Raw genomic sequence first — 57,671 nt, 5'->3', positions numbered from 1 at the left:
CGGAAACGCGTTTGGGATAGACCTTGTCACGCGTTTTATAAAGCGGTTGATCGTCATAGTCGCTGCCATCACTGACAAGCGGGCTGGCGGTGTGTTCGGCATCGGGATGCGGCAAGCTGGACATGGCCATTTTCGCTACCTGGTTAGTGCTCCCTACCGTGCTGATGGCGGTGGTTTTGCGGGAAACCGCCAGTCGGAGCAAACGGCCAAGCTGTCAGACAGAAAGTTCAATTTGTCAGCAGCTTTTCGGGGCAGGCTTTCATTATTCAAATCTGAGCCTGAAAATACGAAAGGTCCGCCTCAGTAACCATGATACATGTCAATTTACGACGTGAAGATCATGGGAAAACTGCGACGGACATCTCGTTTCGGACAAAGTGCCCGGAATAAAAAGGGCCGATGATAGATATCACCGGCCCTGGCAGTCTGTTTTACTGGCCGCCACCCAAAGAGTGGACATAGACCGTCAGCATCTTGATGGTTTCTTCGTCAAGACGGCCTTCCCATGCCGGCATCACGCCACGGCGCGAATTGGTCACGGTTTCGGTGATGGTAGCTTTGTCGCCGCCATACAGCCAGATGGCGTCTGTCAGGTTCGGTGCACCGAGTTCCTGAATGCCTTTGGCATTGTCACCATGGCAGGATGCGCAGTTTTCTTCGAACACGATCGCACCACGATCAGCCGCGGCCTTGTCGGTTGCGCGGTCGGTGAAGTGCAGGACATATTGCACAACATCGTCGATCTGATCGCGTTCAAGCAAACCGTCACGGCCAAAGGCCGGCATGTCATTCATGCGGGTGTCTTCATTGGCATCCCAGCGGATCCCGACATGCAGGGTTTCGTTGATGGTTTCGAGTGTCCCGCCCCAAAGCCATGCATCATCCTGAAGCGACGGGAAGCCCGGATTGCCCGATCCGCCCGTACCGTGACACGGTGCGCAATTGTCGGCAAAGATCGCCTTGCCACCGGCCATCGAGAAGTTCAGAAGTTCCGGATCGCTGGTGATTTCCGTTACATCGAGTGCCGCAAGGCGTTCCATGAACGGAGCGCGTTCGGCAGCAACATTGTTCAGGGTTTCATGCAGCTGGGTACGGTTGGTCGTCCCGAACATCCCCTTGAGATAGTCATTGGCGGTCGGCCAGGACGGATAAACCACCCAGTAACCGATTGACCAGATTACGGTCACCCAAAAAACATAGACCCACCAGGACGGAAGCGGTGTGTTGAGCTCCTTGATACCGTCCCATTCATGGCCGGTGGTCTCGCGCCCGGATACCTGGTCTTTTTCGACATGTGTCGGCATTACTCTGTTCTCCCCTTAATCCTGATCCCGCAGCGGAATCCGGGCGTGTGCTTCCATGTCCCGATTGCGCTTTTTGCTTGGCCACATGACCCAGGCAATGATCGTGCTGAACAGAAGCATCAGCCACAGTCCCCACAGGGGGCGGAAAAAGTCAGCGAGTTGCGTAAAGAATTCCATGACGTTCCCCTTTGCCCTAGCGCAGGTTCATCTGCGGGTTATAGGTGGTGAAGTCGACCATCCGGCCCAGGACCTGCAGATACGCAATCAGCGCATCCATTTCGGTCAGTTCTTCCGGTTTGCCGTCAAAATCACCTGTTGCCGCATTCGGGTAACGAGCAAGGAAATCATCGTCATAGGCCGCATCCTCGCTGGCCTGCAGGTAAAGGTCTGCCTTGGCCGTCTCGATCATTTCGTCGGTATAGGGAACCCCGACCATACGAAGTGTTTCGAGATGGGCCTGTGCGTCATCGAAGTTCAGTTTGCGTTCAGCAAGGAACGGATAACCCGGCATGATTGATTCCGGCACGACAGAGCGCGGATCCTTCATGTGGGCCACATGCCAGTCATTGGAATATTTCCCGCCGACACGTGCCAGGTCCGGACCGGTACGTTTCGATCCCCACTGGAACGGGTGGTCATACATCGATTCCGCGGCAAGGCTGTAATGGCCATACCGTTCGACCTCGTCACGGAACGGACGGATCTGCTGGGAATGGCAGTTATAGCAGCCTTCACGGATATAGATGTTGCGACCAGCCTGTTCGAGCGGCGAATAGGGACGTACCCCTTCGACCTTTTCGATGGTCTGTTCCATCGTGAACAGCGGCACGATTTCCACGATGCCACCAATGATGATGGTCAGGAAAATGCCAAGGATCAGAACGAAGACGTTCTTTTCAACGATATGGTGTTTTTTAAGAAGCATATCTCGTTCCCCCCTTATTCGGCTGCAACAGTGGCAGGTGTGCCGATCGGAGCTTCGTTACGCAGATCGCCCTTGATCGTCTTGTAGACGTTCCAGACCATCAGCAGCGAACCAAGAACAAACAGCAGGCCGCCGGTTGCGCGAATGATGTAGTAGGGATGCATCGCCTCAACGGTTTCGATGAAGGAATATTGCAGGAAGCCCAGTTCGTCATAGGCGCGCCACATCAGGCCCTGCATGATCCCCGAAACCCACATCGAGGTGATGTAAAGAACAATCCCGATGGTCGCCAACCAGAAGTGATGCGACACCAGACGCATCGAATACAGGCGTTCGCGATTCCACAGAACCGGGATCAGGAAGTAGATCGCACCGAACGATACGAAGGCAACCCAGCCAAGCGCACCGGAATGCACGTGACCAATGGTCCAGTCGGTATAGTGCGAAAGTCCGTTGACGGCCTTGATCGACATGACCGGACCTTCGAAGGTCGACATGCCATAGAAACCGACAGCAGCAACCATGAAACGCAGGACCGGGTCGGTACGCAGCTTGTCCCAGGCACCCGAAAGTGTCATCAGACCGTTGATCATCCCGCCCCAGGACGGCATCCACAACATGATCGAGAAGGTCATGCCAAGGGTCTGCGCCCAATCAGGAAGGGCTGTGTAGTGCAGATGGTGCGGACCAGCCCAGATATAGAGGAAGATCAGCGCCCAGAAGTGAATGATCGACAGGCGATAGGAATAAACCGGACGTTCGGCCCGTTTCGGGATGAAGTAATACATCATGCCAAGGAAGCCGGCCGTCAGGAAGAAGCCAACCGCGTTATGGCCGTACCACCACTGGGTCAGGGCATCCTGAACACCAGAGAACATCGAATAGGACTTGGTGCCGGTCAGCGATACCGGAATGGCAAGGTTGTTGCCAAGATGGAGCATCGCGATCGTGACGATAAACGCCAGATAGAACCAGTTTGCCACATAAATGTGCGGTTCCTGACGTTTCAGCAGGGTACCGACAAACATCGCCAGATAGCAGACCCAAACCAGGGTAAGCCACAGATCAACAAACCATTCCGGTTCGGCATATTCGCGGCCCTGGGTGGTGCCGGTCACGTAACCGATCGCGGCCATCACGATGAAAAGCTGATACCCCCAGAATACAAATGCAGGCAACGCCGTGCCGCCATAAAGCGGGGTGCGGCAGGTGCGTTGAACCACATAGAAGGAAGTCGCCAGCAAAGCGTTACCACCAAAGGCAAAGATAACTGCCGAGGTGTGCAATGGGCGCAGACGCCCAAAGTTCAGAAATTCATTGTCGAAATTGAGCGCCGGAAATGCGAGCTGCCAGGCGATGACATCACCCACCAGAAATCCGACGACTCCCCAAAATACGGTCGCGAGTGCGGCCCAGCGCACAACGTCCATATTATAATTAACAGCAACCGCAGGCGATGCTGTCTGTGCCATGCTCCCTTGGCCCATGCTTGACTCCCGTTCAAGGTGTTCGGGGCAACTGTCCAGACCCTCTCGGACAGTTTCATCCGTCCCCGTGAATAACCCGATCCGAGGAAGGGTTATTCACCTGCACTTGAAGCCCCACCCACAATGCATCCCGTTTGAAACAGGGACGCATTGAACCTGGCGAGGTTTCCCATTCAGTGCGGCGAGTATGCGGGCACATGACCCAAAAGCCATTGATGTACGTCAATACAGGCGCGCAATACCCGCTGGAAATTCAATCATGGGATTCCATGTTGTCGCCGGACGGGGACCTCAAGTGTTGTGGCTGTTTATGCGCCCCAACGCATCCAAACGTGTTGATGCACATCAAGGTTGACCGGATTTATTTGCGGCATGATCGGGTAAATTCCAGAGGACGGTAATCATGTCAGAAGCCTATCAGGCACATCCCCTTACATCGCACACTGCGGATATGACGTATCCGCTGGTGCAGATGATGCAGGTCGATATGTCTTTTGATCGATGGCGTGCCTTTGTCGACCGGTATTGTCTGCCGGTTGGCGATACGGGGGCGGACTCTGGCCTGGCGGGGGCAACCGATGCCGACCAGCTTTTATGGCAACGCCAGCGCGGCATCATCGTTCTGTCCAACGAGCGCGGCTATATCCACGGTCTGTTTTCCTATTATGTGCGTGATGACATGACCGACGGGCTTGTCCTGCATGTCGATAATGTCATGGCGGTGGAAATCGTGGCGGGTGCGTATGTGTTTGATGCCATGCGCGATGCGATGAACCGGCTGGCGCGCGATCATAAATGTGCCAATGTGTATGTTTCGCTTGGCGAATGTGACGGGCGTTTGCGCGATTATTTTGCCAAGGCCGGTTTCGTGCCAAGCAAGGTCCGCTATTGCGCACCGGCAACCCCGAAACTGTCAGCCTGACAGCATTTCCAAATCCGTAAAGACGCCTGCTTGCGCCGGGGCATATTCGTGCTACATCCGGGTAAGCGATATGTGGACGGGCCCCGGAAACAGGACTATAAGGCGGGTATGAACGGTATTCCTTTTGTCAAAATGCATGGTCTGGGAAATGATTTCGTTGTCTTTGACGGACGACGCGATCCCGCTGTGCTTGATCTTGATAACGCAACCGCTGCCCGGATTGCAGATCGCAAAACCGGTGTGGGGTGCGATCAGTTGATCGTGATCGAACCGGCCCGCGATGATCTTGCCGATGCCTTCATGCGCATCCGCAACAATGATGGCGGCGAGGTCGAGGCATGTGGAAATGCCACGCGCTGTGTTGCCAGCATCGTCATGGGCGAGCTTGGCCGCAATGATGCGATCATTGAAACCGTGGTTGGCCTTCTTGATGCCAATGGTTTGGCTGATGGTCAGGTAACCGTGGATATGGGGCAGGTCCGGCTGGACTGGCGTGATATCCCGCTGTCAGAAGCGGTTGATACCAACCATATTCCATTGTCGCTTGGTCCGCTTTCGGACGCAGTCGGGGTCAATGTCGGCAATCCGCATGCGGTCTTTTTTGTCGATGACGCCGAAGCCGTCGATATCGAAAAATTCGGACCGATCCTTGAACATCACGAAATGTTTCCCGAACGCGCCAATATCGAAGTGTGCAGCATCATCGGCGAAAACCAGATCCGGATGCGTGTCTGGGAACGCGGTGTCGGTGTGACGCGTGCATGTGGTACCGGTGCCTGTGCGGTCGGCATTGCGGCGGCCCGTCGCGGACTGACCGGGCGCAAAACCGATGTCATTCTTGACGGGGGCAAGCTTACGATTGAATGGTTGCCCGATGACCATGTCCTGATGACCGGACCGGTCGCAACCAGTTTCCAGGGCTTCCTGCATTCATCCCTGTTGGGTGCGCACTGATCAGAAATATGTAACCGGCCCGCATGGTGATGTTGGCCGGTTAATTTTTTTACAGGTACTTTTACGGACCCCTTCGGGCCTTGCGTCGATTGTCGTGATCGGGCAAAACAGGGCCCAACAGGATCGGGTCCGATCCATGTCGGGACGCCCGCCTCCCGTCTTTTGTGAAACTCAAAAGCAGGTTCAGATAATGGCTGACTTTAATACGCTTGACGGTGTCAATGTCGCTGGCAAGCGCGTATTGCTGCGCGCTGATCTTAACGTTCCGATGAAGGATGGTGTTGTTGGTGATACGACCCGCATCGACCGCACCGTTCCGGGCCTGATCGAACTGGCTGATGCCGGTGCCAAACTGGTGGTCATCACCCATTTTGGTCGCCCGAAGGGCCAGCGCGTTGCTGAAATGTCGCTCAAACCGGTTGCCGATGCCCTTGCCAAACAGTTGGGCCGCCCGGTGAAATTTGCCGATGATTGCATCGGTGATGCGGCGGCAAGCGTGGTCAACAGCCTTGAAAACGGTGAAATCGCGCTTCTGGAAAACCTGCGTTACCATGCAGAGGAAGAAAAGAACGACCCGGCATTCGTGGCCGAGCTGGCCAAGCTTGGCGATGTTTACGTCAATGACGCGTTTTCCTGTGCGCACCGTGCCCATGCCTCGACCGAAGGTCTGGCGCGCGCACTTCCGGCTTATGCCGGTCGTTTGATGCAGGCTGAACTCGAAGCATTGGGCAATGCGCTTGAAGCCCCGAAACATCCGGTGATGGCAATTGTTGGTGGTGCCAAGATTTCGACCAAGCTTGATCTTCTGGGGAACCTTGTTGCCAAGGTCGATCAGCTGGTGATCGGTGGCGGCATGGCCAATACGTTTTTGGCGGCCAAGGGTGTCAATGTTGGCAAATCGCTGTGCGAGCATGATCTTCTTGAAACCGCGCGCGAGATTTTCAAAAAGGCCGACGCCGCCAATTGTGAAATCGTTCTGCCGGTTGATGGTCTGGTCGCCAAGGAATTTGCCGCAAATGCACCGCATGATGTGTCTGACATCAATGACGTTGCCAGCGACGGCATGATCCTGGATGCCGGTCCGGAAACCATCGTCGATCTGAACAAGCGTCTGGAATCTTGTGAAACGCTGGTCTGGAACGGGCCGCTTGGTGCGTTTGAAATCACCCCGTTTGATACGGCGACGGTTTCGGTTGCCCAGCATGCGGCAAAACTGACCAAGGCAGGCAAACTTCTGTCGGTTGCCGGTGGTGGTGACACGGTTGCTGCCCTTCGCCATGCGGATTCCGATCAGGACTTTTCCTATGTCTCGACGGCGGGCGGTGCGTTTCTGGAATGGCTGGAAGGCAAAACCCTTCCGGGTGTTGCTGCCCTTCGCGCCAAGTAAGATTGCCGGTCAAGAATTCACGAAAACCCCGCCATCTGGCGGGGCTTTCTTTTGGGCAGCCTGAAATGGCTTTAGGTCTTTTCGGGATAGAAAATGATGCCGATGCTTTTGATCACGGGCGGGATTGATCGGATCACATGGGCCAATCCGAGAACCAGAACCCCGTGGGATGTGCCGACATTGCCGGTCATGACATCATCAACCAGGGTATCGCCCGTATCGTTTAAGGCGGTGAATAACAGGATAAATCCGACTGTCGCATCAACCCACTGATTGCGCACCCAGGTTTCAACCTTTTTAAGCAGCGGAAACATCACTTGACCTCTTTGACGTCGTTAAGTGAGGCCGCAAACAATTGGCTTTGGCAAGCCTGTGCAAAATGTCCGAATATTTCGCAGCGGGCCTGTTTGCACAGTCCGGTTCGATGCGGCCGATGGTTCTTGTCTTGTCGGGGCATGAAATATGATGCGCGACCCTGGCAGGAAGGTCGAGCATGTTTGCACGATCCGGGGACTTATTGCTGATTGACGTCAGGCAGGCTGTTTTGTGCCGAGCTTTTCATGATCGCATCGCGATCTTTCAGGAAGCTGGCATAACCGTTTTCCATCATGGCACCGCCCAGTTCGATATAGACCGTGAACAGGCGCGATAAAGTATCGGCCTCGTCGGTATCAAGAATCGAAAGAAGCTCGCCCGAGCGCGCCTGACCTGTTTCGAAATGCTCCCAGGCATGTTCAAGCAGGATGCGCCCAAGGTAATCAAGATTTTCGAACTTGGCCTGACCGATGGCGTTGCGGATTTCGCCAAGCGTGATGTCGGCAGCAATCAGCATTTCGGACGGAATGGTGACAAGGCGGTCCGGGCCTTTGATATCTTCGGGAAGATCACGCAGGATGTGAATGATATAGCAGAAAATCGCCATATCACGCGCGTGATAGATCGGCGGGTTGGTCAAGGGCGACGTATAGCCGATTTCCGGATCGTATCTGGCCGAAAGAAGATAGACAAAGATCGATGCCGGTGCGGCGGTTGCCCCTTCGCAATAGGCGATGAAATCATCCCATTCATCCATCGGTTCTTCGGCAACATCGCGATGCAGCGCATCGGCAAGGGCAACCCATGGTTCGGGCGAAAGATCGCTGCGTCCAAGGGTCAGGCGCAATGCGTCATAGACATCACCGCTGAGCGGGCCGGTTTCCGGCAACGGGTTGTCAGCACCGGCTTTGGCGGAAATGATCTGGGCCTGCCACTGATTGATGGTTTCCAGAACGGTTTCACGCTGTGCATGACGTTCGGCATCGGGCAGTTCAAGAAAGCCGTCATCAACAATGTCGTCAATGACCCGCATCGAGGCATAGCTTGCCAGAAAGAAACGCTGGCGTTCCGGGGACAAACGCATGGCCGCACGGTAAAGATTGGCATTTTTGGCCGCAGCAAGTGCATTGCATGCCTCAAACGGGGCGCCAAGTACGGCCTTTGATGGGAGCGAATGGCTCATGCGTGTCTAAATGTCCCTGAATATCCCGGTGGATTATCTTTCCAAGAGTCATACAGGACTGCCCGTCCTGTGCAACAGGGATTTCCCGTGACAGCCCGGAAATGATCACACCGGGTATACACCCAATGATCAGAATTCGATCCGGTAGCTGGCGGTCAATCCCAGCATGGCGTCAATACCGTCAAGGATGCTTTGTTCCGGATGGGGTGGTGCCATATTGCGCGACACACTGCCATGCAACCCGATCCAGATATCTTCAAGCGGCATATAGGACAGAGACGCAGCAAGACCGGCATCGTGAAAGGCATTGTCACTGTCAGAGAACAAAACCTGGCTGCGCCGTTGATCGGGCGTATAGCCACCGGTCTGATAGTTCCCGATATTTTCCGATCGGGTTGAACCCAGTTCGACAAACGGCCCGACTGCAATGCCGAGTTCAGGCACCGGCGCATAGCCCAGGCCGATTTGCGCGCTAAGTGCGTTGGTGCGGGTATTTCGGTTGCTGTCGATTTCAAGCCAGAACTGACTGGCATTTTCGGGATCTTGCGCATCCTGTAATGCAGGTCCGATCATGATGCTGTTTTGTGTGCGGCTGGAAAAATAGCGGCCGATCCCGTTTGATCCGGCCGGTGGCAGAATGCCCGCGCCAAGATCCGTGCCAAAGGTCAGGCGTGAGGATGCCGGGACCTGTGTGCTGTCTGCCGACTGGGCGAAAACAGCCGAAAACAGACCCGAACCCGCAGTCATCGCGGTGGCCAGAAATGCAGTACAGATCGAGGTTTTAGCCAAATGCGGTTTCATCATCATGCCGCCTGTTCCCACAGGTGATCTAACGGTCACAGCAATCAGCGCACTGGTCAGGGGACCCCCATTACTGGAAGTCAGGCAAGTTTCGGTGTCGGTCCCATACCAACCATGTCGTGTCCGTGCCTCCACATTGACTGCGGCATTGTCACGGCGTGAACTTCATCAGGGGATTTTTTTAAGATGGCGTCAACAGACGGTTCGCGTGTGTTACGCGCACCACTGGCTTTAGCGCCCCAAAAAGTCCCTGATAGCGTTGATTTGTGCTTTGTCATTCAAATGGGGTGCATGTCCGCAGTTCGCCACTGCAAAAACCGGCATTTCGGGTTTTTTATTTTTCATTTTCTCGACAATCGCCTTGGGGATGAGGTCGGATTGTGCGCCGCTGATCAGCATGACCGGGCAGGGCAGGGCGTCAAAAACGTCCCAGGCATCAAAGGAATCAATATGTTCGGCAAAGATGCGCATGACTTCGGGGTCGTAATGCATCATGAAATTGCCGTTTGGCAGGCGTCGTACGGAACGGGACGCCAAAAACGCCCATGTTGCATCGTCGGCCACCCCGAACGGGGCATAAACCAGCCGAACCAGTTTTTCGACGTCATCAATGGTTTCAAATTCGGGTGATGCGCCGACATAGGATTTGATACGCGCCACCGCGTCCGGATCAAGTTCGGGCCCAATATCGTTAAGAACCAGCTTTTCAATCCGTCCGGCAACTTCGGCGGTGGCATAAAGCCCGATCAGGCCCCCCATGGATGTCCCGATCCAGTCACAGGTTTCTATGCCGAAATGGTCGAGAAGCTCGAACATCTGCGCGACATAAAAGGGCACGGTATATTCACGGTCCGGATCCTTGGCCCAGCCGGAAAAGCCGCGCCCGATCATGGTCGGGCACAGAACATAGTACTGATCGGTGAAATGGGGGGCGACATGATCAAAATCATCAGCCAGCCTCGCCAGACCATGCATCATGATCAATGGCCGTCGGGACGGGTTGCCCCATGCCCGGACATGGACCTCGTACCCGCAGCATTTGACGAAATGTTCGCGAAATTCTGCCATGGTGCGGCTCCTTGTCAGGGAATGGTTCGGTGGGGTTAGCTTGGGCGTTTGCGCGCAACCATGAAAAGACGGTTGAACGGAAACAGCGTGCGGCCATCATCGCGGATCGGATAAACCTGATTAAGGCGTTCCTTGTATTTCGCGGTAAAGGTCGCGCGTGCCGCGTCATCAGGAAGGGCAGCCATCACCGGGCGCAGGATGGTCGAACTGGTCCAGTTATAAACCGCATCCGGCCCGTTCAGGACATGACAATATTGCGTCTGCCACAGATCGATCTCATCGCATGACGGTGCGAGAACATCGAAATAATCGCCCGGACGCATGATACGGGCTGCGTGCATGGCCTGTGCCACTTCCTTGCGCCAGTCCATGCCAGCTTCGCCGATCAGCTGATGACTTGGTGCCAGGAAATTGTTGGGAACCTGAATGGCGATCATGCCGCCCGGACGGACAAAGTCCAGAAGGCGGGGAAACAGGGTCGAGTGATCGGGCACCCAATGCAAGGCCGCATTGGAAAACAGAAGATCGACCTGCTCGTCAGGTTGCCAGGTGGCGATATCGGCCTTTTGCCAGTCAATGTTTTCGGATCGTTTGCGCGCGGTGTCCAACATCTCGTCAGATGAATCAACGCCGACAATACGGGGACTGTCATCGTTGTCCGTTGCAAAGGCATCGGCAAGAATTGCGGTCACCGAACCGGGACCGCATCCCAGATCAACGATATGGCGCGGGGAAAAGCCGCTGGCTGCTTTTGGCAGGCGGCCAATCAGATCAATGGCAGGTCGCAGGCGTTCATTGCCAAACAGACCGTAACGGGCAGGATCCCAATGTGTATTGCTCATGGTTAATTCCTAGAGCCTTTTGGGGGAATTTAAAAGCATTGATGCCGGTTACGGCTGTATCTGGCACAGCGCGTGATCAGTGATCGGCTGCATCAAGCTGATCATAATACCCCTTGATCAGGTGGAACATGAACAGCACAGCACCGACAAACAGGGCCAAGCCGACAAAATAGGAATAACCGTCATGCGAGCCTGACGCATAGAACAGTCCGAAAAGACCGACCACAATGGTCAGAACACCAAAGATAAACCGATCCGTACCCATATTGGAGCTCCTCTAAGTCGTAGGTGTCTGATAATTCGTAAAATTTAGCGAAAAGAAAGCAGCGATCAAGCCGCGTTCTGGTCCTTTATGCCTTTTTCATTTTACGAATTCTTTGCGGTACATCACGAAATGCCTCGGCAAGTTGCAAATAAACGGGCCGTTTGAACGGTACGATCATGTCGGGCAGCGTCGCCAGGTCGTTCCAGCGCCAGGCATCAAATTCCGGGTTGGGCACATCGATATTGATATGCTTGTCCTTGCCGGTGAACTGCATGGCAAACCATTTCTGCTTTTGGCCGCGATACTTGCCCTTGAACGCCTTGCCAATCAGATGGTCTGGCAGATCATAGGTCAGCCAGTCGGGCGTTTCGGCGATGATTTCAGCCTTGTCGGTGCCGATTTCTTCCTTGAGCTCGCGCAGGGCGGCTTCAATCGGGGTTTCGCCATCGTCAATGCCGCCCTGTGGCAATTGCCATGCGCCTTCAAATCCGAAACGGTTGCCGACCCAGACCAGGCCATCCTTGTTAAAAAGCGCAATACCGACACAGGGGCGATAGGGCAGGTCTTCGGCCTTTACCCTTGTGGCATCGGTTGAGTTCGTATCGGACGGGGATGCGGATTTGTCAGCCATGATTTCTCCTGGGTGATCGGGGCCGGGTGCGTTTGGCGTCCGGTCACTGACTTTCGATGGTGGCGGCGGGTTCGTCTGCGGTATTTTCAGCCGGATTGTTTTCGGCTTCCTGTGCCATGATTTCGCTTTCGCGCTGTTCGGCTTCGCGGCGTGCGGCTTCTGCTTCGGCGGCGGATTGCGGGGTGACCTGCATATTGGCAATTGCACTGACCGGGGCCAGTTCGACGCCCTGTCGTTTCAGGCGCAAGGCCCAGTTGCGCAGGCGCTGAATGGTGACGGGATAGGATTGAGCAAAGCCGACAGCAACGCCGTTGCGTTTGGCAAGCTGGACCAGATCGGCAAGTCTTGCATCAATTTGGCGGCGGCTGGGAACCTGATCGATCAGAATGTTGCCAACCGCGTTTGGCGTTCCGGCATTTGATGCCAGTTGCGCGCCATAGCTTGCCATGCCGCTGCGCGTACCTTCGAGATACATCAGACCCGAACGCGATACGAATTCAATGATCGGGCGGATGGCGCTATCAAGGCTTCCGAATTTTGATCCTTCGTGGCTGACCAGTCCGGCATAGCCGGGGAACTGTGCAAGCAACCATTCAAGCCGCACAAGGTTTTCACCCTCTGACAGGGACGTCAAAAGCGCGCGCGGCCCCGGATCGGAAAGCGGGAAATCGGCCGGTTCCATCGGCAATTCAAGAAAGACTTCGTGGCCCATTTCGCGGGCCTGTTCGGCAACGGTTTTGATGTCGCGGCTATAAGGTGAAATGCCCAGCGAAATATTAAGCGGCAGATCATTGATCGCGGTTTCGGTGCGGGCTTCATTCAGGCCAACCCCGGTCAGAATGATCGCGACATATGGTTGCCCGTCGGTTTTTTCAAAGGGCCGCTTATAGGCATCAAACGGTGTGGTGCCATCATCGGCAATGCGCGGGACACGGCCGAAACTGCCTTCTTCATCCAGACCGGGCAGCGGGGCCTTGCGCAAGGGATCGGGTTCGATCGGATCGTCAATCGATCCTTCTTCGGCGATGATGGCGGCCAGTTCTTCGGGGCTTAGTTCGGTATCGGGGGCAACACCGTCAGCCTGATCGGGTGGCCCGACCAGATCGGAGACACCGGAAAGCTGATTGGTAATGTCTTCGGCGGATTGTGGGGTGCCATCGGGACCGACATCGCCGTTATGCTGGGCGCGTTCGCGTTCCTGCATGTCGCGCACACCGCGCGCGATTTCTTCCTGGAGTTCGCGCTCCGACCCTGGCACAGCCACCAGGGCCTCGGGGCTGCCAAGATGAAACAGCCGCCAGCCGGTTTCCGGATCAAGGATCGGGATCAGCGCAACCGCTGTCGCCCCGAAGGGCGACAGGAAGACCAGAATGATCAGAATTTTCGACAGCCAGCTGCGCCGTGATTTCGGCCGCTTGGGCAGACGCTTGATCTGAATTTCGATCGGAAGTTCGTTAAAGGGCAGGTCATCAAGATTGACTTCTTCAGCGTCAGTCATCCCGTCGCCAAGGTCGTCGGCCAGCGCGCCGGCCATGTCCTCGTCGAGATCGCCATCCTTCTTCTTTCGGAATGGCAAGGAATTTAGGATTTTCCTGAACACGAACAGCTAGTCTCTCACGATGTCCGGATGGTCCTTACCCTTTCGGGCGCGGACCAAACAGCGAAATGCCCCGGATCATGTCAAGCGCCCGCGAAAGCTGATAATCGTCGATCGCAAGTTGCTCGGCTTCATCCCGGCGGGAATTTGCATCCTTTTCTGCGTCTGTGGTCGCGGCGTCCTCGTTGCGAAGCGCACCGTTCAGGGATGCTTCGGACCGGCGGGTATCGCTTTCGATACTTTCAACACGGGCCTGGGGCACGATGATGTCCGGAACGATGCCGACTTCCTGAATGGATTTGCCTGACGGCGTGTAATAACGCGCGGTGGTCAGGCGCAGTGCAACATTGCCCGGCATCGGAAGGATTGTCTGAACCGATCCCTTGCCAAAGCTGCGCGTGCCCATGATGACCGCACGGCGGTGATCCTGAAGAGCGCCGGCAACAATTTCGGATGCCGATGCCGAACCATCATTGATCAGAACAACAATCGGCAGTCCTTCGGCCAGGTCACCGGACCGCGCGTTATAGCGTTCGGTATTCTGGGTATCACGCGGGCGGGTCGATACGATTTCGCCCTTGTCCAGGAAGGCATCGGATACCGAAATTGCCTGATCAAGCAGGCCACCCGGGTTGTTGCGCAGGTCAATCACCAGACCCTTGATTTCCGGGCCGATCTGATCGCGCATGTCGCCAATCGCACGTTGCAGGCCGCTAAAGGTCTGTTCGTTGAATTTGGTGATGCGGATATAGCCGATATCATCCTTGGCTTCGGCGCGGACCGACTGGATCTTGATGACCGCACGGGTCAGGGTGACATCAAACGGAGCCTGTTCGCCCTTACGGATGATGGTCAGGACAATGTCGGTATTGACCTTGCCGCGCATCATTTCGACCGCATCATTAAGCGTCATGCCGCGAATGGCGGTGCCGTCGATATGGGTGATGAAGTCGCCCGGTTGCAGGCCGGCCTTTTCGGCGGGCGTGTCATAGATCGGTGCGATGACTTTGACAAAGCCGTCTTCCATCGTGACTTCGATGCCAAGACCGCCGAATTCGCCACGGGTATCGACCTGCATTTCCTCGAAATTATCCATGTTCAGATAAGAGGAATGCGGATCAAGTGACGTCAGCATGCCGTTGATGGCGGCTTCGATCAGCTGCTTGTCATCGACTTCTTCGACATATTTGGCTTTGACCTGTTCAAACACGTCACCAAACAGGTTCAAAAGACGATATGTCTCAGCCGAGGAGGTTGAAGATTGCGCCAGACTTGGGGACGCAAGGCCGAAAGTCATGCCGGTCGCGAGTGCGAGTACTGCCAATCGAGAGGTTTTCATCCACTTACCTTGCCGTTTTTCGAGGCCAGCCACGGAAGCGGATTGATCGCTTCTCCGTCCTGGCGCATCTCCAGATAGAGTTTAGGCGCTGTTTCACCCATAATACCAACAGGTTCGCCCGCCAACAGATATTGTCCTACCACACTGTCGAGCCGATCAAAACCGGCGATAAGACTATGGTATCCTTCGCCGTGTTCGATAATCAAGAGTCGGCCGTACCCGCGGAAGGGGCCTGCAAAGACAACTTTGCCATCAAAGGGCGAGACAACCTGCGCATTTGCGCGGGTACTGATCTCAATTCCTTTGGATCTTGTGACGGTCAATCCGTCCGGACCACGCGATTTTTCCCCGAACAGTGTGACGACTTTGCCACTGGCAGGCATGCGCAAATGCCCATGCGCCAGGGTGATCGAACTGCCAACCGCGAATTCTTCGTCGCTTGTGCCATCCTGTTTCGGGGTGGCTGCGGCCGGTTCTTCCTTGCGGGCTGGCGGTTCGGGGGGCGTATTGCGGGCAATCGTGGTTGCGCCCAGGGTATCGGCATCGGGTTCGGTCCGGGTGGCGACATCAATTTCCGGGCGTGATCGCGGTGCGGGCAGACCTTCGGCCCGTTTGCGCAAGGTGCTCAGCAACTCGCCAAGTGATTTGGCCTCGTCAGCCAGCGCATTTACGGCCTTGGCGGCTTCGTGGGCTTCGGCCTCGGTCTCGGTGCGCAGGCGGCGCTTTTCACTCAGCAATGCGGCAAGTGATGTGCGTTCCTGTTGCAGCGCACGGGTGGCCTCGGCGACGTCTGCGCGTTGTGTGCGGATATCTTCGCGCAAACGTGCAATTTCATCGAGTTCCTTACGCAGGTCGCGGGCATGCTGTTCAACGCCGGGCAGTGCGGCCTTGAGCAATACCGCCGAACGCAAGGTATCCTGCGGCGATGTCGGAAGGGCAATGACCGCTTCGGGCGGGGTGGTCGAAAGACGCTGCAAGGCCATCAGGATGCGGGCATATTGACCGGCCTTGTCCTCAAGACTGGTGGCCGCAACCTTCTCACGGGTTTCAAGCGATTGCAGCTGATCTTCAAGTTCGGTCAGGGTTGTTTCCAGACGCTGGGTACGGCGGGCAACCGAAATGGCTTCGGATTGCAGGGCCTGTTCCTCGGTCCAGAGTTCCCGCGATTTTCGTGACAGGAATTCTTCCTGTTTTTGCTGTTCGGACAGCTGGCTTTCAAGCTGATCAAGTTTCTTGTCAACTTTTTGAAGCGACTGGGCAAAAGAAGGCGCTGCCCCGCCTGCCAGACACAGCACAAGCGCGGTCACGGCAGGCAGGGCGATCTCATAAGCTGACTTAGCTCGCAAGAAGCGCATCATTCTGTTTCAGGCCCTTTAGCAACGGTTTGCCAGTCATCTCGGCTGGCTGTGGCACGCCAAGGAGTTGCAGCAAAGTCGGTGCAACATCGGCAAGGCGACCATTCTCCAATGTTACCCCTTCCGGACCGTTAACAAGAATGGTCGGCACCAGATTAAGGGTATGTGCAGTATGGGGTTCACCGGTTTCCGGATCGACCATGACCTCGCAATTGCCGTGATCGGCGGTGACAAAGGCAACGCCGCCAACCGACTTGATCGCCTCAATCACCTTGCCAAGGCAGGTATCAACGGCCTCGGCCGCTTTCATCGCAGCCGACAGAATGCCGCTATGCCCGACCATGTCGGGGTTGGCGAAATTCAGGATGATCGCGTCATATTTTTCCGACTTGATGGCATCGACCAGTTTTTCGGTGACTTCGGGTGCGGACATTTCCGGCTGAAGGTCATAGGTCGCAACTTTGGGCGATGCGACCAGAATGCGGTCTTCGCCTTCGAAGACCTGTTCTTCGCCGCCGTTAAAGAAGAACGACACATGCGGATATTTTTCGGTTTCGGCGATGCGAAGCTGCTTCAGCCCGGCCTTTGAAACCACTTCGCCAAAGATGTTGGGAAGGGTTTGCGGCGGATAGATCGCATCCATGTATTTGGCGTGTTCGGACGAATATTCGACCATGCCGGCCTGCACGGCAAATTTCGGCGCGGTACCGCGATCAAACCCGTCAAATTCCGGCGCGCACAGGGCAGCAAGGATTTCACGTGCACGGTCGGCACGGAAATTGGTCATCAGAATGCCATCGCCATCCTTGATCCCGTCAAAATCGCCAATCACGGTTGGGAGGACAAACTCGTCCGTGGTGTCATTTGCATAGGCATTGGCAATTGCGGCCTCCGCACTTTCGGCAGTGCGGCCATCGGCATAGTTTTTGCCCTGAACCATGGTGAAATAGGCCTGGCTGACGCGTTCCCAACGGTTGTCACGGTCCATGGCGTAATAACGCCCGGTCACGGTGACAATCTCGACATTGGCATCGCCGATAAGGGCGCGGAATTTCTCAAGGAATTTGGCAGCACTTTTCGGGGCGGTATCACGGCCATCAAGATAGGCGTGAATTTTGACCGGCACACTGGCGCCCGCAATGATTTTGGCAAGGGCGGCCATATGGGCCTGATGGGAATGCACGCCACCTTCGGAGAGAAGACCGGCAATGTGGCAGACACCCTTGGTGTCACGCAGCGTTGCAATGATTTTCTTGACCGCATCGGTATCGGCGATGCTTCCGGTTTTGACGGCTTCATCAATTTTGGGCAGTTCCTGCATGACGACACGACCGGCACCCAGATTCATGTGACCGACTTCCGAATTGCCCATCTGACCTTCGGGCAGGCCGACATCCAGACCACAAGCCTTGAGGAATCCGGTCGGATAATTGGCATAAAGCGCATCCCAGACAGGCGTATTGGCCAAGGCAACGGCGTTGTCCTTGGTTTCTTCGCGATACCCCCAGCCATCCAGAATACACAGCACCACAGGGCGCGGGCGCTTTACGGAATTCGATACAGTCACGTTCATAAACCCCACTGATAGAGATAAAGGCTGAATTACCCGTAAATATGGTGACTTACCGGGTGATTCGCCATCAATCCTGTTGCGCGGGCAGGGTGGGTCAACCGTTACTCACAACAGGCAAATGCGTAATTTCGGCAATTTAGCACGAATGTGGCCGTGAAACAGTACCCCGACCTGGAATTTTTTGCAGGTGCAAAGCTGCTTTTTGACAGGGGTATCAGACACAGATAATCTGCCCCCAACGGTGATCCTCAGAGGCGGCAGAAATGGCGTCTCGCACCACGACGGGAGAGCCCGGTTACCCGCATAACCGGCGCCGAAGGAGCAATAGCCCCATAAAACTCTCAGGCAGATGGACCGTCGCGGATAGAGGCTCTGGAGAGAGAATTCGGCACGCATACAGATCAAACATGTATGACAACCGGCTTCCACCGAAGGATGAAAACCTGTGGGTTGATGTTGTTTTCGACCCATGGGCGCACAATCTCAGGTCAAGGGACAGAGGGGGCAAGACACCGGTTCGTAAACGGCGCGATTTTCGCGCGTTCAAGAGCCGTGAAGGAGGCCCTTATGACCACCAATCCCGCCACCGGTCCCCGTTCGGGATCGCAGGACGGTTCTGTGCAAGACGTAAACCTTTCTGTTGTTGATCTTTATACCATCGGGATCGGACCATCGAGTTCGCATACCGTCGGGCCAATGCGCGCCGGATACAGGTTTTGTCTTGAACTTGATGCCCGCAATCTTTTGACCAAGGCGGGCAGTGTTGTGGTCGATCTTTACGGATCGCTTGCCCTGACTGGCAAGGGGCACGCCACCGATACGGCCGTGATTATGGGGCTTTCGGGCCATCGGCCGCGCAGTGTGGACCCCGATGATGTCGCGCCAACCGTGCAGGCCATCGACCGCAGCGCGCAATTGCAGCTTTATGGCAAGCATCCGGTTGATTTCAATCGCGAAACCAATCTGGTGTTTCACTTTACCGAAACCCTGCCACAGCATCCCAATGGCATGCGGATCACCGCATTTGACCGCGATGGCGTAAAAATTCACGAACAGGAATATTTCTCGGTCGGTGGCGGGTTCATTGTGTCTGGCGATGATCGCGGGGCGGAATATTCCGGCGACAATATCACGCTGCCCCATCCATTTTCATCGGCCGATGAATTGATGGCCATTTGCAAACGCGAAGGTGCATCGATTGCCGAAATCATGATGGCCAATGAACAAAGCTGGCGCAGCCCGGACGAAACATACGAATTTGTCGATCGTGTTCATCGGGCAATGATGGATTGCATTGATCGCGGGTGCAAAACCGATGGCATTTTGCCCGGCGGGTTGAATGTCAAACGCCGGGCATCAAAGCTTTATCATGAATTGACCGAAAAACCCGAAGCGGGCCTTCGCGACCCGCTGACCGTGATTGACTGGGTCAATCTTTATGCCCTTGCCGTGAACGAGGAAAATGCCGCTGGCGGACGTGTCGTGACCGCACCGACCAATGGTGCAGCTGGCGTCATTCCGGCCGTGCTTCGGTATTACGAACGGTTCGGGTCGAATGTCAGTCAGACCAAAATTCGCGAATTTCTTCTGACCGCGGCAGCAATTGGGTCGATCTATAAAAAGCGCGCATCCATCTCGGCGGCCGAAGTCGGTTGCCAGGGCGAGGTCGGTGTTGCCTGTTCAATGGCCGCAGGCGCGCTTTGTGCGGTTCTGGGCGGCACGCCCGAACAGGTTGAAAATGCCGCCGAAATCGGGATGGAGCATAATCTTGGCCTGACATGCGATCCGATTGGCGGTCTGGTGCAGGTGCCATGCATCGAACGCAACACCATGGGCGCGGTCAAGGCAATCAATGCCGCACGTCTGGCAATGCGCGGCGACGGGCAGCATACCGTGTCGCTGGATCGTGTAATCGAAACCATGCGCCAGACGGGACTCGACATGCAAAGCAAGTACAAGGAAACCAGTCAGGGTGGCCTTGCCGTCAATGTCAACGTGGTTGAATGTTGATGTTACAACATTGATAAAACGCGATTTAAATCAACGTCTTGGGTGTTATAGTCATTTCACTTCCGGTTGGTGAAATGTGTTTCTTGCGACCTTTGGTTGGGGATCTGTTATGATCTGCGCGAGCAAACAAGGGGCAAAGACCCCACCAAAGGTTGGACCTAGACATGAGCAAAAAGCTGTTCCGCATATACATCGCGGTCAGTCTGGATGGCTTCATAGCGCGCACCAATGGTGCGGTGGATTGGCTGGATGAATATGATCCGGCCGAATTCGGCTTTGATGATTTTCTGGACTCCGTAGGCACGCTGATCATTGGCAGAAACACCTTTGATCAGGTGATGGAATTTGGCGATTGGCCCTATGAGGCCCGCCGCACCATCGTTCTGACATCACGCGATCTTCCGCAAGACCGTCCGGCCAATACCGAGGCCTATGGCGGCAGCATTATCGAACTTGTCGATCAGCTTCGCGACAGCCGCAATGGCGATGGCGACATCTGGGTTGTTGGCGGCGGAAGTGTGGTCACACAGTTCCTGTTTGGTGGCTTTGCCGATCAGCTGGATATCTTTACGATCCCGGAAGTTCTGGGGGACGGTATATCATTGTTCGGGCGCGACGCCGGGGGCATCAAGCCACGGTTGCTGGCATCAGAACGCTATAATTCCGGCGTGGTGCGCAGCCAGTATGGATTGCATGATATCTGAACGAAAAACCGCGCCATCATGGCGCGGTTTTGAGTTTTGCGAAATGACGGTTATCAACGCTTCATTGCACCGAAAGCTTTTGTAGCTGTTCTGTGATTGTTTCGCGTACCTGCTTTAACGCTTTGATCGCGCTGGCCTGCCAATCACTGTCGAGAACCATCTGCATGTTTTCCCGGTAGTGTTCAGTCACTTTAATCGGCTCGGGCGCAATTGCGGCATCTGTCGTGATGGTGATGTCGCTTCGATTGTGGACTGTGACCTGCCAGAAGCCGGGTTCGAACCACGACCAAAACTCGGCAATGTCGACTTTGACATCGGCAGCCTTATCGTAATTGGGGTCGGCGGGTGTCAGGACGCGGTATCCGGCAGCCTGGAAGCCATTTTCCACGGTTCTGGCAATGGCATCGGCAACGGTTTTGCCTTCCGGAATCAGCACATCGCCCAACGCCATGCCGTATGTGTTGCGTTTGCGGGCATATGCGCGCGCCGTGATCGCATCGTCATCAATTTCGTCATTGGCAAGTGACGGGATATCAGGTCGCGGCGGATCAATTTCGAATTGCCGTTTGTCATTCACTTCCAGAATTCGGACTTCGACACCCTCCGTCGGGTTCTCGATGGTATCTGGCTCTTCGATTTGTACGACACTTCGCGATGTGGCACAGGCGCCAAGAAATGCGACACATCCCAGAACTGCAATAAGTTTAAGGTGGCGACGTTCCATCATAGATCTCCCCTGAAATTCAGAAATATCTGTATTCAAACGGGAAATCGGATGCAAACTTAAAGTGCATTTCTTGATTGAGTTTCTTGTTTAGATTTTAAATCTCGCCCAAGGCATCAAGCGATTCCGGAAGGATTTGGCCGCCGTCAACGACGATGGATTGCCCGGTGATATAGGCCGCTTCGTCCGATGCAAAGAACAGGGCCGCATTGGCGATGTCTTCGACGCTGCCCAGACGTTTGAGCGGGATCGAACTGGCCATTGAATCCAGATAGTCCTGACCAAGGTCGGCAAGGCCTTCGGTCATGATATTGCCGGGCATGACGGCATTGATCGTCGTATTATAGCGCGACAGTTCCATTGCCGCGGTGCGGATAAAGCCAAGTTGTCCGGCCTTGGACGCGCCATAATGCGACCAGCCGGGATAACCGGTTACGGGGCCTGTGATCGATGAGGTAATCACAACCCGTCCCTTGCCGGCTTTTTCGAAATAGGGGATGCAGGCCTTAACGCACAGAAAGCTGCTTTTGAGGTTGGTGGCCATGACCTGGTCCCAGTCATCTGCCGTCATATCGATCATTTTGACTTGCGGGAAAATTCCGGCATTGGCGCACAGGATATCGATACCGCCAAACGTCTTGGCGGTATATTCCGTCATTCCGGCGACCTGATCCCAGTCCGACACATCACACAAAACCATATCGGCCGTCCCGCCAGCACCCGTGATTTCGCCAACGGCGATGGCCGCATCCTTTTCTGTGCGGGCCGCAATCATGACTTTGGCCCCCTGTTTGGCAAAGACGTTGGCGATGCCCTTGCCGATCCCTTTGGAGCCACCCGTGACGATGACAGTTTTTCCCGAAATTGAAGTCAGCATGGTGGATCCTTTCGTGAAGGTGCCAATGTCCGATACCCCGGCGGGGATGGTGTGGCGCTACCCTGATTGTGCATTGCGATGTGTTTTCCTGATGATTGGGCGATTTTTTCCGTGATGCAACAAAAAATGTTGCAAGTTACACATTTTAAGGCGCACTATTCACAGAACACTGTTTCGGACGGCTTATCAGACAGCCCGCCAGTTAAAGCCTGTCAATTCGAGGGGAGCCTGCTGCCATGGCCGGTAAGGACGACCAAAGGCCAGGGGGCGGCAAAGTCAGGGCGGCGACATGAAGGGGCATGCCGGGACATGGCGGAACGCAACGATGCGGCGGACGCGGGTGATGTCAGTGATGCCGGTGGTGGCGCCGTGGCTGGATGATGGTGCGTTAAAGATTGTTGGAGCGGATACCGGCCAACAGGTGAGCCGGAGACCGGAACAGCGTAAAAGGGGAGGCTGCATTGGGCGGAATATATGATGACGAACTGATTGGCCGCCTGCGCGACGGTGCGATTTCGGTTCTGCCGGGGTGGGGCATGGGCGGGGATGCCGATGTCAGGCTTTTGACCGTGTCAGAGAATGCGACGTTTCTGGCGACAGACCCGAAAACGGGTGCACGGCTGATTTTGCGGGTTCATCGCCCCGGATATCATACACGGTCTGAAATCGAGTCTGAGCTGGCCTGGATCAATGCGCTTCGCGCTGCCGAGGTGGTCAACACACCCAAGCCGCGCTTGCGCAGTGACGGATCACTGGTTGCCGAGTTCGATCAGGACGGGGTTGGTCGCCATGTTGTTGCTTTTGATTTCATGCAAGGTGATGAACCATCTGCGGATGATGCGTTGGTGGACGGTTTTTTCAAGCTCGGCGCGATCAGTGCGCGTCTGCACGGGCATGCGCGGCAGTGGGCACGATCGGTCAATTTTGTGCGCAAAAGCTGGACCTTTGACACGACCCTTGGCGCGACCCCGCATTGGGGGGACTGGCGTGCCGCACCGGGTCTTGATGGGGCCGGTTTGGCGGTGCTGACGCGCGTTTGCCAGCATCTGGATCAGAAGCTTATGACGTTTGGCATGGGCAATGACCGGTTTGGTCTGATCCATGCCGATTTGAGGCTGGCCAATCTTCTGGTCGATGGGGACCGGCTTGGCGTTATTGATTTTGATGACTGCGGATTTGGCTGGTTTGGTTATGACTTTGCTGCGGCCATCAGTTTTATCGAACTGGACCCGATTGTTCCGGCCCTTAAGGAAGCCTGGATAGAGGGATATCGCACGATTGCCCCGTTTTCCGATGCCGATTGTGCGATGCTCGACAGTTTTGTGATGCTCAGACGGTTGTTGCTGACGGCCTGGATTGCCAGCCATCCCGAAACGCCGACCGCCCGGGAAATGGGAACCGGTTTTACCGACGGCACCATTGCCATGGCGCAAAGCTATCTTGCGGCAGAGGGGGCGTAATGACCAAGGCGCGCCCCATTCTGGATATGAATGCCTTTGATAATCATGGCCCGCAGAAAAAAGACAGCCCCCAAAGCGATCTTTTGGGGCGCCGGTTGCGCAATGTCGGGGCGGCCTCAGTACTATTTTATCGCGATCCGATCGAAATGGTGTCGGCATCGGGATGCTGGATGACAGCGGCCGATGGCACCAACTATCTGGACTTTTATAACAATGTGCCGTCGGTCGGGCATTGCCATCCAAAAGTGGTCGGTGCCATGGCCAATCAGGCTGCCCGGCTGAATATCAACAGTCGTTATCTGCATCAGACAGTTGAAGCCTATCTTGATCGTCTTAAGGCGACATTTCCCGACCATCTGGAAAACATTGTCCTGACCTGCAGCGGTAGCGAGGCCAATGATCTTGCCATCCGGATTGCGCAACGTGCGGTCAAGGCGCATGGCATCATCGTGACGGAAAGTGCCTATCACGGGAATACGGCGGCAGTGACCGATATATCGCCATCGGCAATCAAGCGTGGTGGTTTGCCCGATCATGTGATCGCCATCGCACCACCGGGCAAGCATGCCTATGGCGACAATATTGCCGCCGGGTTTGCCGATGCGGTGCATTCAGCTGCGATCACCCTGAAAGAGCGCGGGCACGGGGTGGCAGCCCTGATTGTCGACAGCATCTTTTCAAGTGACGGGGTTTTTTCCAATCCCAAGGGGTTCTTGCGGCTGGCGGTTGCGGTTATTCACCGTGCAGGCGGTGTGTTCATCGCCGATGAGGTCCAGCCCGGATTTGCCCGGACCGGGGACGCGTTTTGGGGATTTGCACGTCATGACGTCGCCCCTGATATCGTCAGCATGGGCAAACCGATGGGCAATGGTTTTCCGATGGCCGGGATCGCGGTACGGTCCGAAATGCTGGCCGCATTTTGCGAGGATGTCGGCTATTTTAACACCTTTGCCGCAAGCCCGGTTGCCGCGGCCACGGGGCTTGCGGTGCTTGATGTCATCCGTGATGAAAATCTTCAGAACAATGCCGCGGTTTGCGGGGCCTATTTGCGCGAAGGGTTGCAGCATCTGGCCGAACTGGATGGCCGGATCAGTGACATACGCGGGGCGGGGCTGTTTTTGGGGGTGGATCTGTCAGAAGACGGTGACCCGACCCGACCAAGCGGTCAACTGGTGGGCGATGTCATCAATGCCATGCGCCGTCACCGTGTTCTGATCGGGGCGGCGGGAAAATACGGGCAAACCTTGAAAATTCGCCCGCCCCTGTGCCTGAAACGATCAGAAGTCGATTTCTTTATCGAGGCGCTTGGAAAATCCCTGCGTGCTTGTGGTTAGTCGGTTGGGGCGATCGGCACATCGGCCTTGGCAGTCAGCCGGCCTTGATCAGGCAGCCGGTATCGCGGATGGTATCGCCAAGGGATCCGGGTGGTGTCTGATCACTGATCAGGATATCGACATTTCCCCAGTCGCAATAGCGTGCCGGGAAGGCCTGATTGAATTTGGTATGATCGGCAACGATCATGGACCGTGTCGCCCGTTCCATCATGACGGCATAGACTTCGGATGCTTCGATCAGGGCGTCGCTTGCGCCATCTTCATCAAGGCCGCTGGCGCCAAGGATCGCCCATTCCACCCGATAGTTTTCAAGAAAACGAATGGTTTGCGCACCATGCATCGCGCCTTCCTGGGCGTGATAAAGGCCCGGTGCCATGATGACCCGGATGGTCGGATTGATGGCAAGAACCGTTGCCACCCCGAATGAATGGGTGATGACTGTCAGGTCATTCATGGTTACGGCCAACCGTTTGGCAACATGGACCGTGGTCGCACCCGATCCGATCATGATATGGCGGGTCCCGGCCAGTACAGGCATGGCGTGGCGGGCAATCAGTTCACGTTCGGCGATATGAAGTTTGTGGCGTTCATTAAGTCCCGGCTCGCTTGACTGGCGACGGACCGCCCCGCCGTAGGTGCGGTTGATCAATCCCTGTTGGGTCAATTCGTCAAAATCGCGTCGGATGGTTTCTGTCGACACGGAAAGGCGGTCTGCCAGATCAATGATCCGCAGGGACGGTTCATGGTCAAGTTCACGCAGAATGCGTTGTTGTCGCAGGGATTTTTTGTTTGTCGCCATGGCGCGATGATAGTGCCGATACCGTCATCGCGCCAGCGTGTTGTATGGGGGGCCGCCTTATTTCGCCGGGTCGATGTTGAATTTCCGACAATGGGCCTGATAGCTGCTGGCAAGTTCGTCGGCCCCGATCAGATTGCCGGCTTCGTCCTTGTAGGTCAGGTGATGATTGATGGCCTCACCCTGCCACAGCTTTTCAATCGCGGCCCGTTCCGGGGTGGTGCGGAACCGGGCAATGAAATCATTGATCGCGCATAACAGCGTATAGGAAGCCGGGTCGGCCGCGACGGCCGCGACATAGAAAAACGGATGGGGCAGGATCGGTTTGGGCAGGACTTCAAGCCGCCCGTGCCAGGGGCTTTGCGGGTTGCTTGATGCCCAGTGAAAGACCGGATGGTCGCCGGCAAAGGCATCAATCGCACCGGTGGCAACCGCATCATGAACGCGCGAAATATCGCCATAGGCAATCATGTTCGACAGTTTGGCAATGCCGCCTGGTTTGTTTTCATTATCGGCCCAGCGCAATCCGACATCTTCAAGAACCGCAAGGGCGGCCGGGTCATTGACCGTTCCAAGAACCTTGCCTTCGAGATCGGCGATCGTATTGATCGATGTGTTTTCCGGTCGCCGGATCAGCGAAAAGTTCAGATAGGTGTAGGTATCTGAAAAGGCGACACCCTTGTAAAAGTCACTCGGTGGCAATGCACACCAGACAACATCGGCGGGTGGTTGCCCGGCCTTTTTGCCGGCAAACAGCAATTCGGTCAGCAAATCCCAGGGATGTTCGACAAATTCGCAGGCAACACCGATCGATTTGGCAAAGGCGTGGGCATAGTCGATATCAATGCCGTGAAGCGGGCCGTTCTTTTGGGGGCGGAATGATGCGCCGACCAATGCCGGATCAATCGCAATCCGGATTTTGCCACGTGACTTGATATCGGCCAGCCGGTCATAGGCTGGGTCATCATGGATATGATTGCTGCGCAAAAACTGCGAAAGCTTGGCGCTGATCGCGGTTTCATCGGTGGTGCAGGCCGACAGGTTGCCAATTTCGCCGGTGGCCCAGGAAACTTTGCTGCGGGTGCGTGCCGATGATTCCTTGCTGGCATCAAGCAGTTCAAAAACAACCTGATTATGGCCGCTGATATGGTCAAGGCGCCCCGACATCGCAGCAAAACGATCCTTAAGCCCGCCAAGGGCTTCTTCGATTTCGCTGCCAAGACTGTCAAGGTCGCTTCCGATATTTGCCATGCTTTCGCGCAAGGACCGGGTTACGTCAGACAGGTCAATCAGATCAACCGCCTCGTTGGTGCGCTGCATGGTGCTTTGGGCCAGATTGCCGACTTCCTTGGCGACAACGGCAAAACCGCGCCCGTGTTCGCCAGCGCGCGCCGCCTCGATCGTGGCATTGAGCGCCAGAAGCTTGATGCCCTTGCCGATATCTTCGATCGCACTCAGCACCTTGGTTGCACCTTCGGCCTTGGTTTCAAGGTCCTGGCTGATCTTTTCAAGGTCGCTTCGAATGGCATCGGTCTTGGATGAAACGGTAGTGCGGGTGGCATCCTGAACCGTGCTGGCGGTCGCGGTACTTTCGTCAATTTCGCGTTTGGTCTGATCAAGGCCGGTACGCAGGTTATTGGACCGGACATCAATTTCGCGCATCAGGCTGTCCTGGCTTTCGCCCGCCGTATTGGCGAATGTCAAAAGATGTTCGATATAATCCAATGCCGAAGATATCCCGCGCAACAGCGGGGCCAGATCATCCGAACTTGCCGCGGATTTTTCTTCGGTTTCTGCATCCTTTGCCAAGCCGGATGCATCTTGTTGCTGGGGTGTCGAAACGTGATCATCTTGCGTGATGCTGTCATCACGCGGTGCCAGAATGGTCTCTTCCATACTTCAAGCCTCACCACTACCCGTTGAATTGGGAATAATTATTTCTTTTAGGGAAACACTACCGTCGGGCGAGTTATGTTGCAAGGCAGCATATTATGAATTTGCGAAACAGGATCTGTGACGGTGGTGATCTGTTTTGGGGTTTTTGCGGGTTGATCACGGCATCGTCCGGACTGAACGCCCGGCGATGCCGTGATCATGTTGTCTTATGTGTCAATCCGGATGCCGTGTTTGCGGCAATGGGCGTGATAAAGCGTTTCAAGTTCGTCCGCGCCGATCAGATTGCCGGCTTCATCCTTGTAGGTCAGATGATGATTGATGGCCTGTCCCTGCCACAGCTTTTCAATGTCGGCCCGTTCCGGCGTGGGGCGGAACCCGGCGATGAATTCATTGATCGCGGCAAGCAGGTTATATGACGACGGATCGGCCGCGACCGCCGCGGTATAATAGTAAGGCAAGGGCAGAATACTGCCCGGGAGAACTTCGATCCGACCGTGCCAAGGGCTTTCGGGGTTGTTGGCGGCCCAGTGGAAAATCGGCTGATCCACCGCAAAGGCATCAACGGCCCCGTCGGCCAGGGCATCATGCAGGCGGGTCTGGTCGCTATAGGCGATCAGATTGGATAATCTGGCGATACCGCCGGGCTTGTTTTCATTTCCTGCCCAGCGAAGCCCCTGTTCTTCAAGGACGGTAAAGGCCACCGGATCATTGATGATGCCAAGAACCTTGCCATCAAGATCGGCGAGGCGGCTGATGCTTGTATTGCCAGCCCGGCGACATAGCGCAAAATTCAGATAGGTATAAGTATCCGAATAGGCGACACCTTTGTAAAACTCACTCGGTGGCAGGGCGCTCCAGACCACATCGGCGGTGGGGCTGCCCGGTTTGGTGCCGACAAACAGAAGTTCGGTCAGCAAATCCCAAGGATGTTCAACAAATTCACATTCCACACCAAGCCATTTTGCCAGTGCACGCGCATAGTCCGCATCCAGTCCGCGCAACGGATCCCCGGGCCTAAGGCGGAATGACAACCCGACAAAGGCCGGTTCGATGGCAATGCGGATTTTACCGCGCGCCTTGATATCAGCCAGCCGGTCAAAGGTCGGGTCATCATGCAGGTGGTTGGTTTTCAAAAAGCCTGCAAGTTTTTGCTGGGCCGTCCCGGCGTCGGCCAATGTGGTGGCCAGTGTTCTGGTATCGGTCCGCGCCCAGGTCACCTTGTTACGGGTGCGGGCCGATGCGTCCTTGCTGCCCGACAGCAATTCAAACACCACCTGGTTATGTTCGGAAATGTCCGAAAGCCGTTCGGACATATTGGCAAACCGTTCCTGAAGCGTGGCAAGGGATGCTTCGATCTCACTGCCAAGACTGTCAAGGTCGCTGCCGATATTGGCCATGCTTTTGCGCAATGCCTGTGTGACTTCCGACAGGTCAATCAGATCGACCGCCTCGTTGGTGCGTTGCATGGTGCTTTGGGCCAGATTGCCGACTTCCTTGGCGACAACGGCAAAGCCCCGCCCGTGATCCCCGGCCCGGGCCGCTTCGATGGCAGCATTGAGCGCCAGAAGTTTGATGCCCTTGCCGATATCCTCGATCGCGCCCAGAACCTTGTTGGCGCCTTCGGCCTTGGTTTCAAGTTCCGCGCTGATGCGTTCAAGATCGGTGCGGATGGCGTCGGTCTTGCTGGCAACGGTTGATCGGGTGGTGTTTTGAACTTCGTGGGCAACGTCGGTGCTGTTGGCAATTTCACGGCGGGTTTCATCAAGCCCGGCCCGCAAATTGTTTGATCGGACATCAATCTCGCGCATCAGACTGTCCTGGCTTTCGCCGGCCGTATTGGCAAATTCCAGAAGATGCTGAATGTAATCAAGGGCAGCTGAAATGCCGCGCATCAGATCCCTGATCTGTGCGTCGGATGCACCACCATTGCGCGCGTCATCGGCGGCCTGATCTGCCGAAAAGACGGTTTGTTCCATTTTCAAAGCCTCGCCACTACCCAAGAGTATTTTTGATATTGGGAATGTTTTTTTCTTGTGATGAAAATGTTAGCGGGAATGGCGATATGTTGCAAGGCAACATGCACGAAAAACGAGAGAAGCGATTTCTTCACTCGGTCATCCGTTGCGATCTGAACGAAAAGGCCGTCAGGACAGGGGGGGGCAGTGCACCCGATATTTTATTCGCGGTGATAGGGGTGGTTGGTCTGGATGGCATGTGCGCGGAACAGCTGTTCGGCAATCAGTGCGCGCACCAGCATATGCGGCCAGGTGGCCTTGCCCAGTGACCACAGCGTATTGGCGCGGGATTTAAGGGCCGCGCCATGCCCGTCCGCCCCGCCAATGGCAAAGGCGATATTGCCGGCATACTGATCCATCCAGCCTTCGAGTTTTTGGGCAAACTCGATCGAACCATATTCCTTGCCGCGTTCATCAAGGGCAATCAGGAACGCGTTGTCGGGTATGGCGCCAAGCAGCAATTCTGCTTCGCGGTCTTTGAGCTGATTGGGGGGGAGTTTTTTCTTTTCTTCGACTTCGCGTACGGCAAAGGGCCAGCGCAGCCGGGCTGCATAATGGTCAAACAGATCTTTTTCGGGGCCGGCTTTCATCCGCCCGACCGCAGCAAGGGTAATTTGCATGTCTCAGATCCAGACCGTTATGCAGATATCTGTTCAGTGACGCCCGCAACCGGCAGGCGCCAAACAGCGCGGGCTGTTAATACAGCCGCGCTGCCTGCTGTTTCAGAGCCGGGTTTTCAACGCCCCACATCTCTTCGATGTTGTAGAAGGCGCGAACTTCCGGACGGAACAGATGAACGATGACATCGCCGGTATCAACCAGAACCCAGTCACCCTGTTCCTTGCCCTCTGCCTGGGCACGGCCCTGACCGGCATCCTTGATTGCTTCGACAATATGTTCTGCCATGGCTGCGACACGACGTGATGACGAGCCGGTTGCAATGATCATATGATCGGCAAGGGAGGTTTTATCGGTCAGATCAATGGTGACAAGGTCTTCTGCCTTGTCGTCTTCGAGCGATCTCTGGATCAGCGCAAGCATTTCGCCCGGCTTCAGAGTTTGTTTTGCGGTACCTATGGTCGCCACCTTAACTTTCCACGGGATGGTCGGATAACCCGAAACGCACCTCTCCGTGTTGCTTACACCTGCCATCTGCCTTCGGCGCGAATTGCGGTCGAAGAGGCCGGATGGCGCTTGATCGGCAGGTATACCCAGGCCGGAACATCAAGATCGGCCAGCAAACCCGCCCTGTCCATGGGAATACGCCAGCGTTCCATACGGCGCGCGGCGGTTCCGGACAATGCCTTGTTAGAATACCCCTCACGGTCGATAACCGCAATGGGAGCACGTAAAATCAACCTGTCCCACCATTTCCATTTATGGAACTGGGCCAGGTTGTCTGCTCCCATCAGCCAAACGAACCGTGTTTGGGTAAAACGACGCTGCAAGGCTGCAAGAGTGTCGGCCGTATAGCGGGTTCCAAGCTCGGTTTCAATTGCAGAAACAACAATGCGGGGATGCTTTGCCATCATCAGTGCAGAATCAAAGCGATCGGCAAGGTCGGCCATACCGGTTCTGGACTTAAGTGGGTTCTGCGGGGATACCAGCCACCAAACCGCGTCCAATTGCAGGCGTTTCAACGCTTCGAGCGATATATGAAGGTGCCCTTCATGGGCGGGGTTGAACGACCCGCCCAGCAATCCGACGCGTTTTGGTGCGACATGCGATCTTGGCGCAGGGACGCTCATGGACGGGTCTGACCCTGACCGCGCACGATGTATTTATAGCTGGTCAGCTGTTCGACTCCGACCGGACCGCGTGCATGAAGCTTGCCGGTCGAAATGCCGATTTCTGCCCCCATGCCAAATTCGCCGCCATCGGCAAACTGGGTCGATGCATTGACAATCACGATCCCCGAATCAACCCCGTTGAGGAAGGTCGCGGTGGCGGTGGCGTTTTCGGCAATGATCGCATCGGTATGGTGCGAACCGTATGTGTTGATGTGATTGACGGCTTCATCAACACCCGAGACGACCTTGATCGAGACAATCGCATCAAGATATTCTGTGACCCAGTCATCCGCCGTCGCCGGTTTGATGCGGCTATCAATCGCCTGTGCGGTTTCATCACCGCGCAACTCACAGCCCTTGGCAACCAGCGCCTCGGCAATACGGGGCAACAGACGCCCGGCAACCGAACTGTCAATCAGGACGGTTTCGGTCGCACCACAGATACCCACACGGCGCATCTTGGCATTGACCACGATGTCCACGGCCTTTTGCGGGTCGGCACTGGCATGGACATAGGTGTGGCACAGACCTTCAAGATGTTTGAATAGCGGAATGCGGCTTTCATCGGTAATGCGCGAAATAAGCGACTTGCCCCCGCGCGGAACGATGACATCGATATAGTCCGACAATTTCAGCATTTCGCCAACCGCGGCACGATCGGTCACCGGGATCATCTGGATTGCATGTTCGGGCAGGCCAGCCTCGATGATGCCGGCTTTCATGCAATCAAAGATCGCGCGCGACGAGTTGAAGCTTTCCGACCCGCCGCGCAGGATCGCGGCATTGCCTGATTTGATGCACATCGCACCGGCATCGGCGGTAACGTTCGGGCGGCTTTCATAAATGATACCAATCACGCCAAGCGGTACCGAAACGCGTGCGATATCAAGCCCGTTATGTTCCGGGCTCCAGCGGGCCAGTTCACGACCGACGGGATCAGGAAGATCTGCGACCGCTTCGACACCCGATGCAATGCCTTCGATCCGGGCTTCGTCAAGGGCAAGACGGTCCAGAAGGGCAGCGGTAAGGCCCTTTGCGCGGCCGGCTTCCATATCCTTGGCATTGGCTTCAAGAATGACAGCGGCATTTTCGCGCAGCTTTGCGGCGGCGGTTTTCAGGGCGGCTACTTTTGGTTCTGACGGGACCTGTGCAAGTTCGAGTGCAGCGGTGCGGGCATTGATGCCCATTTCGCGCATAAGCGTCGCGATGTCCTGACTTTCGATACTGGCAAGCGCCGTCATGGTCTTGGTTCCGTTCCTAGAAAGCGGTTTGATCGCATCTGCGTCAAACCCGCCGTTTTGAGATTTTATCAACAAATTGGCAAAATAGACATCAAACCCGCAGTTCGCAATGAACTTAAGTGGATAAACGTCCATGCGTGCTTGCCAAAGCGGGCATTCCGGTCCATCTGTTTGGGACAGAATGAAAAGACATACCGTGCGCATCCCGCCATGCTGTCCGGTACCTGTTTGGGGATAAGAAATTGAAAAATATGGGTTCCGATCAGCCGACCGCGCGCGCGGAGTTTGGCGTTATCAAAACATTTCTGCCCTATTTGTGGCCGCGCGGCGAAGTCGAACTTAAGGCGCGGGTGGTTCTGGCCTTGCTGTTTCTTGTCGGGGCCAAGGTCGCAAACGTTTACATTCCGGTATTATACAAATACGCGGTCGATGCGCTGGGCGGCGGGGAAAAGGCCGGTAATGCCGCACAATCAGCAGCGCAGTCGGGCGGGACGGATGGTACATCACTGATCGTTGTGCCGGTTGCGCTGATTGTCGGTTATGGCCTTGTGCGTATTCTGGTGGCGGCGTTTGGCGAAATGCGCGATGCGATCTTTGCCAAGGTGGCCCAGCGGGCCATTCGCACATCGGCCCTTGGTGTTTTTGAACATCTTCATGGATTGTCGCTGCGCTTTCATCTGGATCGTCAGATGGGCGGGCTGTCACGCGCGATTGAACGCGGGGTCAAGGGTATTGAATTCCTGTTGTCCTTCATGCTGTTCAATATCCTGCCGACCCTGCTTGAAATCGTTATGGTCTCGGTGATCCTGTGGGCGCTTTATGATGTCTGGTTTGCGCTGATCACCTTTGTCACCATCGTGATCTATATCGTCTTTACGCTGGTGGTGACCGAATGGCGGATGAAGTTCCGCCGTGAAATGAACAAGCGCGACGATGAGGCCAATACCAAGGCGATCGACAGTCTGATCAATTACGAAACGGTCAAATATTTCAATAACGAAGCCCACGAATCAAAGCGGTATGACGCCGCATTGCGGGGCTATGAGATTGCAGCAGTCCAGTCACAGGTTTCGCTTTCCAAGCTCAATGTCGGGCAGGGTGCGATCATTGCGGTCGGTCTTGTTCTGAACATGTTGCTGGCAGCCCAGGGGGTCAAAGACGGCACCATGACGGTGGGTGACTTTGTGCTGGTGAATACCTATTTGCTGCAACTTTATATGCCGCTCAACTTCCTTGGCTTTGTCTATCGCCAGATCAAACAGTCGCTGACCGATATGGAACGCATGTTCTCGTTGCTTGATGTCGACAAGGAAGTCGAAGACAAGCCGGACGCAAATGCGCTTGCCTGCAAGGATGCAGCGATCCGGTTCGAGGATGTTCATTTTTCCTATAACCCGGATCGAAAGATCCTTAAGGGTGTCAGCTTTGAGGTGCCAGCGGGTAAAACCGTTGCCGTGGTCGGGCCAAGCGGGGCAGGGAAATCGACGCTGACCCGTCTGATGTTCAGGTTCTATGACGTATCGGGCGGACGGATCACGGTTGACGGTCAGGATATCCGCGATGTGACGCAAAATTCATTGCGTCAGGAAATCGGCATCGTGCCCCAGGACACCGTGCTGTTTAACGATACCATCGCCTATAACATTTCCTATGGCCGCCCCGGTGCCGCGCAGGAAGAAATCGAAAATGCTGCCAAACTTGCCAGCATCGACGGTTTTGTCGCCGGTCTTCCCGACGGGTTCAAAACCATGGTGGGTGAACGCGGTCTGAAACTTTCGGGCGGGGAAAAGCAACGCGTGTCGATTGCGCGCATGTTGCTCAAACGTCCGAAAATCATGATCTTTGACGAGGCAACATCTGCCCTTGATACCAGAACGGAAAAGGACATTCAGCAGGCCCTGCGTGATGTATCGCGCGGTCACACGACCCTTGTGATTGCGCACAGGCTTTCCACCGTGATCGATGCCGATGAAATCATTGTCCTGCGCGATGGGCAGGTGGCCGAACGTGGCCGCCATCAGGATTTGCTGGCACAGGACGGGCTGTATTCGGAAATGTGGGCCCAGCAACAGGAAATCCGCGAGGCAGAGGAAATCCTTGCGCATGCGGGGGAAATCCCCGGCTAGGGCGGATATATCAGATTTTTCTCTGGAACAGAGTGGCGTTATCCCCAACTATCAGGATGACGCCACATCTGCTTTTGGGGGAGAGTCCGGTGCCGAAACTGACACGAAGCGAACTTCACGCGCAGCAGGATCAGCAATCCGCTCATCACCATCACCATCATCACCATGATCACGCGCCGATGGACGAGGGCAGATATACCGGCGACACACGCAAAGAAGTCGACCGAATGCGGCGCAATCTTCTGGTCGGGCTTGGCATGTTGCCCCTGGCCGGTATGGTCTTGAACCCGACCCGGCAGGCTTGGGCACTGTCAAACGAAGTCCGTATGCGAGAAGATGGTCGGTATCGATACATCACATCAAACGCCATTCCCGATCATGCCACCGGCAGTTTCCCGAACCGGCGCAACCCCAATGCGATCAAGGCGCAGGCCCTTGAATTCCGTTTGCCTTTAAACCCGGTTCGCACCGGGCGGTTCGCCCCGATTGATCGATTGTCATTCGGTGTCGCGGTAAATGGGGTTCCGTTTGATCCCTATACTGCCGAATTCTGGCAACGCAATCGCCAGTCCGGCTGGCGATACGAAGCGATTTCACCAACCCTTGATCTGGGGCTTGATCAAAACAATGCCCATGTGCAGCCCGATGGCACCTATCATTATCATGGCGTGCCCAAGGGGCTGATAAAAAGCTGGTCACCCGATCAGCATTCCATTCGCATCGGCTTTGCGGCCGACGGTTTCCCGATCTATGCAATGTTTGGCTATGCCGACCCCAATGATCCGCGATCACCGGTGATCGCATTACGCAGTTCATGGCGGGTCAAAACCGGCACGCGTCCCGGTGGTCCGGGCGGGCCATATGACGGAACATATGGCGAGGATTTCGAATATGTGCCCGGTCTTGGTGACCTTGACGATGCCAATGGCCGCGAAACCGTGACACCGGAATATCCGCAAGGAACCTATGCCTATTTCGTGACAGAGAGTTTCCCCTTCATCCCGCGCCTGTTGGCCGGTATTGGCGATCCCAGCTTCAACAAGGGGCCGGGTGGCATGCCGCCTGGTGGACCCGGTGGAAATGGACAAGGTGGCGGCCCCGGGGGTGGTTCAGGGGGTGGTCCGGGTGGTGGCCCAGGTGGTGCGGGCCCGGATGGTCGCCGAGGTCCTCCGCCGGGTGGCGGTTTCCCCGGACAGCGTCCAAAGTTCGGCCAGCCACCAAGGTGAAATCTTGCGCCGGTGACAGATAGAGGAAGACCGTTAAGCGGCGGCGGATGATGCTGTTTTGGATGTCAGGGCAGCGGACCAAAGACGTGAGTGGTATCGAGAAGCCACAATGCGGTGCTGATGGTGATGAATGACAGGGATGTCGCCATCATCAGTGACGCCGCGCACAATCCTTCGTGGCCATAACGTTGGCCGAAAATCGGATAGATGCTGAGCATCGGGGAACAGGCAAAGGCAACGCAGGCGATCCGCAAAGTCGGATCCATATCCGGCAGAAGATAAACCAGAACAAAAACCAGAATCGGGTGCAGCAACAGCTTTGCGCTGACGATGCGTGCCATATCGACGCGAAGCCCCTTAAGCTTCAGCCCGACAAGGCCCCCGCCAATGACAAACAATGCAACCGGCCCCGACGCCGATGCCAGCATGTCAATCACCCGGACAATCGGGCCGGGCAATGTGACGCCCGATAACGAAATCACAAGTCCGATGGCAATGCCGATAATGATCGGGTTGCGCCCCAGATTGACAAACGCCTTGCCAAGTACCTGTACGCGGCTTTGCCCGTTATTTTGTGCACTGTCACCCAGCACCAGAACCAGCGGCATCATCACAAGGTTTTCAATCATGACACACAGCGCAAGTCCGATTGCCGCAGTCGGGCCAAGGATCTGGGATACGACCGGATATCCGACAAAGCCGCTATTGCACATGGACATGCCAAGACCTTGCAAGGTGGCATTGGCCTGACTTTTGCCCGCAACCTTCAAGGCATAGAAATAGCCAAATGCAAACACCAGAAGCGAACCGATCCCGTACGCCAGAAGATAGACCGGCTCGATAATTTCGGTCAGATCACGCTGCCCCAGTGCCCGGATCAACAGGCATGGCAGCGCGAAATTCATTACAAATGCCCCCATGCCGCGCACAATGTTTTGCGGCACGATATTGCGATAGACTGCAAAATAGCCGATCGCGATGATCATGAAGATCGGTGACGTGATCGCCAGAATATCAAGCATGTGACTTACGGGCTTTCTGGTTGGCTGCGCACAGGAACATGCGCAAATGGCTGGCGCAGCACCATCTGATTGGAATGGCTGCGATTATCAGGTATCTCCGCATTGGTCGATCGGGTCAAGAAACGGAATGGTTTTGTCAATGAACCAAACAGTAATGGATTGGCCTTGCGGGTGTCGTCGTGATGACTTTCGCGGGCTGGATCGGTTGATGTCGGCATCTTCGCGCGGGCGTCAGGCCGCAGAAATTCTGCAAAAATTCGGGGTCATGGAAATCCTTTCGGATTTTGATCCGGTTGTTGCCGGGACACTGCCGATCGGGACCGATACCGCCAGTTCCGATATCGATATTCTGTGTCATGCATCCGATTTGGACCGGTTCAGGAAATTTGTCATGTCGCGACTTAATACGTTCGCGCAGTTTTCCTGTCATGATCGCGCGGCAACGGAAAATGTCGGGGCGGCGGTGGTTGTCCGGTTTGTCTGTGGCGGCTTTCCTGTCGAGATATTTGCAACAAACTGCCCGGTCATGTCGCAGTTCGGATTTGTCCATATGCTGGTCGAAGCCCGGATATTGCATTTGATGGGGCCGGATTTCGCAAAAGGCGTACTGGCCCTGAAGATGGCCGGGCTCAAAACCGAACCGGCTTTTGCCCAACTATTGGGACTGGACGGCGATCCCTATATCTTGTTGGCGGAAATGGTGGATTTGACACCGGGCGAAATGCACAACCGGTTGATATCAACGGTCGAGAAATGATGCCCGGGACCAACCGCGTCAAACCGGTTGGTCTGGTGCAGGAAGGGCGCGATAAACAACGTTTTCAAACCCGTCTGCCTTGGCCTGATCCATGGCATTTGCCGCATGTTCAAGGATCCGGTTGGCTTTGAAATGCAGTTTGGTGTCGGGATCGGCCCAGGTGGCGCCGACACTGATGGTGATGCGGACAGGAACGCCTTCCATGTCGGTAAAGCGGCATTGTTCGCGCACCGTATCGCACAGCTTGAAGCCAAGGAAACTTGTCTGTTCCTGACGCACACCGGGCATCAGACAGGCAAAGCCGCATTCATCAACCCGCCCGACAACGTCGCGGTCACGCAACGATGATGTGATAACCGACGCAATCGCCTGAACGATCCGGTTGACGGTGTCCTTGCCATAGGTTTGCAGCAGTCTTTCGTGGTCATCAATTTCAAACCGATAGATCGCAAGACTGTCATGCTTGAGACGGGCATTGATCAGTTCGCGGTGCAGGAATTCCTTCATCCCGACGTCATTCCAGGTCCGCGTCATCGGATCGATCAGCAATTCATGTTTGGCCGGATCAAGATCATCAAGAACCTGCTGCGGGGTTCTTGCGCCATAGCGCAGGGCAATCGCGGTTTCCGCCCAATGGCCCAGATCTTCAAGAATCTGAAGGTCTTCCTCGCTGAAATGGCGGGTTTGGGTATCGACCACGCACAATGCGCCGATCTTGAAGCCATCCGGATTGGTCAGCGGCACACCGGCATAGGCACGCACATTGGGAATGCCGGTGACAAGCGGGCTGTCGTGGAACCGTTCGTCATGTTCGGCATCCTCGACGACAAATGTCTTGTCACCCAGAATGGCATGACCACAGAACGAAATGTCGCGCGGGGTTTCCGATGTCGGCTGATTGATGTTGGATTTGAAAAACTGGCGATCATTATCAAGAAGAGATATCGCCACGATTTCCGATCCGAAAATGCGTTGGGCAACACGGGTAATACGATCAAGTTCGGGGTCGGCATCACTGGTCAGAATGCCCATGCTTTCAAGCGACTTCTGACGGGCAGCTTCATTGTCTGGTAATTCAGCTTTTTTCATCTGATCTTCCCCCCGGTTGATCAATAACCTTCGATGTAAATTCTGTTTGCCCGATACCCGATACCCGATGCCCGAATTCAAGTCCTGTGCGGTTGCGACGGTCAGGCCACCGGTATCGTGACCTGATCCCCGATCGCCAGTTCGCCGCTTTCAATTACCCGGCACGTTACCCCGCCGCGCCAGTCGGGCGTCATGGCGTCCTTTAGCCCCGGTGCGGCATCATCCATACGGTGGCAGGGATCGGTTTCCCCGGTAATTTCAAATGTTACGCTGCCGATGACAAGTTTGCTGCCCTTTTCACGGGGCAGATCAATCCCGCGCACAAACAGGTTTGCCCGCCTTGTCGTCCAGGGCAGATCAGGTTTGCTGATTTCGTTGATGGCGGCGTTCCAGCCTTCCTCAGCCAGGATCGTGACCTGCCGACGGCGCAACTTGCCGCGATAATCGCCATCAACGCCAAGTTCGGTGCTGACCTGAACCTGATCCAGTGTCTCCATCGGCGCATGGGACTTTGATTTGCGGGCAATTCCGATCAGTGTGGCGTGCGCGGTCATGGCTGGGTTCCGTTGCGGGCATCAGGGCATGTTTTGGTATGGATGGATTGGTGTCGTCAGGTTACCGGTCAGGTTTTCCACTGACCGGCAATCACCCAGCGCCCTGCAAAGTTTTCAGGCACCAGAATGGTCTGGCGCGGTGATCCGCTTTGATCAAGGTCGGGATAATCGGTGGTGTAATGCAAACCACGGCTTTCGCGGCGCCACAGGGCCGATTGAATGATCAGCTTGGCCACCACTGACAGGTTACGCAGTTCCAGAAGGTCATTGGTGACACGGAAATTGCCGTAATATTCGTCAATTTCCGACAACAGCAAATCAACACGGTGCTGGGCGCGCTGCACACGTTTGGTGGTGCGCACGATGCCGACGAAATCCCACATCACGTTGCGCAACTGTTCCCAGTTATGGGCAACAATGACTTCCTCGTCGGAATCGGTGATGCCGGTTTCATCCCAATCGGGGATCGGTTTGAAATGATCTTCGACCGGAAGCGCTTCGATAATGTCATTGGCCGCGGCCTCGCCAAAGACCAGACATTCCAGAAGCGAGTTGGATGCCAGACGGTTCGCACCATGAAGGCCGGTGCCCGCACATTCACCGATCGCATAAAGCCCGGTCAAATCGGTGCGCCCGCGCAGATCGGTCAGAACCCCGCCACAGGTGTAATGGGCGGCCGGAACAACCGGGATCGGCTGTTTGGTCATGTCGATGCCATAACCAAGGCAGGTTTCATAAATCGTCGGGAAGTGTTCCTTGATGAAATCCTTACCCTTGTGCGTGATGTCGAGATAGACGCAATCAGCACCCAGACGCTTCATTTCATGGTCAATGGCGCGTGCGACAATATCACGCGGAGCCAGTTCACCACGGTCGTCAAACCGGTCCATGAACCGTGTGCCGTCTGGCAACAGCAACTTGCCGCCTTCGCCGCGCACGGCCTCGGTGATCAGGAATGATTTGGCCTGCGGGTGATAAAGACAGGTCGGGTGGAACTGGCTGAATTCCATGTTCATCACACGGCAACCCGCACGCCATGCCATGGCGATACCATCCCCGGTCGATCCGTCCGGGTTGGATGTGAAACGGTAAACCTTGCTGGCACCACCGGTTGCCAGAACAACCGTGCGGGCATTGAATGATTTTACCTTGCCGGTTTCAAGATCAAGCGCATAGGCACCGATGCAACGCCGGCCTTCGCCGCCGAATTTGCGATCAGTGACCAGATCAATCGCCAGATAGTTTTCAAAAATCTTGATGTTCGGATGATTGACCGCCTGGCTTTGCAGGGTGGTCTGAACCGCACGGCCGGTGGCGTCGGCGGCATGGACGATGCGCCGGTGGCTGTGCCCGCCTTCGCGGGTCAGATGGAATGGCTGACTGTTGTCGCCATCAGGATCACGGGTCAGCTGAATGCCAAGTTCGTCAAGCCAGGCAATCGCACGCGGCGCATTGGCGGCAACGAATTCAACGGTTTCACGTTTGCACAGATCGGCACCGGCAATCAGGGTATCGCGAACATGGTTTTCGATGCTGTCAGTCGCATCAAGAACCGCTGCGATCCCGCCCTGGGCCCAGTTTGTCGATCCGTCATCGATCTTGCCCTTGGACAGGACAGCGACCTTTACATGCGGGGCGAGTTTAAGTGCAGTGGACAGACCGGCAGCACCACTACCGATGACAAGCACATCATAATGGAAAGAATTTTCGGACATTTTATCCCATCACTTTCGGGCGGGGTCAGATGGCAGGGAATGGCGCGGTGGCGTCATCATCTGGCTCCGAACAGAAGCCGCAGAATAGGACTGCTTTTCATCAATCTCAAACATATTTGTCTGAAATGGTGTGATGAATACGGGGTGAACGGAAAGTCTGTGTCACAGTGCTTGCATTATCGGCACACCATGACAGATAAAAAAGGAACCATTCATCACCGATTGGGGGAGGTCGCGGTGAACAAACACTCAGCCGAAAAAACCGGCTATCACGGCGGATGCCATTGCGGTGCCGTGCGCTATCAAATCAATGGACCGGTCGATGATACGGTCATGTGCCATTGCAATCTGTGTCGCAAACTGCACGGTCATGTCAGTTCCTATGCCCGGTTTGATCGCCATCATCTTGATCTGATCCGCGATGACGGGTTGCGCTGGTATCGTTTGTCGGAAAAAACCGATCGCGGTTTTTGCAAGGAATGCGGCACCGGTTTGTTCTGGCGACCGGTGCGCACCGATCATATGGCGGTGATGCCAGGGACCCTTGATGATAGCGCTAACATGACGACAGCCGGTCAGATTTTCTGTGCGGACAAAGGTGACTATTACCCGCTTGATCCGGCGATCAAGCAGCTTGATCAATCCTGATCGGTAACGCCGGGCACCTTCATCCAGGTCAGTTCGTGCTTGTTGTTATACAAATGCACGACCTTTGATCCGGGAATATCGGCAAACTGGGTGATGGCGGAATAATCCGTATCGCCCTGCAATTTGATGGTGCAGATAAAGTTGGTCGCCATGCCGGTTTCCATCCACTGATTGACCAGTGTGAACAGGCGATCCGGATAACAAATCACGTCCGAGCACAGCCAGTCGATATGGCCGATTTCTTGCGGATTGAGGCCAAAGGCACTTTCCTGACGGAAATCAACGCGCGGCAAGTTGGCAATTTTGCTGTCCAGCCGCGCCTTGTCGATGGAAATGACATCGGTGCCAAATTCATGCAGAACCCAGGTCCATCCACCCGGGCTTCCGCCCAGATCCATGGTGCGTTGTCCTGGCTGCGGATAGGCACCAAGCCGTGTGAAGGCTTCCCACAGTTTCAGGTACGCGCGGTTGGGCGGAGTGACCTTGTCTTCTTCAAATTCGACATCGCCGTTTTTCCAGGGGCTGGAGCAATCAGCCGATGCGATGATCGTATCGGGATCAGTCAGCGTCCATGAACCAAGCGGCGCGGTCGGGGCCGGTTCGCCAAATACCTGACGCTTCGCCGATACATGGGGCAGGTGCCCTTCGATCAGCTTGGCGCGGGAAAAATGATCAAACTTGAACAGAGCCCAGTTGCGCTGATTGAATTTCAGGATCTTGGCAGCACCCTTGATCGACGGGATGGCAATCCGGACCGGATTGCGCCAAACATTCTGCGCCCAGAAAACGCGGCGTTCCGGGCCGGGTGCGAACATCAACCGGTCATGGCGTTCAATGACATCGCCCAGTTCATTGAACAGCTGATCCTCAAACCCGACAGGGGCGAGGTAGCCGGTTGCATCCATGGGTTCAATAACGGCATCGATGCCGTCCGGGGTGTCGAATGTCTGTGTGTTTGTCATCATGGGCCTGCTTTTACGCCCATTTCAGCCAATAAAAAAGCAGGAAAGCTGCATAACAGCTTTCCTGCCGCGATGTGACGGTTGCCAAGGTGGCAACAGATCAAATCAGAATTTGTCGGCCTGAACCAGACCGTCAATCAGGATCACCTTGGTCGGGTCGCCCTTGATGCCGAAATCATTGTCATTGATCATGGCAAGTGCGCCGTCGCCCATGATGGCAAGGCCTTCAAGCTTGTTCGGTGCTTCCGGGTAATCGGCACTGTCAAAGCGAAGGGTCTTGTTCACCGCAACCAGATCAATGGTCGACAGATCATTTTGCTGTTCAAGCGACGGGCTGGTGGACATGTCATCCCAGCGGCTTGCAAGGATGTTGGTCGCGCCATCAAGCTTGATTTCATGCAGTTTGGTGGTCTTGTCGGTCCGTTCGAGAACCAGCAGACGGTCATTGCCAAGGGCAAGGACTTCGGAAATGCGCGGGGCATTCTGTTTCTTGGACGGATCGTTGCGGAAGGTCTGCGGATCATCAAGCTGATAGATATATTCGCCAGTCAGCTTCTGTGCCACACGGTCATAAACGAACAGACGGGTGTTCTTGGCCGCCTTGTAGGCATCTGCATTCGGGTTCGCAAGCGGGTTCTGAACCATGAAATACAGCTTGGTTTCGTCTGGTGACACGGCCATGGATTCAATGCCGCGGTTGGTCTGGCGCGTCACCAGAATGGCCGGAAGTCCGCCCGATACCTTATACGCGGCACCATCGAAATCTTTTTCCGATCCGGCCGGAACGATGCGTTCGATCACGGTGCCGTCTGCGGCAACATGCAAAACGGACGGGCCGTTTTCTTCCCCAATCCAGTAGGTGCCATCAGACAGGCGAATGATGCCTTCGGCATCGATTGACGATACGGACTGTTCAAGCGGGTTGCCGTTGGCATCAACCGGCTTTTCGGTTTTGGCAACGGTCAGCTTGTTGGTCAGGCCGGTCAGCGGAACACCATTCTGATCCTTGATGGTGATGACATCCTTGATGTCAAAGCTTCCATCGTCATTGAGGAAAATGGTGTAGATTGACGGGGAATAATCCGGGGTCGGATAGATACGGACTTTCTTGCCTTTGCAAACCACGTCTTCGGCAACACCAAGAACGTCCTGAACGTCACCACAAACAAAGTTCGGGCCGCGGTCGGAAACGGCATAGAACATGTTGGCAGGATCACCCGGGCGACGATATGCGCCAGAACCCAGACCAACGGTCAGGTCACGGGCCTTGCCGCCATCAACCATCACGGTCGAAAGATTGTTGATCGCGCTTTTGGTTTCAAAAACCCTGGCGTCCCCTGCCATGGCCGAGCTGGCGAGAAGCAAGGCTGCAAAGCCGGCAACGCCCGCTGCAAACGTCCGTTTCATGGAATAAATCCCCCACAGAAAAATCTAAAAAAAAGTGCAAGAACCCACAGCTCAAGCCCGTAAATGTTCGAGCGAACTGTGTTCTTGTTCACATTAGAGATTCTCTGTGACAGTTTGTTTGCGCTTGCGCGTCGTTTTGATGAAACCAATCAACCGGTTAACGGATTTTCTATTTCCAGAAATCCTCGCGGCGGACCGTAAAGGTTTCCGATACGCTGGCATATTCCTGATAGCCAAGCCGGGCCAGCGGTTCAAACAGCGTGATATCGACCATGCCATCGCGAATAATGTCATCATCAATGTGCAAGCCGACCACAGTGCCGATCACCATCGCACAGGGCCGTTTATCGGGAAAGGCACTGGGCAGATCGACAATCTGATAGACCGTGCATTCCATATGGATCGGAACACCCTTGATCAGATGCGGCTTGACGCATTTGGCCGGAAGCTTTTCAAGCCCGGCATATTCAAATTCGTCTTCACCGGGCGGCAGGGGGGACGAGGAAAAATTCAGTTCCTTAAGCATCGCACGCGGGGCAACACCGACAACAAATTCGCCGGTATCGCGGGCGTTTTGCAGACTGTCAATCGAACCACCAGACGAGAACATCACCATCGGCGGGGTGCCAAGCACCGCATTGAAAAACGAATAGGGCGCCAGGTTGGGACGCCCGTTCTTATCAAGGGTCGAAACCCAGCCGATCGGACGCGGCGCCACACAGGCCTTGAACGGATCATGGGGCAGGTTATGTGGCGTTTTTCCCGGTTCATAGAACATGGCGGCATCCGTTCAGCAGCAGGTTGTCTTCAAATCCGAACCGGACCAATTACTGGCCCGGCGCATATTCATGTTCACGCACATGATCCGGACGGTCGGCCAGATGCAGGCGGGTCTGGGCCATCGGCGTTTCGGCAATGATTTTGCCGCGCCGAATGACAAACAGACGATTGGCCCGCATCCGGATGGCTTCAATCGTATCGCGGGCTTGCAGGATAACGAAATCGGCATTGTTGCCAACCTCGATGCCATAACCTTCAAGGCCCAAAATCCTGGCCGGTTCCTTGGTCACGGCATCAAAGCAGGCCCGGATATCATCACGTGATGTCATCTGGGCAACATGAAGCCCCATCGATGCGACTTCAAGCATGTCACCCGACCCCATCGAATACCAGGGATCCATCACGCAATCATGGCCGAACGCCACGGTCAGGCCCGCCTTGCGCAGTTCCGGCACACGGGTCATGCCGCGGCGTTTGGGATAGGTATCATGACGGCCCTGAAGGGTGATGTTGATCAACGGGTTGGCAATGGCGGAAACTTCGGCCTCGGCCATCAGGGCAATCAGTTTGGACACATAGTAATTATCCATCGAATGCATCGATGTCAGGTGCGATCCGGCAACGCGCCCCTGAAGCCCAAGACGCTGGGTTTCATAAGCCAACATTTCGATATGACGCGACAGCGGGTCATCTGATTCGTCGCAATGCATATCGACCATCAGGCCACGGTCGGCCGCCATTTCGCAAAGTTCCGCAATGCTTTGTGCACCGTCGGCCATGGTTCGTTCGAAATGCGGAATGCCGCCGACAACATCAACGCCCTTGTCCAGCGCGCGGATGGTGTTTTCCTTGGCTGTTTTGCTACGCAAATAACCATCCTGCGGGAAGGCAACCAGTTGCAGATCGATATAGGGTGCGACCTGTTTTTTAACTTCAAGCAACGCATCAACCGCAAGCAAACGGTCATCACAAACATCAACGTGACTGCGAATGGCAAGCAGGCCCTTGGATACCGCAAGGTCGCAATATTTAAGGGCGCGTTCAATCACCGCTTCGGGTGTCAGAAGCGGTTTAAGTTCGCCCCAAAGTGCGATGCCTTCCAGCAGGGTGCCCGACTCATTCATGCGCGGCAGACCAAGCGACAGGGTGGCATCCATGTGGAAATGACTGTCGACAAAAGGTGGACTGACCAGCATGCCGCCGCAATCGATTTCTTCGGTCGCGGGGATGTTCAGGTTCTGGCCAATCTCGACAATCTTTCCATTGCTACAAGCGATATCAACGCCCGCCTGTCCATTGGCGATATTGGCATTTTTCAAAATCAGATCGGCTTGCATGGCGTCATCCTTGGTCTTGTGGTGGCGGTCAGAAACGGATTGGTGCGATTAACGCTGGCCCTTGAACCAGGGCACCAGAAGCGCCTTGGGATAATCGGCCTTACGGGCAACAACAATCAGGGCAATGATCGACAGGATATAGGGCATCATCAGGAAGACCTGCGATGGCAGGAATGCACCCACTTCGGTTTGCAGGCGGACCTGAAACGCATCAAAGGCCCCGAATAACAGGGCACCGATCAATGCCTTGCCCGGTCGCCAGCTTGCAAACACGGTTAGCGCAATGCAAACCCAGCCACGGCCATTGATCATGCCAAAGAAGAACGCATCAAAGGCCGACATGGTCAGAAACGCGCCGCCCAGTGCCATCAGGGACGAGCCGACAACAACCGCACCGATGCGCAGGCCATAAACCGAAAGTCCCTGTGCCTCGACCGAGGACGGGTTATCACCGACCGCACGGATCGCAAGGCCAAGTGGCGTGCGATACAGAATCCAGCCGGTAACAAACACCAGAACAAGTGCTAGCATCGTCATCGCGGTTTGTGAAAACAGCGCCTGACCGATGAATGGCAAGTCTGACAGGAACGGAATATCAAGCGGACGGAACGGTTCGATGCGCGGCGGTGACGACACATCGGGAAGGGCCGTACGATAGGTGAAATAGGAAAGGCTGGTGGCAAGAAGCGTGACGCCAATACCAGATACATGCTGACTAAGGCCAAGCGGCACTGTCAGGATCGCATGGATCAGGCCAAAGAACGCACCGGCTAAGGCGGCAACAAGCACACCACCCCAAAGCCCGGCACCAAGCCACACGGCCATCCATCCGGCCATGGCACCGGCGGTAAAGATGCCCTCGATACCAAGGTTAAGCACCCCGGCACGTTCGCAAACAAGTGCGCCCAGAACCCCGAAAATCAGCGGGGTTGCGATACGAATAGCGGCTTCCCAGAAGCTGGCAGCAAGAAGAATATCGATGATTTCCATGTCTGTTCTCCTTACCCGGCTGTCTTGCGATCAAAATGAACCGTAAACCGGGTCAAGAAGCCGCCAATCAAAACACAAAGCAACGCCATCGCCACAATCAGATCGGCCAGATAGCTTGAAACGCCAATCGCGCGGCTCATGGAATCGGCACCGACAAATACCGATGCCACAAACAGGGCCGATGCAATCACCCCGACCGGTGACAAACGCGCCAGCATGGCAACCACAATTCCGGCATAACCATATCCCGGTGACAGGTCGGTTGCGAGATATCCGCGCGTTCCGGCAACTTCGGCAACTCCGGCCAAACCGGCCAGACCACCGGAAAGGGCGGCGACAAGGATCATGGTTTTGGTGACTGAAATACCGGCGAATTTGGCGGCCGCGGCATTTTCGCCGACTGCACGAATTTCAAAGCCCCAAACAGTCCGTTTGACAAAGACGGCCAGGGCAATGGCCGACACCAGTGCGATGATCAGGCCGAAATGAACACGCATCCGTTCGATCAATGGCGGGAAAACCGCACTGTCGATAATCGGTTCGGATTGCGGCCAACCCATCGACATCGGGTCTTTAAGCGCCCCTTCAAGCATCATCTGAACAAACAGAAGAACGATGAAGTTCAAAAGAAGCGTGGTAACGACTTCATCAACACCCAACCGGGTTTTCATCAAAGTCGGGCCGATCAGCATCAGGGCACCGGCGATCATACCGGCAATCATCACGACCGGGATCATGATCCAGCTTGGACCATCAATCACACCCGATCCGATGGCCACGGCGGCCATGGCCCCCATGTAAAGCTGGCCTTCGGCACCGATATTCCAAAGCTTGGCGCGGAATGCGATGGCCGCCGCCAGACCGGTCAGGGTCAGGGGTGTCGCGCGGGTCAACATTTCGGAAATCGAAAAGACCGACCCGAATGCACCACTGATCATAAGGCCGTATGCCTTGATGATCGGGGCATCGGCCAGTGCAAGGGGAATGGCGGCCAGCAAAATGGCAATGGCAGCGGCAATGACCGGAACGCCATAGGTCAGAACAGGGCCGGGATTGGCGCGGGGTTCAAAGCGGATCATGCCGTTTCTCCCGAATGCGTGGTGGTCTTTTGGTTGGTCGGGGCATGATGGGCTTTCTTCTGGCCGGCCATCATCAATCCAAGTTCGGATCGATCAATGGTATCGGTCGCCATTGCCGGTGTGATGTGACCGGCATGGATGACGGCGATCTGATCGGAAATGGTCAGAAGTTCATCAAGGTCTTCCGAAATCAGGATCACAGCCGCCCCGTTTTGACGGGCTTCAAGCAAACGACGGTGGACCTCGGATTGTGCGCCGACATCAAGGCCGCGGGACGGCTGATTGGCAAGGATCAGTTTCGGTGATTTTTCCAGAACGCGTGCCAGAATAAGTTTCTGGATATTACCGCCCGACAACAGTCGCGCCGGGGCATCCGGGCCGGGGCAGCGCACATCATAATCGGAGATCGCGTGTTCGGCGCGTTTGCGGATTGCCTCAAAATCAAGGAAGCCGAATTTCTGATAACCGGCATTTCGGACATCTTCGATGGCGATATTTTCCGCCACCGTCATCGATCCGACCATGCCATCATGATGGCGGTCTTCGGGGATGCGGGCGATGCCGTTTTGCGCAAATTGATGGGCGTCGAATTTTTCGACCTTTTGGCCAAAAATCTCGACCGAACCGTGATCGGGTTTATCAAGGCCCGCGATCAATTGCGCAAGGGCGGCCTGACCATTGCCAGACACACCGGCAATACCCAGAATTTCGCCTTCATGGGCCGTGATGGAAACACCATGCAGCGATCGTCTTGAATCGCCACGATCAATCGTGACGTCGGAAAGGGTAAGGACCGGTTGGCCCGGTTCGCGGGCGATACGGCGACTGACCGGGACTTCGCGCCCGACCATCAATTCGGCGATGGAACGATGATCGGCATCACTTGTCATCATTTCTCCGACTTTCTTGCCGCCACGCAAAACCGCAATCCGGTGCGATACAGCCAGAACTTCGGCCAGTTTATGGGCAATGATAATCACGGCCAGACCGTTCTGGGCCAGTTTGCGAAGAACGGCAAACAGGCTGTCGGCCTCTTGCGGGGTCAGAACCGCGGTCGGCTCATCCAGAACCAGAAGCCGGGCATCGCGATAAAGGGCCTTAAGGATTTCAACGCGCTGCTTTTCACCAACGGTCAGTTTGTGAACCGGTTGATCCAGATCGACATTCAAACCCGATCCGGCCATCAATTCCGCCAGTTTGGCGCGTGCCTTGGTGCGGTCGCGGCGCAGGCGGAAAATCGGTTCGGTCCCCAGCACGATGTTATCAAGGCCGGTCAGGTTTTCGGCCAGTGTGAAATGCTGATGAACCATGCCGATCCCGGCATCCAGGGCCGCCTGCGGGGCGCCCGGTTCAAGCTGTTCAAGGTTGCCGTCGCGCGCGGCAACCGTAACCGTGCCTTCGTCCGCGACATAGTGACCGAACAAAATATTCATCAATGTGGTTTTGCCCGCGCCATTCTCGCCAAGCAGGGCAACAATTTCGCCTTTGTGGACCGTCAGGTCGATGGCGTCATTGGCAATCAGCGGGCCAAATCGTTTGGTGATGCCTGCCAGCGCAAGCAGCAGGTCTTGGGACGTTTGTTGTGATGTTTGCGCAGCAGATGACATCCGGGCATTCCGTTTTGTTTTTGCGTCACGCTGTGGGGCGAAAGGACGATGGTGCGTGACCGCAACACAAAGCGCAAGTTGATCAAACCTGCCGACTGTGCCCGGTATGCATCAAGCGCCTGAAAAGATGCGGTGACGTTCCCAAATTGTCGCAATCCCGAAATCGGGATCAAACAGATAAGGGGCAGTTCGGCTTCTACACCGAACTGCCCCTGAAATTTAAGGAAATCTTACATCGAAGATTTCGGTTCTTCGTCATTCACGTTAACGGTGAATGACCCGTCAAGGATTTCTGCCTGTTTGGCTTCGACCTTGGCGACCGTGCCTTCTGGAAGGAGGCTTGCGTCAAGAACAACACTGCCGCCACCATATTCCATATAGCTGAACTTGCCGTAATCTTCGGCTTTGAATTCACCGGCTTTGACGGCTTCGATGGCGTGGTCAATGGTTGCTTCCATGTGCCACAGTGCCGAACCAAGGATCGTGCCCGGATAATCAGCCGCAGTGTCGATCACGTTGCCAACGGCAAGAATGCCGCGTTCCTTGGCTGCATCGGAAACGCCGAAACGTTCTGCGTACATGACATCGGCACCCTTATCGATCATGGCAAAGGATGCTTCTTTTGCCTTGGGCGGGTCATACCAGCTGTTGATGAAGGTCACCATGAATTCGACATCCGGATTGACCGATTTTGCACCTTCCATGAAGGCATGCATCAGACGGTTGACTTCCGGGATGGCGAAACCGCCAACCATGCCGATTTTGTTCGATTTGGTTGCCGCACCGGCAGCCATACCAACCAGATAGCTCGGCTCGTGGATGAAGTTGTCAAACACCGAGAAATTGTCGCCATCCGGGGCAAAGCTTGACCCCATCAGGAACGCGGTGTCGGGATATTGTGCGGCAACCTTGCGTGCTGCGCGTTCAACGCCAAAGACTTCGCCAACGATCAGATCAGAACCATTTTCGGCATATTCGCGCATGACGCGCTCATAGTCGGTATTGGCGACGTTTTCGGAAAATTCATAAGAAATATCGCCACGTTCCTTGGCGGCGTTCAGCGCCTTGTGAATGCGCGAAACCCACTGCTGTTCGACCGGAACCGTATAGATTGCCGAAACTTTAAGCGGGTCGGCCTGTGCCGGTGTGCCAAAGCCAAAGGAAACCACCGCTGCTGCTGCGGCCACGGCCGAAAGCAGTGCACGACGGGAAAGGCTGAAAGTGCCAGACTTCATTTTGTCCCCCTGAAGGTTATTGCTGTTATGCGAAGTTCAACTTTTATGCATAGATTGTGGGCAGATTGTATACACGATCAGAAATGAGGCAAAGCGTGTTCTGTCCGAACGGTCAGTTTTTGTGATTTAAACCGGCCATTTAGCGCGTCCGGGTGGGGAAATACGGCTTGGCGCGTGTATAAGTGATTGTTTCTTCACCTGAAAGGCGATGGGGAACTTTCCGGGCCGGCATTTCAGGATAAGCAGACTGTTTTGGATCTGCGGAGTCCGCCCGGTCTGACCGGGGATTTGACCCTGGCGCGGTGACGGGGATTGCCGGACTGAAATCTTCCGGTTTTTGGAGCAGACCGGTTAAGATTGTCTAAACAGGTGGCGCACTTTCTAACACAATGCGAATCCTTGAAAAATTTCGGAGTCGGTTAACTCTTTCATTAACTATTTCGGTTGATGCTTTCCTCAAGATTTCGAGGGGAACCTAGAAGGCATCATGACTAAAAAAACAACTTTACCACTTGATCAGGTTCTGGTCGGCGATTGCATCGAACTGATGAACAGCCTGCCGGAAAAATCCGTTGATCTGATTTTTGCCGATCCGCCCTATAACCTGCAGCTTGGGGGGGATCTGCTGCGCCCGAACAATTCCAAGGTCGATGCAGTTGACGACCATTGGGATCAGTTCGACAGTTTCCGTCATTATGACGAATTCACCCGTGACTGGCTGACCGCCGCACGCCGGGTGTTGAAAGATACCGGTGCGATCTGGGTGATCGGCTCGTATCACAACATTTACCGCGTCGGTAACATGCTTCAGGATATCGGGTACTGGATCCTCAATGATATTGTCTGGCGCAAGACCAACCCGATGCCGAATTTCCGCGGCAAACGTTTCTGCAATGCGCATGAAACGCTTCTGTGGTGTTCCAAAAGCGAAGAACAAAAAGCCATCACCTTTAACTACGAAGCGATGAAGCAGCTTAATGAAGGCTTGCAGATGCGCTCTGACTGGTTGATGCCGATTTGCTCCGGCTCGGAACGTCTCAAGGATGAAAAGGGCAAAAAGGTCCATCCGACCCAGAAACCCGAAGCCCTGCTTCAGCGTGTTCTGATGGCAACCACCCGCCAGGGGGATGTGGTTCTTGACCCGTTCTTTGGCACGGGCACGACCGGTGCTGCTGCGCGCCGTCTGGGCCGTCACTTCATCGGGCTTGAGCGCGAGGAAACCTATGCGGAAGCCGCGCGTGACCGCATCGCCAAGGTCCAGATGCTTGATGGTGACAGCCTGGAACTGACCGAATCGAAACGCGCCTTGCCGCGGATTCCGTTCGGTGCGGTCATCGAACGCGGTCTGTTGTCGCCGGGCGACAAAATCTATGACAACCGCGGAAATGTTGCGGCGCTGGTGCGTGCGGATGGCTCGATCAGCCATAAGGACAATGCCGGCTCGATCCATCAGATCGGTGCACATGTTCAGGGTGCACAGGCTTGTAATGGCTGGACTTATTGGCATTACAAGTGTGACGGACGTCTGGTGTCGATCGACAATCTGCGCAGTCAGCTGCGCAAGGAAATGGGACAGGTCCCCGCCTGATCCTGATCGGATTTTCCGATTAAATTTTTGATGCCCAAAGCCGGTGCGATTGAAAAATTGCACCGGTTTTTGCTTTTTACGCGAAAACTTGCTATGAAATGACGATCAGATATTATCCGTAAGGATAGATGGAGACCGTAATGCAGGCAGGTGCCGTAGGTGGTGCAGGATATGCACCCAACCCGATCCAGATTCAGCAGGCAGCCGCCCCGATTTCTGAAACGGGTAGCAATGACCTGAATTCGCCGCAGACACAGCGGATCGAGCAAACAGCAGAAACGCAGACCTCGCAGCAGGCCGCACCGGCCCCGACCGGGGGACGTGGACAGGTGATCGATATTTACGCCTGATCGCGCCGTGCAAGGTTATAAAAAGAAAAAGGCCCGTGATGAAAATCGCGGGCCTTTTCAATTGTGATCGTGGTCTGTCCGTTCCTGTGAATGTCTGAACCTCTATCGGTATTTCAGGGCATGGCGGACGATCTTTTTCATGATTGTCGGCAGGGCAAAGTCGGACAGACCGTCAATCGTTGTCCAACTGCCCTCCATTTCATCGGCCTGACCGGCGGGAATGGTGGTGGCCAGAACACTGACATTGAGATGGAAATGGGTAAATGTATGCCCGACCGTGCCATCAAGTTCCGACCAGGCGGCCTTAACCGGAGCCTCTGACAACATGACATCATCGGGGGCGTCAATCGCGCGCCAGTCACTGCCCGGGACTTCGTAAAGCCCGCCAAGCAATCCCTTTTCCGGTCGGCGGCGGATCAGGATGCGACCATCATCTTCGCGCCGGATCCAGAATGCATAGCCGACCCGGGTTGGTTTCGGTTCCTTTTTGCGTTTTTTGGGAAGATCGGCTGCAATACCTGCCTTGCGGCCTTCGCAATCGGCCTGCCAGGGGCAGATGCCGCAGGCCGGATTACGCGGGGTGCAAACGGTTGCCCCCAGATCCATCAGCGCCTGGGCATAATCGCCGGGGCGGTTTGACGGGGTCAGGGCAGCGGACTTTTCCTTGATTTCCGGTTTGACGTCCGGAAGTGGTGTTTCAAGGGCAAACAGCCGCGAAATCACCCGTTCGATATTGCCATCGACAGGGCTAGCATGGCGGTCAAAGGCAATGGCAGCAACCGCACAGGCGGTATAGGGACCAATACCGGGCAGTTTCAGCAAGCCTTCCTCGGTATCGGGGAAAATACCGTCATACTCGGTCGCGACCACCTTGGCGCATTTGTGCAGATTGCGCGCCCGTGCATAATATCCAAGCCCTTGCCAGGCATGAAGAACATCATCAAGTTCGGCATTGGCAAGATCGGTCACGGTCGGCCAGCGTTTCAGAAACGCAGCAAAATATGGTCCGACGGTCTGGACCGTGGTTTGCTGCAACATGATTTCGCTAAGCCAGACGTGATACGGATTGGGTGTTTCGCCCGGCTCGGCACGCCAGGGCAAGGTGCGGTGATGGCGATCATACCATTCCAGCATGGTCTGACCGAGGCGGGATATATCGTCAGTGGTGAAATGCACGGCGGTCCCGTGTTATGTTGTGATTGGAATCTGCGAGTGACCCTACGAAAGAACCGGGCTTGAGCAAGCAAAAAGATATGGCTGATACGAAAACGTCTGCCGGTGCGGATCAGACATCCGCGTCGGTTGCTGCAAAAAACGCGGTCAAGAAACGTCAGAACATCACCCCGATGGGCAGTTCCGAACGCCGGATGGGCTTGCGCAATGTCGCGCCGCTGGTCGGGAACCTGACCCGGCCGCTGGTTCGGAAACGCGGTTTTTTCCAGACGGAAATCATCCTGCATTGGGCCGAAATCGTCGGGCGGGACCTTGAACAATTCACCATGCCGGTGAAATATTCCCCGCCGCGCGGCGAAAATGCCGGTGGCGGAACGCTGGTGATCCGTGTCACCGGCCCGGTAGCGATCGAACTGCAACATCGCATGCCCCAGATCATTGACCGGGTGAATACCTATTTCGGGTATCGGGCGGTGGACCGCATCAAGATGATGCAGGGCGACATTTCCCGCCCCGAACGCACGGTCCATGTGCCAACCAGTGTTCCCGAAGGCAATATCGCAAAAAACAACCAGGCCAGCATCGACAAGATCGAAGACCCGCATCTGCGCGAAGTACTGACCCGGCTTGGCCGTCATATCGCCGGTGCGACGGGCGGGCTCAAACCCAAAACCGGCAAAAAGTAATCAACCCGGATTGTATATTTCCATGATGGGCGCGGGATGCTTTGCGTGCATGCCGACATGGTTGGGCGGTGTGCTGGATGGCGGGGCCGGCGTGTTGCAAATATCGAATCAGTTTCCTGAAATGAACGAACACGGTCTTGCCGCATTTTCACGCGACCTTGGCGACTCGTTGGTGCAATAGCCGTTTTGTGGCGTGTGTTGACTCCCGCGCTGCAACAGGCTTGTAATCACAAAACTTTGTTTTAACGGAGGTTTCCTTGCTAAAGGCGGTTAAGTTTCTTGCAGGTGCATTTCTGATTGCACTTGGTGTCGTTGGGACCCAGCAGGCACATGCAACAGAATGGAAAGAACATGTACTGGGCGACGAAAATGCCCCGGTAACCATGATTGAATATGCGTCTTTGACCTGCCCGCATTGTGCAGCCTTCCACAATGAGGTTCTGCCCGAGATCAAGGAAAAGCTGATTGATACCGGCAAGCTGAAGCTGGTTTTCCGCGACTATCCGCTTGATGCTGTTGCGTTGCGCGCAGCCGCCGTTGCCCAGTGCGCGGGCGATGACCGCTATTTCGGTGTTCTGAGCATGCTGTTCAAGTCGCAGCTGAGCTGGGCGCGTTCGGAAGACCCGATCGAAGGCATCAAACAGGTCGTGCGTTTCGGGGGCATGAACAGCGACGCGGTTGATGCTTGCCTTGCCGATCAGGCGATGATCGATGCCATCGTTGCATCGCGCATGAAAGGCGAACAGGAATTCAACGTTTCCTCGACACCGAGCTTCATCCTTGATGGTGAAACCATTGCCGGTGCCCGTGAAGCAGAATTCTTCATCGAAAAAGTCGAAGATCTTATCGACTAAGCAAAACAATTTCGCCGGATACCGTATTGCGGTGTCCGGCAACAGGGGCAGAGGTCGGACCGGGGGACATGATTGGTCCAGTTTAAATCGCTACGGCTGACGGGGTTCAAATCCTTCGTCGATTCAACAGACTTGCTGGTTGAAGACGGGCTGACAGGTGTTGTCGGCCCGAATGGCTGTGGCAAATCCAATCTTGTTGAAGCGCTGCGCTGGGTGATGGGTGAAACATCGGCCAAGCAGATGCGCGGCTCCGACATGTCCGACGTTATCTTTGGCGGGACATCGTCCCGTCCTGCGCGCAATGTGGCCGAAGTTTCCGTGACGCTCGATAACAGCGAACGCAAAGCCCCGGCCATGTTCAATGATTTCGATCTTCTTGAAGTGACCCGGCGCATCGAACGCGGCGGCGGATCGAATTACAAGGTCAATGGCAAGGATGTCCGCGCACGCGACGTGCAGTTGCTGTTTGCCGATGCCGCGACCGGTGCGCGATCAAATGCCATGGTGTCCCAGGGCAAGATCGGTGCGCTTATCGGGGCCAAACCGATCCAGCGGCGCCTGATCCTGGAAGAAGCAGCCGGTATCACCGGCCTTCATTCACGCCGCCACGAAGCCGAATTGCGCCTTAAGAACGCCGAACAGAATATGGAACGTCTTGAAGACGTTCTGGTGCAGCTTGATGGCCAGATTGCCAGTTTGCAAAAGCAGGCCCGTCAGGCCGAACGATATCGCAAACTGTCCGAAAGCATTCGCCAGACAGAGGCATTGCTGTTCCATATCCGCTGGACTGATGCGCAGAAACGCCAGAATGATGCGCGTGAATTGCTGGTGGCGGGCGAAAGTGCGGTCCGTGATCTGACCTCGTCAGTGACCGAGGCGACAACAGTGCAGGCCCATATTGCCGCAAGTCTTCCCGACTTGCGCAAAAAGGAAGCCGATGCGGCCGCCGCCCTGCAACGACTTTTGATCGAACGCGAAGGCCTTGATAAAGACAAGGCACAGATCGAAACCCAAATGAGCCAGCTTCGTGCGCGCATTCAGCAAATTGACGCCGACCTGGCCCGCGAAGCCGAACTGGCAAGTGATGCCCAGGGCGCGCTTGAAAAGCTTAAACGTGAACGCGAAGAACTGAGCGAAGCCCAGGGCGGCGAAGATGACGAGCTTGACGAAGCCCGTGAAATTGCCGCTGAAAAGGCCATCCGTGTCGAAGAACTCGAAGGTGCGGTCGAAGCATTGACCAGCAAGGTCGCCGAGGAAGAAGCCCGTCTTAAATCCGTTCAGCAACGCCTGAGCGAACTTAATGCGCGCCGCAACCGTTTGACCGAACGCCATGACGAGGCAGTGGCAAAGCTTGATGATATCCGCATCGAGGCCGACTTTACCGAGGCCCTTGAAGAAGCAAACATGCATCTTGAAGAATGCGAAGAGCTTTGCGAACAGCGCAAGATGGCGGTCGAAGAAGCCGAAATGCGGCTGGCGGAAATGCGCGACCGCGAAGACAGTCTTAAAACGGCCGAAAGCGATGCACGTGATGCCCTGCGCGATGCCGAAAGCCGCAAAGCCCGCCTGATGGCGGAAATCGAAGCGCTGGAAAGTCTGCTTAAGGGCGGCGATGACGACAAATATTCTGGCGTGATCGAAGACATCACCGTGCAAAGCGGTCTTGAACTGGCGATGGCAGCGGCCCTTGG

Annotated in this window: 54 protein-coding genes and 1 riboswitch (2 of these 55 cut by a window edge); of the genes, 16 read left to right on the top strand and 38 right to left on the bottom strand. The window is 55.4% G+C overall.

Annotation, left to right across the window (positions count from 1 at the left end; genetic code table 11):
• From ccoG to ccoN, 5 genes are all read right to left on the bottom strand, one after another.
• Window positions 1-124: the start of a cytochrome c oxidase accessory protein CcoG gene (gene ccoG / locus AUQ42_RS14670; protein ID WP_231856784.1), read on the bottom strand. 1,376 nt of this gene lie to the left of the window's left edge; only the first 124 of its 1,500 coding nucleotides appear in the window; it begins with the start codon at window positions 122-124; the stop codon falls past the left edge of the window.
• A 307-nt stretch (window positions 125-431) separates the two neighbouring features.
• Window positions 432-1,304: a cytochrome-c oxidase, cbb3-type subunit III gene (gene ccoP, locus AUQ42_RS14665; protein ID WP_068519839.1), complete on the bottom strand. Its 873-nt coding sequence runs from the start codon at window positions 1,302-1,304 to the stop codon at window positions 432-434.
• Window positions 1,305-1,319: 15 nt separating this feature from the next.
• On the bottom strand, window positions 1,320-1,481 hold the full coding sequence (locus tag AUQ42_RS15695; RefSeq protein ID WP_082817886.1) for a cbb3-type cytochrome c oxidase subunit 3: 162 nt from the start codon (window positions 1,479-1,481) through the stop codon (window positions 1,320-1,322).
• Window positions 1,482-1,497: 16 nt separating this feature from the next.
• The gene (gene ccoO, locus AUQ42_RS14660) at window positions 1,498-2,229 is read right to left on the bottom strand and encodes a cytochrome-c oxidase, cbb3-type subunit II (protein ID WP_068519838.1); all 732 of its coding nucleotides are present in this window, start codon (window positions 2,227-2,229) and stop codon (window positions 1,498-1,500) included.
• A gap of 14 nt (window positions 2,230-2,243) precedes the next feature.
• A complete protein-coding gene (ccoN, locus tag AUQ42_RS14655; protein WP_068519837.1) occupies window positions 2,244-3,701 on the bottom strand; it encodes a cytochrome-c oxidase, cbb3-type subunit I in 1,458 nt (485 codons plus the stop codon).
• A 418-nt stretch (window positions 3,702-4,119) separates the two neighbouring features.
• Here ccoN and AUQ42_RS14650 point away from each other — a divergent pair, with 418 nt between their 5' ends.
• The 3 genes from AUQ42_RS14650 to pgk all read left to right on the top strand — a co-directional run bounded on the left by AUQ42_RS14650 (window position 4,120) and on the right by pgk (window position 6,979).
• Window positions 4,120-4,638 carry a hypothetical protein gene (locus AUQ42_RS14650; protein WP_068519836.1) on the top strand — a complete coding sequence of 173 codons (519 nt, stop codon included), beginning with the start codon at window positions 4,120-4,122 and terminating at the stop codon, window positions 4,636-4,638.
• Window positions 4,639-4,746: 108 nt separating this feature from the next.
• A complete protein-coding gene (dapF, locus tag AUQ42_RS14645; protein WP_068519835.1) occupies window positions 4,747-5,592 on the top strand; it encodes a diaminopimelate epimerase in 846 nt (281 codons plus the stop codon).
• Between the two features lie 190 nt (window positions 5,593-5,782).
• Window positions 5,783-6,979 (top strand): phosphoglycerate kinase, encoded by a 1,197-nt coding sequence (gene pgk / locus AUQ42_RS14640; RefSeq protein ID WP_068519834.1) that lies wholly within the window; start codon window positions 5,783-5,785, stop codon window positions 6,977-6,979.
• A 71-nt stretch (window positions 6,980-7,050) separates the two neighbouring features.
• On the opposite strand, the gene AUQ42_RS14635 is transcribed toward pgk, so the two are convergent.
• The 11 genes from AUQ42_RS14635 to gpmI form a co-directional block, all read right to left on the bottom strand.
• On the bottom strand, window positions 7,051-7,293 hold the full coding sequence (locus AUQ42_RS14635; RefSeq protein WP_068519833.1) for a hypothetical protein: 243 nt from the start codon (window positions 7,291-7,293) through the stop codon (window positions 7,051-7,053).
• Window positions 7,294-7,493: 200 nt separating this feature from the next.
• A complete protein-coding gene (locus AUQ42_RS14630; RefSeq protein WP_068519832.1) occupies window positions 7,494-8,477 on the bottom strand; it encodes a squalene/phytoene synthase family protein in 984 nt (327 codons plus the stop codon).
• A 129-nt stretch (window positions 8,478-8,606) separates the two neighbouring features.
• Window positions 8,607-9,284 carry a hypothetical protein gene (locus tag AUQ42_RS14625; RefSeq protein WP_068519831.1) on the bottom strand — a complete coding sequence of 226 codons (678 nt, stop codon included), beginning with the start codon at window positions 9,282-9,284 and terminating at the stop codon, window positions 8,607-8,609.
• A 225-nt stretch (window positions 9,285-9,509) separates the two neighbouring features.
• Complete coding sequence (locus AUQ42_RS14620) at window positions 9,510-10,346, bottom strand: alpha/beta fold hydrolase (protein WP_068519830.1); 837 nt, start codon at window positions 10,344-10,346, stop codon at window positions 9,510-9,512.
• A gap of 35 nt (window positions 10,347-10,381) precedes the next feature.
• Window positions 10,382-11,188 carry a methyltransferase domain-containing protein gene (locus AUQ42_RS14615; protein ID WP_068519829.1) on the bottom strand — a complete coding sequence of 269 codons (807 nt, stop codon included), beginning with the start codon at window positions 11,186-11,188 and terminating at the stop codon, window positions 10,382-10,384.
• A 76-nt stretch (window positions 11,189-11,264) separates the two neighbouring features.
• A complete protein-coding gene (locus tag AUQ42_RS14610; protein ID WP_068519828.1) occupies window positions 11,265-11,453 on the bottom strand; it encodes a hypothetical protein in 189 nt (62 codons plus the stop codon).
• Window positions 11,454-11,538: 85 nt separating this feature from the next.
• Window positions 11,539-12,084, bottom strand: coding sequence for an RNA pyrophosphohydrolase (locus AUQ42_RS14605; protein ID WP_068519827.1), 546 nt, complete (start codon window positions 12,082-12,084; stop codon window positions 11,539-11,541).
• Between the two features lie 43 nt (window positions 12,085-12,127).
• Window positions 12,128-13,660, bottom strand: coding sequence for a divergent polysaccharide deacetylase family protein (locus tag AUQ42_RS14600; RefSeq protein ID WP_156480892.1), 1,533 nt, complete (start codon window positions 13,658-13,660; stop codon window positions 12,128-12,130).
• Window positions 13,661-13,718: 58 nt separating this feature from the next.
• Entirely contained in the window at window positions 13,719-15,020 is a 1,302-nt protein-coding gene (locus AUQ42_RS14595; RefSeq protein WP_068519826.1) for a S41 family peptidase, read from the bottom strand.
• Entirely contained in the window at window positions 15,017-16,375 is a 1,359-nt protein-coding gene (locus AUQ42_RS14590; RefSeq protein ID WP_231856788.1) for a murein hydrolase activator EnvC, read from the bottom strand. Before AUQ42_RS14590 ends, AUQ42_RS14595 begins: the two co-directional genes overlap by 4 nt.
• Complete coding sequence (gene gpmI, locus AUQ42_RS14585) at window positions 16,356-17,948, bottom strand: 2,3-bisphosphoglycerate-independent phosphoglycerate mutase (protein ID WP_068519824.1); 1,593 nt, start codon at window positions 17,946-17,948, stop codon at window positions 16,356-16,358. The genes AUQ42_RS14590 and gpmI overlap by 20 nt, the downstream gene beginning before the upstream one ends.
• 272 nt (window positions 17,949-18,220) lie before the next feature.
• A riboswitch (glycine riboswitch) is annotated at window positions 18,221-18,315 on the top strand.
• Between the two features lie 200 nt (window positions 18,316-18,515).
• On the opposite strand from gpmI, the gene AUQ42_RS14580 reads away from it, so the two are divergent.
• Complete coding sequence (locus tag AUQ42_RS14580) at window positions 18,516-19,958, top strand: L-serine ammonia-lyase (protein WP_068519823.1); 1,443 nt, start codon at window positions 18,516-18,518, stop codon at window positions 19,956-19,958.
• A gap of 164 nt (window positions 19,959-20,122) precedes the next feature.
• Window positions 20,123-20,662, top strand: coding sequence for a dihydrofolate reductase family protein (locus AUQ42_RS14575; protein WP_068519822.1), 540 nt, complete (start codon window positions 20,123-20,125; stop codon window positions 20,660-20,662).
• A gap of 61 nt (window positions 20,663-20,723) precedes the next feature.
• Here the strand turns inward: AUQ42_RS14575 and AUQ42_RS14570 are convergent, their stop codons facing one another.
• Window positions 20,724-21,386: a hypothetical protein gene (locus tag AUQ42_RS14570; RefSeq protein WP_068519821.1), complete on the bottom strand. Its 663-nt coding sequence runs from the start codon at window positions 21,384-21,386 to the stop codon at window positions 20,724-20,726.
• A 97-nt stretch (window positions 21,387-21,483) separates the two neighbouring features.
• Window positions 21,484-22,263, bottom strand: a complete 780-nt coding sequence (gene fabG, locus AUQ42_RS14565) for a 3-oxoacyl-ACP reductase FabG (RefSeq protein ID WP_068519820.1) — start codon at window positions 22,261-22,263, stop codon at window positions 21,484-21,486.
• Between the two features lie 461 nt (window positions 22,264-22,724).
• Here fabG and AUQ42_RS14555 point away from each other — a divergent pair, with 461 nt between their 5' ends.
• Both AUQ42_RS14555 and AUQ42_RS14550 read left to right on the top strand, forming a co-directional pair.
• Window positions 22,725-23,723 (top strand): phosphotransferase enzyme family protein, encoded by a 999-nt coding sequence (locus AUQ42_RS14555; RefSeq protein WP_068519818.1) that lies wholly within the window; start codon window positions 22,725-22,727, stop codon window positions 23,721-23,723.
• Window positions 23,723-25,057: an aspartate aminotransferase family protein gene (locus AUQ42_RS14550; RefSeq protein ID WP_068519817.1), complete on the top strand. Its 1,335-nt coding sequence runs from the start codon at window positions 23,723-23,725 to the stop codon at window positions 25,055-25,057. The genes AUQ42_RS14555 and AUQ42_RS14550 overlap by 1 nt, the downstream gene beginning before the upstream one ends.
• Window positions 25,058-25,091: 34 nt before the next feature.
• Here AUQ42_RS14550 and AUQ42_RS14545 read toward each other — a convergent pair whose 3' ends face one another.
• The 7 genes from AUQ42_RS14545 to AUQ42_RS14515 form a co-directional block, all read right to left on the bottom strand.
• Window positions 25,092-25,856: a DeoR/GlpR family DNA-binding transcription regulator gene (locus tag AUQ42_RS14545; RefSeq protein WP_068519816.1), complete on the bottom strand. Its 765-nt coding sequence runs from the start codon at window positions 25,854-25,856 to the stop codon at window positions 25,092-25,094.
• 57 nt (window positions 25,857-25,913) lie between these two features.
• Complete coding sequence (locus tag AUQ42_RS16070) at window positions 25,914-27,749, bottom strand: methyl-accepting chemotaxis protein (protein WP_068519815.1); 1,836 nt, start codon at window positions 27,747-27,749, stop codon at window positions 25,914-25,916.
• A 206-nt stretch (window positions 27,750-27,955) separates the two neighbouring features.
• The gene (locus AUQ42_RS14535) at window positions 27,956-29,725 is read right to left on the bottom strand and encodes a methyl-accepting chemotaxis protein (protein ID WP_068519814.1); all 1,770 of its coding nucleotides are present in this window, start codon (window positions 29,723-29,725) and stop codon (window positions 27,956-27,958) included.
• A 200-nt stretch (window positions 29,726-29,925) separates the two neighbouring features.
• Window positions 29,926-30,384: a 23S rRNA (pseudouridine(1915)-N(3))-methyltransferase RlmH gene (gene rlmH, locus AUQ42_RS14530; protein ID WP_068519813.1), complete on the bottom strand. Its 459-nt coding sequence runs from the start codon at window positions 30,382-30,384 to the stop codon at window positions 29,926-29,928.
• Between the two features lie 76 nt (window positions 30,385-30,460).
• Window positions 30,461-30,850, bottom strand: coding sequence for a ribosome silencing factor (gene rsfS / locus AUQ42_RS14525; RefSeq protein WP_228196103.1), 390 nt, complete (start codon window positions 30,848-30,850; stop codon window positions 30,461-30,463).
• A gap of 53 nt (window positions 30,851-30,903) precedes the next feature.
• Window positions 30,904-31,512 (bottom strand): nicotinate-nucleotide adenylyltransferase, encoded by a 609-nt coding sequence (locus tag AUQ42_RS14520; protein ID WP_068519811.1) that lies wholly within the window; start codon window positions 31,510-31,512, stop codon window positions 30,904-30,906.
• The gene (locus AUQ42_RS14515) at window positions 31,509-32,795 is read right to left on the bottom strand and encodes a glutamate-5-semialdehyde dehydrogenase (RefSeq protein WP_068520003.1); all 1,287 of its coding nucleotides are present in this window, start codon (window positions 32,793-32,795) and stop codon (window positions 31,509-31,511) included. The genes AUQ42_RS14520 and AUQ42_RS14515 overlap by 4 nt, the downstream gene beginning before the upstream one ends.
• A 251-nt stretch (window positions 32,796-33,046) precedes the next feature.
• Here AUQ42_RS14515 and AUQ42_RS14510 point away from each other — a divergent pair, with 251 nt between their 5' ends.
• Together AUQ42_RS14510 and AUQ42_RS14505 are read left to right on the top strand one after the other, a co-directional pair.
• Complete coding sequence (locus tag AUQ42_RS14510; protein ID WP_068519810.1) at window positions 33,047-34,921, top strand: ABC transporter ATP-binding protein/permease; 1,875 nt, start codon at window positions 33,047-33,049, stop codon at window positions 34,919-34,921.
• Between the two features lie 89 nt (window positions 34,922-35,010).
• Complete coding sequence (locus AUQ42_RS14505; protein ID WP_197460865.1) at window positions 35,011-36,147, top strand: YHYH protein; 1,137 nt, start codon at window positions 35,011-35,013, stop codon at window positions 36,145-36,147.
• 65 nt (window positions 36,148-36,212) lie between these two features.
• Here the strand turns inward: AUQ42_RS14505 and AUQ42_RS14500 are convergent, their stop codons facing one another.
• Window positions 36,213-37,169: an AEC family transporter gene (locus AUQ42_RS14500; protein ID WP_068519808.1), complete on the bottom strand. Its 957-nt coding sequence runs from the start codon at window positions 37,167-37,169 to the stop codon at window positions 36,213-36,215.
• 208 nt (window positions 37,170-37,377) lie between these two features.
• On the opposite strand from AUQ42_RS14500, the gene AUQ42_RS14495 reads away from it, so the two are divergent.
• The gene (locus AUQ42_RS14495) at window positions 37,378-37,926 is read left to right on the top strand and encodes a DUF4269 domain-containing protein (protein ID WP_197460864.1); all 549 of its coding nucleotides are present in this window, start codon (window positions 37,378-37,380) and stop codon (window positions 37,924-37,926) included.
• 18 nt (window positions 37,927-37,944) lie between these two features.
• Here AUQ42_RS14495 and AUQ42_RS14490 read toward each other — a convergent pair whose 3' ends face one another.
• The 3 genes from AUQ42_RS14490 to nadB all read right to left on the bottom strand — a co-directional run bounded on the left by AUQ42_RS14490 (window position 37,945) and on the right by nadB (window position 41,284).
• A complete protein-coding gene (locus AUQ42_RS14490) occupies window positions 37,945-39,015 on the bottom strand; it encodes a sensor domain-containing diguanylate cyclase (RefSeq protein ID WP_156480890.1) in 1,071 nt (356 codons plus the stop codon).
• Window positions 39,016-39,116: 101 nt separating this feature from the next.
• On the bottom strand, window positions 39,117-39,569 hold the full coding sequence (locus tag AUQ42_RS14485) for an MOSC domain-containing protein (protein WP_068519805.1): 453 nt from the start codon (window positions 39,567-39,569) through the stop codon (window positions 39,117-39,119).
• A 68-nt stretch (window positions 39,570-39,637) separates the two neighbouring features.
• Entirely contained in the window at window positions 39,638-41,284 is a 1,647-nt protein-coding gene (gene nadB, locus AUQ42_RS14480) for an L-aspartate oxidase (protein WP_068519804.1), read from the bottom strand.
• A gap of 237 nt (window positions 41,285-41,521) precedes the next feature.
• On the opposite strand from nadB, the gene AUQ42_RS14475 reads away from it, so the two are divergent.
• Window positions 41,522-41,932, top strand: a complete 411-nt coding sequence (locus tag AUQ42_RS14475; RefSeq protein WP_231856783.1) for a GFA family protein — start codon at window positions 41,522-41,524, stop codon at window positions 41,930-41,932.
• Here AUQ42_RS14475 and AUQ42_RS14470 read toward each other — a convergent pair.
• The 8 genes from AUQ42_RS14470 to AUQ42_RS14435 form a co-directional block, all read right to left on the bottom strand.
• A complete protein-coding gene (locus tag AUQ42_RS14470; protein ID WP_231856782.1) occupies window positions 41,923-42,894 on the bottom strand; it encodes an SAM-dependent methyltransferase in 972 nt (323 codons plus the stop codon). The two genes, AUQ42_RS14475 and AUQ42_RS14470, sit on opposite strands and share 10 nt — an antisense overlap.
• 105 nt (window positions 42,895-42,999) lie before the next feature.
• The gene (locus tag AUQ42_RS14465) at window positions 43,000-44,301 is read right to left on the bottom strand and encodes an esterase-like activity of phytase family protein (RefSeq protein ID WP_068519802.1); all 1,302 of its coding nucleotides are present in this window, start codon (window positions 44,299-44,301) and stop codon (window positions 43,000-43,002) included.
• Window positions 44,302-44,470: 169 nt separating this feature from the next.
• Window positions 44,471-45,079 carry a flavin reductase family protein gene (locus tag AUQ42_RS14460; protein WP_068519801.1) on the bottom strand — a complete coding sequence of 203 codons (609 nt, stop codon included), beginning with the start codon at window positions 45,077-45,079 and terminating at the stop codon, window positions 44,471-44,473.
• 49 nt (window positions 45,080-45,128) lie between these two features.
• Window positions 45,129-46,418: an amidohydrolase family protein gene (locus tag AUQ42_RS14455; protein ID WP_068519800.1), complete on the bottom strand. Its 1,290-nt coding sequence runs from the start codon at window positions 46,416-46,418 to the stop codon at window positions 45,129-45,131.
• 48 nt (window positions 46,419-46,466) lie between these two features.
• Complete coding sequence (locus AUQ42_RS14450) at window positions 46,467-47,408, bottom strand: ABC transporter permease (RefSeq protein ID WP_068519799.1); 942 nt, start codon at window positions 47,406-47,408, stop codon at window positions 46,467-46,469.
• 11 nt (window positions 47,409-47,419) lie between these two features.
• Window positions 47,420-48,487 (bottom strand): ABC transporter permease, encoded by a 1,068-nt coding sequence (locus AUQ42_RS14445; protein WP_068519798.1) that lies wholly within the window; start codon window positions 48,485-48,487, stop codon window positions 47,420-47,422.
• Window positions 48,484-50,094, bottom strand: coding sequence for an ABC transporter ATP-binding protein (locus AUQ42_RS14440; RefSeq protein WP_068519797.1), 1,611 nt, complete (start codon window positions 50,092-50,094; stop codon window positions 48,484-48,486). Before AUQ42_RS14440 ends, AUQ42_RS14445 begins: the two co-directional genes overlap by 4 nt.
• A 230-nt stretch (window positions 50,095-50,324) precedes the next feature.
• Entirely contained in the window at window positions 50,325-51,329 is a 1,005-nt protein-coding gene (locus AUQ42_RS14435) for a BMP family protein (RefSeq protein WP_068519796.1), read from the bottom strand.
• Window positions 51,330-51,816: 487 nt separating this feature from the next.
• Between AUQ42_RS14435 and AUQ42_RS14430 the strand changes: the two genes are divergently transcribed.
• Both AUQ42_RS14430 and AUQ42_RS14425 read left to right on the top strand, forming a co-directional pair.
• Window positions 51,817-52,917, top strand: coding sequence for a site-specific DNA-methyltransferase (locus tag AUQ42_RS14430; RefSeq protein ID WP_114113140.1), 1,101 nt, complete (start codon window positions 51,817-51,819; stop codon window positions 52,915-52,917).
• 140 nt (window positions 52,918-53,057) lie between these two features.
• Entirely contained in the window at window positions 53,058-53,267 is a 210-nt protein-coding gene (locus AUQ42_RS14425; RefSeq protein WP_228196116.1) for a hypothetical protein, read from the top strand.
• Window positions 53,268-53,369: 102 nt separating this feature from the next.
• Here the strand turns inward: AUQ42_RS14425 and mutY are convergent, their stop codons facing one another.
• A complete protein-coding gene (gene mutY, locus AUQ42_RS14420) occupies window positions 53,370-54,443 on the bottom strand; it encodes an A/G-specific adenine glycosylase (RefSeq protein ID WP_082817884.1) in 1,074 nt (357 codons plus the stop codon).
• 77 nt (window positions 54,444-54,520) lie between these two features.
• Here mutY and AUQ42_RS14415 point away from each other — a divergent pair, with 77 nt between their 5' ends.
• The 3 genes from AUQ42_RS14415 to smc all read left to right on the top strand — a co-directional run.
• Window positions 54,521-55,126: a DUF721 domain-containing protein gene (locus tag AUQ42_RS14415; protein WP_231856781.1), complete on the top strand. Its 606-nt coding sequence runs from the start codon at window positions 54,521-54,523 to the stop codon at window positions 55,124-55,126.
• A 257-nt stretch (window positions 55,127-55,383) separates the two neighbouring features.
• Entirely contained in the window at window positions 55,384-55,980 is a 597-nt protein-coding gene (locus AUQ42_RS14410; protein ID WP_068519791.1) for a thioredoxin domain-containing protein, read from the top strand.
• Window positions 55,981-56,052: 72 nt separating this feature from the next.
• On the top strand, window positions 56,053-57,671 hold the start of the coding sequence (gene smc / locus AUQ42_RS14405) for a chromosome segregation protein SMC (protein ID WP_068519790.1). 1,915 nt of this gene lie beyond the right edge of the window; the window shows 1,619 of its 3,534 coding nt (coding positions 1-1,619); it begins with the start codon at window positions 56,053-56,055; the stop codon falls past the right edge of the window.

The sequence above is a fragment of the Thalassospira sp. MCCC 1A02491 genome (assembly GCF_001613785.1).
GTDB classification, from domain to species: domain Bacteria; phylum Pseudomonadota; class Alphaproteobacteria; order Rhodospirillales; family Thalassospiraceae; genus Thalassospira; species Thalassospira povalilytica.
This window is presented reverse-complemented; position numbering and strand designations above follow the sequence as displayed.

What these genes read in the sequence shown, in the direction of transcription:
- fabG (WP_068519820.1), bottom strand. Translation starts at nt 22,263, where the DNA reads ATGCTGACTTCAATTTCGGGAAAAACTGTCATCGTCACGGGTGGCTCC.
- pgk (WP_068519834.1), top strand. Translation starts at nt 5,783, where the DNA reads ATGGCTGACTTTAATACGCTTGACGGTGTCAATGTCGCTGGCAAGCGC.
- AUQ42_RS14445 (WP_068519798.1), bottom strand. Translation starts at nt 48,487, where the DNA reads ATGATCCGCTTTGAACCCCGCGCCAATCCCGGCCCTGTTCTGACCTAT.
- AUQ42_RS14575 (WP_068519822.1), top strand. Translation starts at nt 20,123, where the DNA reads ATGAGCAAAAAGCTGTTCCGCATATACATCGCGGTCAGTCTGGATGGC.
- AUQ42_RS14485 (WP_068519805.1), bottom strand. Translation starts at nt 39,569, where the DNA reads ATGACCGCGCACGCCACACTGATCGGAATTGCCCGCAAATCAAAGTCC.
- AUQ42_RS14630 (WP_068519832.1), bottom strand. Translation starts at nt 8,477, where the DNA reads ATGAGCCATTCGCTCCCATCAAAGGCCGTACTTGGCGCCCCGTTTGAG.
- AUQ42_RS14430 (WP_114113140.1), top strand. Translation starts at nt 51,817, where the DNA reads ATGACTAAAAAAACAACTTTACCACTTGATCAGGTTCTGGTCGGCGAT.
- gpmI (WP_068519824.1), bottom strand. Translation starts at nt 17,948, where the DNA reads ATGAACGTGACTGTATCGAATTCCGTAAAGCGCCCGCGCCCTGTGGTG.
- AUQ42_RS14425 (WP_228196116.1), top strand. Translation starts at nt 53,058, where the DNA reads ATGCAGGCAGGTGCCGTAGGTGGTGCAGGATATGCACCCAACCCGATC.
- AUQ42_RS14490 (WP_156480890.1), bottom strand. Translation starts at nt 39,015, where the DNA reads ATGAAAAAAGCTGAATTACCAGACAATGAAGCTGCCCGTCAGAAGTCG.
- AUQ42_RS14440 (WP_068519797.1), bottom strand. Translation starts at nt 50,094, where the DNA reads ATGTCATCTGCTGCGCAAACATCACAACAAACGTCCCAAGACCTGCTG.
- AUQ42_RS14470 (WP_231856782.1), bottom strand. Translation starts at nt 42,894, where the DNA reads ATGACAAACACACAGACATTCGACACCCCGGACGGCATCGATGCCGTT.
- ccoP (WP_068519839.1), bottom strand. Translation starts at nt 1,304, where the DNA reads ATGCCGACACATGTCGAAAAAGACCAGGTATCCGGGCGCGAGACCACC.
- AUQ42_RS14635 (WP_068519833.1), bottom strand. Translation starts at nt 7,293, where the DNA reads ATGTTTCCGCTGCTTAAAAAGGTTGAAACCTGGGTGCGCAATCAGTGG.
- AUQ42_RS14535 (WP_068519814.1), bottom strand. Translation starts at nt 29,725, where the DNA reads ATGGAACAAACCGTCTTTTCGGCAGATCAGGCCGCCGATGACGCGCGC.
- AUQ42_RS14615 (WP_068519829.1), bottom strand. Translation starts at nt 11,188, where the DNA reads ATGAGCAATACACATTGGGATCCTGCCCGTTACGGTCTGTTTGGCAAT.
- AUQ42_RS14605 (WP_068519827.1), bottom strand. Translation starts at nt 12,084, where the DNA reads ATGGCTGACAAATCCGCATCCCCGTCCGATACGAACTCAACCGATGCC.
- AUQ42_RS14495 (WP_197460864.1), top strand. Translation starts at nt 37,378, where the DNA reads ATGTCGGCATCTTCGCGCGGGCGTCAGGCCGCAGAAATTCTGCAAAAA.
- AUQ42_RS14620 (WP_068519830.1), bottom strand. Translation starts at nt 10,346, where the DNA reads ATGGCAGAATTTCGCGAACATTTCGTCAAATGCTGCGGGTACGAGGTC.
- AUQ42_RS14520 (WP_068519811.1), bottom strand. Translation starts at nt 31,512, where the DNA reads ATGAGCGTCCCTGCGCCAAGATCGCATGTCGCACCAAAACGCGTCGGA.
- AUQ42_RS14465 (WP_068519802.1), bottom strand. Translation starts at nt 44,301, where the DNA reads ATGAAACGGACGTTTGCAGCGGGCGTTGCCGGCTTTGCAGCCTTGCTT.
- AUQ42_RS14510 (WP_068519810.1), top strand. Translation starts at nt 33,047, where the DNA reads ATGGGTTCCGATCAGCCGACCGCGCGCGCGGAGTTTGGCGTTATCAAA.
- AUQ42_RS14515 (WP_068520003.1), bottom strand. Translation starts at nt 32,795, where the DNA reads ATGACGGCGCTTGCCAGTATCGAAAGTCAGGACATCGCGACGCTTATG.
- AUQ42_RS14450 (WP_068519799.1), bottom strand. Translation starts at nt 47,408, where the DNA reads ATGGAAATCATCGATATTCTTCTTGCTGCCAGCTTCTGGGAAGCCGCT.
- AUQ42_RS14590 (WP_231856788.1), bottom strand. Translation starts at nt 16,375, where the DNA reads ATGCGCTTCTTGCGAGCTAAGTCAGCTTATGAGATCGCCCTGCCTGCC.
- dapF (WP_068519835.1), top strand. Translation starts at nt 4,747, where the DNA reads ATGAACGGTATTCCTTTTGTCAAAATGCATGGTCTGGGAAATGATTTC.
- rlmH (WP_068519813.1), bottom strand. Translation starts at nt 30,384, where the DNA reads ATGCAAATTACCCTTGCTGCGGTCGGGCGGATGAAAGCCGGCCCCGAA.
- AUQ42_RS14415 (WP_231856781.1), top strand. Translation starts at nt 54,521, where the DNA reads ATGGCTGATACGAAAACGTCTGCCGGTGCGGATCAGACATCCGCGTCG.
- AUQ42_RS14455 (WP_068519800.1), bottom strand. Translation starts at nt 46,418, where the DNA reads ATGCAAGCCGATCTGATTTTGAAAAATGCCAATATCGCCAATGGACAG.
- AUQ42_RS14595 (WP_068519826.1), bottom strand. Translation starts at nt 15,020, where the DNA reads ATGAAAACCTCTCGATTGGCAGTACTCGCACTCGCGACCGGCATGACT.
- AUQ42_RS14500 (WP_068519808.1), bottom strand. Translation starts at nt 37,169, where the DNA reads ATGCTTGATATTCTGGCGATCACGTCACCGATCTTCATGATCATCGCG.
- AUQ42_RS14550 (WP_068519817.1), top strand. Translation starts at nt 23,723, where the DNA reads ATGACCAAGGCGCGCCCCATTCTGGATATGAATGCCTTTGATAATCAT.
- AUQ42_RS16070 (WP_068519815.1), bottom strand. Translation starts at nt 27,749, where the DNA reads ATGGAAGAGACCATTCTGGCACCGCGTGATGACAGCATCACGCAAGAT.
- ccoN (WP_068519837.1), bottom strand. Translation starts at nt 3,701, where the DNA reads ATGGCACAGACAGCATCGCCTGCGGTTGCTGTTAATTATAATATGGAC.
- AUQ42_RS14545 (WP_068519816.1), bottom strand. Translation starts at nt 25,856, where the DNA reads ATGGCGACAAACAAAAAATCCCTGCGACAACAACGCATTCTGCGTGAA.
- nadB (WP_068519804.1), bottom strand. Translation starts at nt 41,284, where the DNA reads ATGTCCGAAAATTCTTTCCATTATGATGTGCTTGTCATCGGTAGTGGT.
- AUQ42_RS14650 (WP_068519836.1), top strand. Translation starts at nt 4,120, where the DNA reads ATGTCAGAAGCCTATCAGGCACATCCCCTTACATCGCACACTGCGGAT.
- AUQ42_RS15695 (WP_082817886.1), bottom strand. Translation starts at nt 1,481, where the DNA reads ATGGAATTCTTTACGCAACTCGCTGACTTTTTCCGCCCCCTGTGGGGA.
- AUQ42_RS14625 (WP_068519831.1), bottom strand. Translation starts at nt 9,284, where the DNA reads ATGATGATGAAACCGCATTTGGCTAAAACCTCGATCTGTACTGCATTT.
- ccoO (WP_068519838.1), bottom strand. Translation starts at nt 2,229, where the DNA reads ATGCTTCTTAAAAAACACCATATCGTTGAAAAGAACGTCTTCGTTCTG.
- AUQ42_RS14570 (WP_068519821.1), bottom strand. Translation starts at nt 21,386, where the DNA reads ATGGAACGTCGCCACCTTAAACTTATTGCAGTTCTGGGATGTGTCGCA.
- AUQ42_RS14460 (WP_068519801.1), bottom strand. Translation starts at nt 45,079, where the DNA reads ATGTTCTATGAACCGGGAAAAACGCCACATAACCTGCCCCATGATCCG.
- AUQ42_RS14580 (WP_068519823.1), top strand. Translation starts at nt 18,516, where the DNA reads ATGACCACCAATCCCGCCACCGGTCCCCGTTCGGGATCGCAGGACGGT.
- AUQ42_RS14435 (WP_068519796.1), bottom strand. Translation starts at nt 51,329, where the DNA reads ATGAAGTCTGGCACTTTCAGCCTTTCCCGTCGTGCACTGCTTTCGGCC.
- AUQ42_RS14610 (WP_068519828.1), bottom strand. Translation starts at nt 11,453, where the DNA reads ATGGGTACGGATCGGTTTATCTTTGGTGTTCTGACCATTGTGGTCGGT.